48 protein-coding genes, 1 tRNA gene, 1 pseudogene and 1 riboswitch (1 of these 51 cut by a window edge) are annotated in these 56632 nt (G+C 66.6%); of the genes and pseudogenes, 31 read left to right on the top strand and 19 right to left on the bottom strand.

The features are described 5' to 3' along the window. Window positions 1-289 precede the first annotated feature (289 nt). A complete protein-coding gene (gene leuB / locus ACQR1L_RS10080) occupies window positions 290-1402 on the bottom strand; it encodes a 3-isopropylmalate dehydrogenase (RefSeq protein WP_434857816.1) in 1113 nt (370 codons plus the stop codon). Between the two features lie 277 nt (window positions 1403-1679). Between leuB and ACQR1L_RS10085 the strand changes: the two genes are divergently transcribed. After that, window positions 1680-2900 carry a YbfB/YjiJ family MFS transporter gene (locus ACQR1L_RS10085; protein WP_434857817.1) on the top strand — a complete coding sequence of 407 codons (1221 nt, stop codon included), beginning with the start codon at window positions 1680-1682 and terminating at the stop codon, window positions 2898-2900. A 151-nt stretch (window positions 2901-3051) separates the two neighbouring features. On the opposite strand, the gene ACQR1L_RS10090 is transcribed toward ACQR1L_RS10085, so the two are convergent. From ACQR1L_RS10090 to ACQR1L_RS10100, 3 genes are all read right to left on the bottom strand, one after another. Further along, window positions 3052-3834 carry a molybdopterin-dependent oxidoreductase gene (locus ACQR1L_RS10090; RefSeq protein WP_434857818.1) on the bottom strand — a complete coding sequence of 261 codons (783 nt, stop codon included), beginning with the start codon at window positions 3832-3834 and terminating at the stop codon, window positions 3052-3054. A gap of 14 nt (window positions 3835-3848) precedes the next feature. Beyond that, entirely contained in the window at window positions 3849-4478 is a 630-nt protein-coding gene (locus tag ACQR1L_RS10095; RefSeq protein WP_434857819.1) for a cytochrome b/b6 domain-containing protein, read from the bottom strand. A gap of 199 nt (window positions 4479-4677) precedes the next feature. Continuing rightward, on the bottom strand, window positions 4678-5232 hold the full coding sequence (locus tag ACQR1L_RS10100; RefSeq protein ID WP_434857820.1) for a fasciclin domain-containing protein: 555 nt from the start codon (window positions 5230-5232) through the stop codon (window positions 4678-4680). 494 nt (window positions 5233-5726) lie between these two features. On the opposite strand from ACQR1L_RS10100, the gene ACQR1L_RS10105 reads away from it, so the two are divergent. Next, window positions 5727-6092 carry a hypothetical protein gene (locus tag ACQR1L_RS10105; protein WP_434857821.1) on the top strand — a complete coding sequence of 122 codons (366 nt, stop codon included), beginning with the start codon at window positions 5727-5729 and terminating at the stop codon, window positions 6090-6092. Window positions 6093-6105: 13 nt separating this feature from the next. Here the strand turns inward: ACQR1L_RS10105 and ACQR1L_RS10110 are convergent, their stop codons facing one another. Then, window positions 6106-7293, bottom strand: a complete 1188-nt coding sequence (locus ACQR1L_RS10110) for a DNA topoisomerase IB (RefSeq protein ID WP_434857822.1) — start codon at window positions 7291-7293, stop codon at window positions 6106-6108. Window positions 7294-7671: 378 nt separating this feature from the next. On the opposite strand from ACQR1L_RS10110, the gene acs reads away from it, so the two are divergent. The 6 genes from acs to cysC all read left to right on the top strand — a co-directional run bounded on the left by acs (window position 7672) and on the right by cysC (window position 16482). Then, window positions 7672-9618 carry an acetate--CoA ligase gene (gene acs, locus ACQR1L_RS10115; protein ID WP_434857823.1) on the top strand — a complete coding sequence of 649 codons (1947 nt, stop codon included), beginning with the start codon at window positions 7672-7674 and terminating at the stop codon, window positions 9616-9618. Window positions 9619-9782: 164 nt separating this feature from the next. Then, window positions 9783-10307 (top strand): L,D-transpeptidase, encoded by a 525-nt coding sequence (locus ACQR1L_RS10120; RefSeq protein WP_434857824.1) that lies wholly within the window; start codon window positions 9783-9785, stop codon window positions 10305-10307. A 162-nt stretch (window positions 10308-10469) separates the two neighbouring features. Next, entirely contained in the window at window positions 10470-12500 is a 2031-nt protein-coding gene (locus ACQR1L_RS10125; protein ID WP_434857825.1) for a methyl-accepting chemotaxis protein, read from the top strand. A 96-nt stretch (window positions 12501-12596) separates the two neighbouring features. After that, complete coding sequence (locus ACQR1L_RS10130; RefSeq protein ID WP_434857826.1) at window positions 12597-13616, top strand: sulfotransferase family protein; 1020 nt, start codon at window positions 12597-12599, stop codon at window positions 13614-13616. Beyond that, window positions 13613-14587, top strand: coding sequence for a sulfate adenylyltransferase subunit CysD (gene cysD, locus ACQR1L_RS10135; protein ID WP_434857827.1), 975 nt, complete (start codon window positions 13613-13615; stop codon window positions 14585-14587). The genes ACQR1L_RS10130 and cysD overlap by 4 nt, the downstream gene beginning before the upstream one ends. Further along, window positions 14587-16482, top strand: a complete 1896-nt coding sequence (gene cysC / locus ACQR1L_RS10140; protein WP_434857828.1) for an adenylyl-sulfate kinase — start codon at window positions 14587-14589, stop codon at window positions 16480-16482. Before cysD ends, cysC begins: the two co-directional genes overlap by 1 nt. Window positions 16483-16509: 27 nt before the next feature. Here the strand turns inward: cysC and ACQR1L_RS10145 are convergent, their stop codons facing one another. Continuing rightward, complete coding sequence (locus ACQR1L_RS10145) at window positions 16510-16743, bottom strand: DUF1674 domain-containing protein (RefSeq protein WP_434857829.1); 234 nt, start codon at window positions 16741-16743, stop codon at window positions 16510-16512. A 196-nt stretch (window positions 16744-16939) separates the two neighbouring features. Between ACQR1L_RS10145 and ACQR1L_RS10150 the strand changes: the two genes are divergently transcribed. The 3 genes from ACQR1L_RS10150 to purH all read left to right on the top strand — a co-directional run bounded on the left by ACQR1L_RS10150 (window position 16940) and on the right by purH (window position 22253). Beyond that, window positions 16940-18292, top strand: a complete 1353-nt coding sequence (locus tag ACQR1L_RS10150; RefSeq protein WP_434857830.1) for an RsmB/NOP family class I SAM-dependent RNA methyltransferase — start codon at window positions 16940-16942, stop codon at window positions 18290-18292. Between the two features lie 241 nt (window positions 18293-18533). Continuing rightward, window positions 18534-20249 carry a heparinase II/III family protein gene (locus ACQR1L_RS10155; RefSeq protein WP_434857831.1) on the top strand — a complete coding sequence of 572 codons (1716 nt, stop codon included), beginning with the start codon at window positions 18534-18536 and terminating at the stop codon, window positions 20247-20249. A 304-nt stretch (window positions 20250-20553) separates the two neighbouring features. Then, window positions 20554-20634, top strand: a riboswitch (ZMP/ZTP riboswitch). 26 nt (window positions 20635-20660) lie between these two features. Beyond that, the gene (gene purH, locus ACQR1L_RS10160; RefSeq protein WP_434857832.1) at window positions 20661-22253 is read left to right on the top strand and encodes a bifunctional phosphoribosylaminoimidazolecarboxamide formyltransferase/IMP cyclohydrolase; all 1593 of its coding nucleotides are present in this window, start codon (window positions 20661-20663) and stop codon (window positions 22251-22253) included. A gap of 130 nt (window positions 22254-22383) precedes the next feature. Here the strand turns inward: purH and ACQR1L_RS10165 are convergent, their stop codons facing one another. Continuing rightward, window positions 22384-23793 (bottom strand): MFS transporter, encoded by a 1410-nt coding sequence (locus ACQR1L_RS10165; RefSeq protein WP_434857833.1) that lies wholly within the window; start codon window positions 23791-23793, stop codon window positions 22384-22386. Window positions 23794-23914: 121 nt separating this feature from the next. On the opposite strand from ACQR1L_RS10165, the gene ggt reads away from it, so the two are divergent. Together ggt and ACQR1L_RS10175 are read left to right on the top strand one after the other, a co-directional pair. Next, window positions 23915-25666: a gamma-glutamyltransferase gene (gene ggt, locus ACQR1L_RS10170; protein ID WP_434858286.1), complete on the top strand. Its 1752-nt coding sequence runs from the start codon at window positions 23915-23917 to the stop codon at window positions 25664-25666. Between the two features lie 180 nt (window positions 25667-25846). Beyond that, a complete protein-coding gene (locus ACQR1L_RS10175) occupies window positions 25847-27259 on the top strand; it encodes a serine hydrolase domain-containing protein (RefSeq protein ID WP_434857834.1) in 1413 nt (470 codons plus the stop codon). Window positions 27260-27265: 6 nt separating this feature from the next. Here the strand turns inward: ACQR1L_RS10175 and ACQR1L_RS10180 are convergent, their stop codons facing one another. Then, window positions 27266-27931 carry a glutathione S-transferase family protein gene (locus ACQR1L_RS10180; RefSeq protein ID WP_434857835.1) on the bottom strand — a complete coding sequence of 222 codons (666 nt, stop codon included), beginning with the start codon at window positions 27929-27931 and terminating at the stop codon, window positions 27266-27268. Between the two features lie 166 nt (window positions 27932-28097). On the opposite strand from ACQR1L_RS10180, the gene ACQR1L_RS10185 reads away from it, so the two are divergent. The 5 genes from ACQR1L_RS10185 (at window position 28098) to panE (ending at window position 32715) form a co-directional block, all read left to right on the top strand. Further along, window positions 28098-28682, top strand: a complete 585-nt coding sequence (locus tag ACQR1L_RS10185; RefSeq protein WP_434857836.1) for a DUF2239 family protein — start codon at window positions 28098-28100, stop codon at window positions 28680-28682. A 97-nt stretch (window positions 28683-28779) separates the two neighbouring features. After that, entirely contained in the window at window positions 28780-30126 is a 1347-nt protein-coding gene (locus ACQR1L_RS10190; protein WP_434857837.1) for an MATE family efflux transporter, read from the top strand. Between the two features lie 93 nt (window positions 30127-30219). Next, complete coding sequence (locus ACQR1L_RS10195) at window positions 30220-30828, top strand: 2-hydroxychromene-2-carboxylate isomerase (RefSeq protein WP_434857838.1); 609 nt, start codon at window positions 30220-30222, stop codon at window positions 30826-30828. A gap of 112 nt (window positions 30829-30940) precedes the next feature. Beyond that, the gene (locus tag ACQR1L_RS10200) at window positions 30941-31678 is read left to right on the top strand and encodes an SDR family oxidoreductase (protein WP_434857839.1); all 738 of its coding nucleotides are present in this window, start codon (window positions 30941-30943) and stop codon (window positions 31676-31678) included. A gap of 113 nt (window positions 31679-31791) precedes the next feature. Then, window positions 31792-32715 (top strand): 2-dehydropantoate 2-reductase, encoded by a 924-nt coding sequence (panE, locus tag ACQR1L_RS10205; RefSeq protein WP_434857840.1) that lies wholly within the window; start codon window positions 31792-31794, stop codon window positions 32713-32715. 232 nt (window positions 32716-32947) lie between these two features. On the opposite strand, the gene ACQR1L_RS10210 is transcribed toward panE, so the two are convergent. Next, window positions 32948-33523 carry a c-type cytochrome gene (locus ACQR1L_RS10210; RefSeq protein ID WP_434857841.1) on the bottom strand — a complete coding sequence of 192 codons (576 nt, stop codon included), beginning with the start codon at window positions 33521-33523 and terminating at the stop codon, window positions 32948-32950. A gap of 147 nt (window positions 33524-33670) precedes the next feature. Further along, the gene (locus tag ACQR1L_RS10215) at window positions 33671-34948 is read right to left on the bottom strand and encodes a PQQ-dependent sugar dehydrogenase (protein ID WP_434857842.1); all 1278 of its coding nucleotides are present in this window, start codon (window positions 34946-34948) and stop codon (window positions 33671-33673) included. 332 nt (window positions 34949-35280) lie between these two features. Between ACQR1L_RS10215 and ACQR1L_RS10220 the strand changes: the two genes are divergently transcribed. The 3 genes from ACQR1L_RS10220 to ACQR1L_RS10230 all read left to right on the top strand — a co-directional run bounded on the left by ACQR1L_RS10220 (window position 35281) and on the right by ACQR1L_RS10230 (window position 39562). After that, the gene (locus ACQR1L_RS10220; protein ID WP_434857843.1) at window positions 35281-36627 is read left to right on the top strand and encodes an amidase; all 1347 of its coding nucleotides are present in this window, start codon (window positions 35281-35283) and stop codon (window positions 36625-36627) included. A gap of 95 nt (window positions 36628-36722) precedes the next feature. Further along, window positions 36723-38027, top strand: coding sequence for a nicotinate phosphoribosyltransferase (gene pncB / locus ACQR1L_RS10225; protein WP_434857844.1), 1305 nt, complete (start codon window positions 36723-36725; stop codon window positions 38025-38027). 101 nt (window positions 38028-38128) lie between these two features. Further along, window positions 38129-39562 carry a caspase family protein gene (locus tag ACQR1L_RS10230; RefSeq protein WP_434857845.1) on the top strand — a complete coding sequence of 478 codons (1434 nt, stop codon included), beginning with the start codon at window positions 38129-38131 and terminating at the stop codon, window positions 39560-39562. Window positions 39563-39599: 37 nt separating this feature from the next. Here ACQR1L_RS10230 and ACQR1L_RS10235 read toward each other — a convergent pair. After that, window positions 39600-39674 (bottom strand) — tRNA-Gly (locus ACQR1L_RS10235). Window positions 39675-39962: 288 nt separating this feature from the next. Here ACQR1L_RS10235 and trxA point away from each other — a divergent pair. After that, a complete protein-coding gene (trxA, locus tag ACQR1L_RS10240) occupies window positions 39963-40883 on the top strand; it encodes a thioredoxin (protein ID WP_434857846.1) in 921 nt (306 codons plus the stop codon). A 45-nt stretch (window positions 40884-40928) separates the two neighbouring features. Next, a complete protein-coding gene (locus ACQR1L_RS10245; RefSeq protein ID WP_434857847.1) occupies window positions 40929-41603 on the top strand; it encodes an LON peptidase substrate-binding domain-containing protein in 675 nt (224 codons plus the stop codon). Here ACQR1L_RS10245 and ACQR1L_RS10250 read toward each other — a convergent pair whose 3' ends face one another. The 3 genes from ACQR1L_RS10250 to ACQR1L_RS10260 form a co-directional block, all read right to left on the bottom strand. Beyond that, window positions 41604-42434 (bottom strand): FTR1 family iron permease, encoded by an 831-nt coding sequence (locus ACQR1L_RS10250; RefSeq protein ID WP_434857848.1) that lies wholly within the window; start codon window positions 42432-42434, stop codon window positions 41604-41606. It lies immediately after the preceding gene. An 18-nt stretch (window positions 42435-42452) separates the two neighbouring features. Next, complete coding sequence (locus ACQR1L_RS10255) at window positions 42453-42800, bottom strand: cupredoxin domain-containing protein (protein ID WP_434857849.1); 348 nt, start codon at window positions 42798-42800, stop codon at window positions 42453-42455. A 286-nt stretch (window positions 42801-43086) separates the two neighbouring features. Further along, window positions 43087-43437 (bottom strand): hypothetical protein, encoded by a 351-nt coding sequence (locus ACQR1L_RS10260; protein ID WP_434857850.1) that lies wholly within the window; start codon window positions 43435-43437, stop codon window positions 43087-43089. Window positions 43438-43525: 88 nt separating this feature from the next. Here ACQR1L_RS10260 and ACQR1L_RS10265 point away from each other — a divergent pair, with 88 nt between their 5' ends. The 3 genes from ACQR1L_RS10265 to ACQR1L_RS10275 are packed head-to-tail and all read left to right on the top strand — an operon-like array spanning window position 43526 to window position 45247. Then, the gene (locus tag ACQR1L_RS10265) at window positions 43526-44068 is read left to right on the top strand and encodes a TetR/AcrR family transcriptional regulator (RefSeq protein WP_434857851.1); all 543 of its coding nucleotides are present in this window, start codon (window positions 43526-43528) and stop codon (window positions 44066-44068) included. A gap of 54 nt (window positions 44069-44122) precedes the next feature. Beyond that, entirely contained in the window at window positions 44123-44320 is a 198-nt protein-coding gene (locus ACQR1L_RS10270; protein ID WP_434857852.1) for a Trm112 family protein, read from the top strand. Between the two features lie 3 nt (window positions 44321-44323). Further along, window positions 44324-45247, top strand: a complete 924-nt coding sequence (locus tag ACQR1L_RS10275; RefSeq protein WP_434857853.1) for an alpha/beta hydrolase — start codon at window positions 44324-44326, stop codon at window positions 45245-45247. Here ACQR1L_RS10275 and ACQR1L_RS10280 read toward each other — a convergent pair. Beyond that, window positions 45244-46518: pseudogene (locus ACQR1L_RS10280) on the bottom strand (ubiquinone biosynthesis hydroxylase); the annotation flags it as partial. The gene ACQR1L_RS10275 and the pseudogene ACQR1L_RS10280 overlap by 4 nt on opposite strands. A 107-nt stretch (window positions 46519-46625) precedes the next feature. On the opposite strand from ACQR1L_RS10280, the gene tesB reads away from it, so the two are divergent. Further along, window positions 46626-47501 (top strand): acyl-CoA thioesterase II, encoded by an 876-nt coding sequence (gene tesB, locus ACQR1L_RS10285; protein ID WP_434857854.1) that lies wholly within the window; start codon window positions 46626-46628, stop codon window positions 47499-47501. Between the two features lie 5 nt (window positions 47502-47506). Here the strand turns inward: tesB and ACQR1L_RS10290 are convergent, their stop codons facing one another. Continuing rightward, complete coding sequence (locus ACQR1L_RS10290) at window positions 47507-48382, bottom strand: DUF4339 domain-containing protein (protein WP_434857855.1); 876 nt, start codon at window positions 48380-48382, stop codon at window positions 47507-47509. A 216-nt stretch (window positions 48383-48598) separates the two neighbouring features. Between ACQR1L_RS10290 and ACQR1L_RS10295 the strand changes: the two genes are divergently transcribed. The 4 genes from ACQR1L_RS10295 (at window position 48599) to ACQR1L_RS10310 (ending at window position 52535) form a co-directional block, all read left to right on the top strand. Continuing rightward, window positions 48599-48937, top strand: coding sequence for a P-II family nitrogen regulator (locus ACQR1L_RS10295; protein WP_257167498.1), 339 nt, complete (start codon window positions 48599-48601; stop codon window positions 48935-48937). Window positions 48938-49021: 84 nt separating this feature from the next. Beyond that, window positions 49022-50332, top strand: coding sequence for an ammonium transporter (locus ACQR1L_RS10300; RefSeq protein ID WP_434857856.1), 1311 nt, complete (start codon window positions 49022-49024; stop codon window positions 50330-50332). Between the two features lie 322 nt (window positions 50333-50654). Then, the gene (locus tag ACQR1L_RS10305) at window positions 50655-50993 is read left to right on the top strand and encodes a P-II family nitrogen regulator (RefSeq protein WP_006611147.1); all 339 of its coding nucleotides are present in this window, start codon (window positions 50655-50657) and stop codon (window positions 50991-50993) included. Between the two features lie 39 nt (window positions 50994-51032). Continuing rightward, window positions 51033-52535, top strand: a complete 1503-nt coding sequence (locus ACQR1L_RS10310) for an ammonium transporter (protein WP_434857857.1) — start codon at window positions 51033-51035, stop codon at window positions 52533-52535. A 1299-nt stretch (window positions 52536-53834) separates the two neighbouring features. Here the strand turns inward: ACQR1L_RS10310 and ACQR1L_RS10315 are convergent. The 3 genes from ACQR1L_RS10315 to tsaD all read right to left on the bottom strand — a co-directional run. After that, window positions 53835-54254, bottom strand: a complete 420-nt coding sequence (locus tag ACQR1L_RS10315) for an EVE domain-containing protein (protein ID WP_434857858.1) — start codon at window positions 54252-54254, stop codon at window positions 53835-53837. Between the two features lie 175 nt (window positions 54255-54429). Continuing rightward, complete coding sequence (locus ACQR1L_RS10320; protein ID WP_434857859.1) at window positions 54430-55410, bottom strand: NAD(P)H-dependent glycerol-3-phosphate dehydrogenase; 981 nt, start codon at window positions 55408-55410, stop codon at window positions 54430-54432. A 365-nt stretch (window positions 55411-55775) separates the two neighbouring features. Beyond that, window positions 55776-56632: the 3' portion of a tRNA (adenosine(37)-N6)-threonylcarbamoyltransferase complex transferase subunit TsaD gene (tsaD, locus tag ACQR1L_RS10325; RefSeq protein ID WP_434857860.1), read on the bottom strand. The gene runs 211 nt beyond the window's last position; only the last 857 of its 1068 coding nucleotides appear in the window; the start codon falls outside the window, past its right edge; its stop codon occupies window positions 55776-55778.

Genomic DNA, 56632 nt, shown 5'->3' on the forward strand with positions numbered 1-56632 from the left:
GTCGAGCTGCATTCCCAGCGACGGTGCGCTCCCCTCCCCCTTGCGGGGAGGGGTCGGGGGTGGGGGTCTCCGGGCGATGCTGTCTGAAGAGTTTGCGTAAAGGCGAGCGGCGGATGCGCTTCGAGTGAAGCGCGTCGTTGTCGCGATAAATAGTTACTGGCTTTGAAGATGAGGTGCCCCAAGCGGAGCTCACTGGGTGGGGACCCCCACCCCCGACCCCTCCCCGCAAGGGGGAGGGGAGCAGAGCGTCCGCGCGGAAGTAGCTCGACTCAAATGAGCATCCGGCCGATTACGCCGTGAGCTTCTCCAGCTCCTTGATGATCGCCTCGCCCATCTGCGTGGTCGAAGCCGGGGTCGAGCCCTCGGCCTTGATGTCCGCCGTGCGCAGGCCGCTCGCCAGCACGGCGGCAATCGCGGCGTCGAGCTTGTCGGCGAGCGCGCCCATGTCGAAGGAGTAGCGCAGCGCCATGCCGAAGGAGGTCAGCATCGCGATCGGGTTGGCGAGGCCTCGGCCTGCAATGTCCGGGGCCGAGCCGTGCACGGGCTCGTACAGCGCGCGGCGCTTGTGGGTCTTGGCGTCGACCTCGCCGAGCGAGGCCGACGGCAGCATGCCGAGCGAGCCGGTCAGCATCGCCGCGATGTCCGAGAGCATGTCGCCGAACAGGTTGTCGGTGACGATGACGTCGAACATCTTCGGATACTTCACCAGGTTCATGCCGCCGGAATCGGCGAGCTGGTGCTCGAGCGTGACGTCCTTGTACTCGCGCGCGTGGACGGCGGTGACGACCTCGTTCCAGAGCACGCCCGACTTCATGACGTTGCGCTTCTCCATCGACGTCACCTTGTTCTTGCGCTTGCGCGCGAGGTCGAAGGCGACGCGGGCGATGCGCTCGATCTCATAGGTGTCGTAGACCTGGGTATCGACGGCGCGCTTCTGGCCGTTGCCGAGATCGGTGATGGTCTTCGGCTCGCCGAAATAGACGCCGCCGGTGAGCTCGCGCACGATCATGATGTCGAGACCCTCGACGATCTCGCGCTTCAGGCTGGAGGCGTCGGCGAGCGCCGGGTAGCACACGGCCGGACGCAGGTTGGCGAACAGGCCGAGATCCTTGCGCAGGCGCAGCAGGCCCGCCTCGGGGCGCACCTCGTAGGGAACGCCGTCCCACTTCGGACCGCCGACGGCGCCGAAGATGATGGCGTCGGCTGCCTTGGCCTTGTCCATGTCGGCTTCCGAGATCGAGGCGCCGTGCGCGTCATAGGCGGAGCCACCGACCAGGCCCTCTTCGGTCTCGAACGAGGCGAGCCCCTTGCCGTTCAGCCAGCCGATCAGCCGCTTCACCTCGGCCATCACTTCGGGGCCGATGCCGTCGCCGGGCAGCAGCAGGAGCTTCTGGGTCGCCATGGTCGTTGTCCTCGTAGGGCTTTTGTCATGCCCGGGCCTGAACCCGGGCCTCCATCATCTCTGGGCTGGATTGCCGGCTCGCCCCGATGGATCGGGGACGGCAGCCCGGCAACGACGAGAGTTGCAAAATCGGCGGAGTGCTAAAGCCCTCCTGCGTGGTTGGCAAGCCACCATTGCCGCTGCCCGTCTTCTGTCGCGCGGCGCCAGGCTATACGGTGCTCTGAAATGGCAGCCGGACAGCATGAATTGCCGGACATTCGCCGCGCCGGAGCATTTCTTGCCAAACTCACCCTCCGCCTCGACTCCGGGCCACCCGGCGTTGACCAATTTGACGCTGTCGCTCGGCCCCATCATCGGTCTCGGCATCGGCCGCTTCGCCTATGCACTGGTGCTGCCGGACATGCGCGACACGCTGCACTGGTCGTATTCGGCGGCCGGCTTCATGAACACGGTCAATGCCGCCGGCTACCTGATCGGCGCGCTGATCGCCTCGCAGGCGGCGCGGCGGTTCGGCGGGCTGGCCGCCGTGCGCGGCGGCACGGTGGCGGCTCTGGCGTCGCTCATGGTCTGCGCCATGACGGGCGACTTCGTCGCGTTGAGCGTGGCACGCCTGGTGACGGGGATCGGCGCCGGCGTGGCGCTCGTCGTCGGCGGTGCGCTGGCGGCGCGGGTCGCCCTGGCACGGCCGGCGCAGGCGAGCTTCGTGCTCAGCCTGTTCTATGCCGGGCCTCCGCTCGGCATCGTCGTCTCCGGCCTGATCGCGCCGTTCGTGCTGCAGGCCTTCGGGCCGGGCTCATGGTGGATCGTGTGGGCGGTGCTCGCCGGCGTCAGCGTGGTGCTGATCGTGCCGCTGCTGCTGATGCGGCTGCCATCGAACGCCGCCATGCCGGAGACGCGCGCCGACCGTGTGTCACTGCGGCCGATGGCGATCTACCTGTTCGGCTACTTCCTCTATGGCGCGGGCTACATCGCCTATCTCACCTTCATGATCGCCTATGTGCGCGATCTCGGCGGCGGCGCCGCGGCGCAATCCGGCTTCTGGTGCCTGATTGGGTTGGCCGGCTTCACCACCCCCTGGGTGTGGCGCCGCGTGCTGGCGCTGGATCGCGGCGGCTGGCCGACCGCGCTCATCCTCACCGTGAATGCGATCGGCGCCGCGCTGCCTTCGCTCAGCCATTCACCGGCCATGCTGACCTTGTCGGCCGCGGTATTCGGCATCGCGTTCTCGACGGTGACCACCGCGACGACGGCGTTCGTGCGCTTCAACCTGCCGCAGGCAGTGTGGCCGCGCGCGATCGCGGCGCTGACCATCTCGTTCGGCGTGGGCCAGACCCTGGGCCCGTTCGCCGTCGGCGCGATCACCGATGCGATGGGCAGTCTGACCTATGCGCTGAACGTCTCGGCGGCGCTGCTGCTGCTGGGGGCGGTGATGGCGGCGATGCAGGGCAAGCTGAAGGCCACAGGCCGCGCCTCACCAACGGTGTCGTCCCGGCCTTGAGCCGGGACCCATACGCCGCGGCGGATGTCATGGGCAAAATGCCAATGACCAGCCGGCCTCAAACCACTCCCTGTGGGTCTGGGTCCCGGCTCAAGGCCGGGACGACGGCGGAGGGCGTGGCGGCGCTCGCGACTCTATTCGGGAAAAGGGCTCAGCTCCCGCTGAACGAATTGTAGCCCTGGTCCTCCCAATAGCCGCCCTTGTAGTCGTTGGTGACTTCCATCGCGACGACGTATTTCGGGTTCTTGAAGCCGAGCTTGGTGGGGACGCGGATCTTCATCGGGTAGCCATAGGCGCGCGGCAGGATCTGGTCGGCGAATTTGAACGTCATCTGGGTCTGCGGATGCAGCGCGGTGCGCATGTCCAGCGGCGAATTGTAGCCTTGGGAATCCGCGCAATTGAACCAGACATATTTGGCGCGGGTGTCGGCGCCGACCAGCTTGAGGAAGTCGCGCAGCGGCGTGCCGGTCCAGGAGCCGATCGCGCTCCAGCCTTCGACGCAGATGTGGCGGGTCACCTGCTTGACCTGCGGCAGCGCGTGCAGCTCATCGAGCGTCCACGACTTCTTGTTGTCGACGAGGCCGCGCACCTCCAGCTTCCAGTCGGCGGCATCGATCTCCGGCGCCTCGTCGAGCGTGTAGTAGGCGTTGAACGGGAACGGCTTTGTGATTGCGCTCTCCGGGAAGGTCGGCGCCAGCGCGTCCGGGTTGAAGATCCAGGACTGCACGGCGTCGTTGAACTTGGAGACCTTCTTGAGCAGCTCCTCGGCGCTGTCGCTGTCGACGACATCGCAGCCGGTGAGCAAGGTCAGCGCGCCCAGGCTGGCGCCGCCGGTGATGAAGCGGCGCCGCGAGAGGTCGGGCATCGCCTTGATCGAATCCTTGATCAGCAGCCGCTTGTCGACGCCGGGAATGAGGAACGGACGCTTGGCCATGATGCAGTCTCCCCTTAGCGGCCGATGATCATCGCGCGCAGGCTTTTCGGCACCAGCAGCGCGAGCAGGATGTGGATGACCAGGAAGGCGCAGATCAGCGCCATGCAGACGAAATGAACGTAGCGCGCCGCCGGATAGTCGCCGAACAGCATGACCAGCCAGTGCAGCTGCACCGGCTTCCAGATCGACAGGCCCGAGAGCACCACGACAATGCCGACCAGGATGATGCCGAGGTAGAGCAGCTTCTGCACCGCGTTGTAGACGGTGAGATCGGCATGCGACAGCTTGAAGGTCAGCGCGGCCTTGATGTCGGCGATGACGGCGGAGGGTGAGACCGGCAGCAGCTTGCGGCGGAACCGGCCGGTGGCAAGACCGGTGACGAGATAAGCGAGGCCGTTGAGCATCAACAGCCACATCGCGGCGAAGTGCCACAGCAGCGCGCCGCCGAGCCAGCCGCCGAGCGTGATGCTGCGGTCGAAGCGGAAGTCGAACAGCGGCGAGGCGTTGTAGATCTGCCAGCCTGACATGATCATCAGGATCATCGCGACGGCGTTGATCCAGTGCATGACGCGGACCCAGGCCGGCTGGATCACCTTGGCTTTCTCGGTGCTGATCGTCTGATCGGTGGCGGCGATGCTGGACATGGCGGGCTCGGTGGTTCGGGGTGGTTCCAGGCAGATATACGCCAAACGAAGGCCGGCCGTTACGCGCTCAAACCGGCAAATCGATGCTTTCGGAGCGATGGCGCTCACAAAAAAGCGAGCCGGGGTGGGCCCGGCTCGCTCGTGGTCACATCCGCGAGGAGGAGGAAGAAACGGATGCGACCGGTGTTTCCTCGCGCGATCAGGACGCGGGCAGCAGCACGGTGTCGATCACGTGGATCACGCCGTTCGACTGGTTGACGTTCGAGATCGTGACCGTCGAGGAGCCGCCCTTCGCATCCATGATCATCACGGTCTTGCCGTCACGCTTCACGGTGAGCTGCTCGCCCTCGACCGTCTTCAGCACCTGTCCGTCCTTCAGGTCGGCGGCTTCGAGCTTGCCGGGCACGACATGATAGGTGAGGATCTTGGTCAGGGTCGCCTTGTTCTCGGGCTTGACCAGGTTGTCGACGGTGCCGGCCGGCAGCTTGCCGAAGGCGGCATTGGTCGGCGCGAACACCGTGAACGGGCCCTTGCCCTCCAGCGTCTGCACGAGGCCGGCGGCCTTCACCGCGGCGACCAGCGTGGTGTGATCCTTCGAGTTCACCGCGTTCTGGATGATGTTCTTCGACGGATACATCGCCGCGCCCCCGACCATCACGGTCTTCTCCTCGGCGCTCGCGGGCGCGATGGCGATCGAGGTCAGCGACAGCGCGCTGAAGGCGGCGGCAGCGAGGAAGGCAATGCGCTTGGACATGGGTAGCTCCCTAAGGATGGCGCGGCAGGGCCGCGTGATGAGTTCGACGGCGACACCGATGCGGTTCAGAGCTTCGTGCTCTTGCGTCGTGTCGGGCCGAGCTACGCGTGCTTCGGGATGCGAGTTTCGCGGCAAAATTTAACGTGATCCGTGAAACCTCGGGGCATCGAGATCGTCTCGCCGACTCATTGACCGAGATGTCGCGCGCCGGAATGTCGCAGACTGCTGAACTCATCAGCACGGTGTCGGTCATTGGCCGATGATGACAGCGAGGACTCGGCCATTAACTACGATGCCAGCCGAGCCTGGCCGAAGCTGCCGAAGACATTGCGAGTAAGACTTTCTTAAGGTTGATTGGTCGTCACGGCGCCGGCTGCGGGAAGGGGATGTCCTGCACTGTCCGGCGCGATCGGCGGGGGTTTCCAACAGTGAACAGAACGATCTGGATTGCGGGGTTCTGCCTCGTGATAATCTGCTGCTTGCTTGCAACGAAGATGGTGCTGGCGGCGGTCACGCCCGGTGACATCGATCGCGACCTGGCCGGCGAGACGACGTCGGCGCTGATCCGCGAACCCGTTCCCGGCGTCGATACGCTGAGCGAAAGCGATCGGAGTTTTGAAACCCAGCCGCTCGAACTGAACGACGCCGCGCGTCTGCCGCTGGTGTCGAAGTCCGTGCGTGTCGACGGGCGCGGCGCAACTGTGGCGCGCCGAACCAAGGTGCCGGCCAAGGCGGCCGTGCTGCGGCCCGCCAAGCGCAATCCGCAAGTTGCCAGGAGCGCGGCCGTGCCGTGCAAGCAGCTCGATCCGATCGCGCGCTTCCTTGCGTCGGCGAAAATCGGCCCGCGCTGCCAGGCCTAGTTGCTGCGCGAGATCAGGCCGAGACGGCCGTCACCACCTGCGCCAGCAATTGCTCGCGCTTCGTCTGCGAGCGCTGGCCCTTCATGGTCGCGGCGAAGCGTTCGAGAATGCCGTCCTCGAACGCGGTCACGATGGTATCGTGCACATAGCTCTTGCGGCAGATCGCCGGCGTGTTGGTGAGCTCGTCGGCGGCGGCGCGGATCGCTTCCAAAATCTGCTTCTTGCGGCCGCGCGCGCTGGCCGCCGGCGTGATCCGCGACAGCGTCTCCAGCGCGACGGCTGACGCCATCAGCGTGCGGAAATCCTTGGCCGAGATCTTGATGCCGGCGATCTCGCGCAGGAACGCGTTCACCTGCGTGGTCGAGACGGCACGCACCACGCCCTGCGCGTCGCGATACTGGAACATACGACGGCCGGGCAGGCCGCGCAGGATGCCGACGGCGCGGACCAGCTTGGCGGCATCGCATTCCTTGCGCACCGCCTTGCCGCCCTTGGCCTTGAAGGTCAGCACCAGGCAATCGTCTTCCAGAAGAACGTTCGACTTCAACAGCGTCGCGGCACCGCGGGTGCCGTTGAGCCGCGCATAGGACTCGCTGCCGGGGCGGATCGCGGTGCGCGCGATCAGCTCGATCACGGCAGCCAGCGCGAACTCGCGCGTCGGCTGCTCGCTGCCGAGATGCTTGGACACGGCGCGGCGGATGCGTGGCAGCGCGCCGACCAGCTTGGCCAGCCGATGCGCCTTGCGATGCTCGCGCACCTTCTCCCAATCGGTGTGATAGCGGTATTGCAGCCGCCCGGCGGCATCGATGCCGACCGCCTGCAGATGCGAGCTCGGATCGGCGGCGTAGCGGACCTCGCGATAGGCCGGTGGAACCGCCATCGCGTGCAGCCGGCGGATCGTGCCGGCGTGGCGGATCTGCGTGCCGTTGGCGCGGATGAAGGTGTAGCTCTTGCCGCGCTTGATGCGGCGGATCGTCAGCTCCGACTGGTCGCCGAGCTTCAGCCCGATACGTTTCGCCAGTTCCTCGACCGTCGTCTTGGCGGAGCCTTGCGCATTGGCGGTCTTGGCGTGGGCCAGATCCTTGAGCGTGAGCTTGCGGCGCCCCGGCTTGGCCGGCCACTGGCCCAGCGCCTTTGCGAGCGCGACCTCGGCATCGGCCGGGCCGACCCGTGAGCTCTCGAAATTCTGCTGGTCCATCATTGCTTTAGACGCCCTGCCGCCGGTCTTATCCGCTCAATGCCCCGGCTGTCGTTTTGGTTCCGACCGGGTTATCCACAGCTTCCAGGCGATTTAGGGCGTCAGGACGCGGATGGCGAGTCCCTAAATTCAGGCAAATCGGTTACCCGATACCGCAACCGTGACCGATTCGGGGTAACCTTGACGATCGGCTGGCACGATCACCAACAGTGCGGCCGACGCTGTCGCAACCTCCGCGCACAAATCTTTGATCCTGCGCAGACCGCTTCCCCGCCGAAGGTTCTACTTGTCCTGCCTTGTCGCCGCCGGTTACGGGGACGCATAGTGGGAACAACGACGGCCTGCGCTGGACCACGGCAGGCCGCATGCGGAGGGTGTGAAATGTCCGAGAAGATCTACGACGTTCCGGCCGAGTGGACGAAACGCGCCTTTGTCGACGACGCCAAGTACCAGGAGATGTACGCGCGCTCGATCAAGGACCCGAACGGCTTCTGGGCCGAGCAGGCCAAGCGCGTCGACTGGATTCATGCGCCGACCAAGATCGAGAACGTCTCCTACGCCCCCGGCAACATCTCGATCAAATGGTTCGAGGACGGCGTCCTCAACGCCGCCTACAACTGCATCGACCGCCACCTCGCCACCCGTGGCGACCAGACCGCGATCATCTGGGAAGGCGACGATCCCTCGCAGTCCAAGCACATCACCTATCGCGAGCTGCATGACGAAGTGTGCAAGATGGCCAACATCCTGCGCAACCGCAACGTCAAGAAGGGCGACCGCGTCACGATCTACCTGCCGATGATTCCGGAGGCGGCCTTTGCGATGCTGGCCTGCGCCCGCATCGGCGCCATCCACTCCGTGGTGTTCGCCGGCTTCTCGCCGGACTCGCTGGCCCAGCGCATCAAGGATTGCGACTCCAAGGTCGTGATCACCGCCGACGAGGGCCTGCGCGGCGGCCGCAAGGTGCCGCTGAAGGCCAATGTCGATGCGGCGCTGAACAAGGTCGACAATGTCGACTGGGTCGTCGTGGTCAAGCGCACCGGCGGCAAGGTCGAGATGAACCCGACGCGCGACCTCTGGTACCACGAGGCCGCGGAGATGGTGACGACCGACTGCCCGGTCGAGCACATGAACGCGGAGGATCCGCTGTTCATCCTCTACACCTCGGGCTCGACCGGCCAGCCCAAGGGCGTGCTGCACACCACCGGCGGCTATCTCGTCTACGCCGCGATGACGCATCAATACGTGTTCGACTATCACGAGGGCGACGTCTACTGGTGCACCGCCGATGTCGGCTGGGTCACCGGCCACAGCTACATTCTCTATGGGCCGCTCGCCAACGGCGCTGTCACGCTGATGTTCGAAGGCGTGCCGAACTATCCGGACAATTCGCGGTTCTGGAACGTCATCGACAAGCACAAGGTCAACATCTTCTACACCGCGCCGACCGCGATCCGCGCGTTGATGCAGGGCGGCGATGGCCCGGTGACCAAGACTTCGCGCGCGTCGCTGCGCCTGCTCGGCTCGGTCGGCGAGCCGATCAATCCGGAAGCGTGGGAGTGGTATCACCGCGTCGTCGGCGAGGGCCGCTGCCCGATCGTCGACACCTGGTGGCAGACCGAGACCGGCGGCATCCTGATCACGCCGCTGCCGGGCGCGACCAAGCTCAAGCCAGGCTCGGCGACGCGGCCGTTCTTCGGCGTCGTGCCGGAGATCGTCGACGCCGATGGCCACCCGCTCGAGGGCGCGACCGAAGGCAATCTCTGCCTCACGCGGTCATGGCCCGGCCAGATGCGCACCGTCTATGGTGATCACGCCCGCTTCGAGATGACCTACTTCTCGACCTACAAGGGCAAGTACTTCACCGGCGACGGCTGCCGCCGCGATGCCGACGGCTATTACTGGATCACCGGCCGCGTCGACGACGTCATCAACGTCTCCGGCCACCGCATGGGCACCGCCGAGGTCGAGAGCGCGCTGGTCGCGCATGCCAAGGTCTCGGAAGCCGCCGTCGTCGGCTATCCCCACGACATCAAGGGCCAGGGCATCTACGCCTATGTCACCCTGATGGCCGGCGAGACGCCGAGCGAGGAGCTGCGCAAGGAGCTCGTCGCCTGGGTGCGCAAGGAGATCGGCCCGATCGCCTCGCCCGACCAGATCCAGTTCGCGCCGGGCCTGCCCAAGACCCGCTCCGGCAAGATCATGCGCCGCATCCTGCGCAAGATCGCCGAGGACGAGCCGGGCAGCCTCGGTGACACCTCGACCTTGGCCGATCCCGGCGTGGTCGACGACCTCGTCCAGCACCGGCAGAACCGCAAGCAGGCGTAGGCGCGCTCCACCCCAATTACCGACATTGTGGCGCTCCCGCGGCGAAATTCCGCGGGAGTGTTGTTTTCAGGTCATTTACTCGCAGGCGAAGTTTTCCTTTCCTCAAGCCATCCGAGCGCTCGGGCTGGAGCGCGCACCGAACGCGATCAGGTGAGGGGATGGCAATGCGGACTGGAATGATCAGGCAGGCGGCCGCGATGGCCGCCGCGGCAATCGCAATCACGATGGCGGGCATCGGGACAGCGTCGGCCCGGCCCGAACTGGTCCCCATCGCCGGCGACTATTCGCCCGGCACGATCGTCGTGAAGACCGGAGAGCGGAAGCTCTATCTGGTGCTCGATGGCACCCACGCCATGCGCTACACGGTCGGCGTCGGCAAGGCCGGCCGGCAATGGGCCGGCACCACCAAGATCGACGGCAAATACAAATATCCGGCCTGGGCGCCGCCGGCCGACGTCAAGCGCGACAAGCCGAACATTCCCGACGTCATTGCCGGCGGCTCGCCGCAGAATCCGATGGGCGTCGCGGCGATGACGCTGGCCGGCGGCGAATACGCGATCCACGGCACCAACGTGCCGGGCTCGGTCGGCGGCTTTGTCTCCTATGGGTGCATCCGCATGCTCAATACGGATATCACCGACCTCTACGAGCGGGTGTCGATCGGCACCAAGGTGGTGGTGACGCGCTGAAGAATGCCCGGCCGATGCAGGGAATATGCAGCCGTAGAATAGAGTTCCCTCTCTGCGGTTCCCGACGGGAACTTTTTACCTGTAGTTGTACGGCCTGAGGTATTTATATCTTCTTTAATCTTGGTTGAGCCTACTACCCAGATACAACTCTGGGGAGTGGGAATGTTCGGCTTACATTTCAAGATCGGGACAAAGCTCGGGATTACGGCCGGGATCGGTGTGATCCTGGTCGCGGGCATGCTGGCCAACCAGATCGTCGGCAATCAATCGATCGCCGAGCTGACTCGCCTGGCCGTGATCAACATGGCCAACAAGTCCAACGCGCAAGGGGCCGATGCGGCGCTGCTGCGCGCGCAGCTCAACCAGCAGGAGATCGCCCGCGCCGCAACGCCTGATCGGCTGCAGGCCAGCCTGCAGGCGCTGCAGACCAACCTCGCGGCGGCCGGCAGTGAGGTGGAAGCCGCCCGCCAGCGCGCGACCCGCGCCGTGGCGCAGCAGCTGTACGCGGAGATTCGCCAAGCCATCGACAAATCCGCCGCAGCCGGCGCCGATTTCGCCAAGGCGCGCGGCGAGGTGCTTGCCAAGACCGCAGCCCGCAGCCAGGCCTTCGATGCCTGGAAGCGCAGCTTTCCCAAGCTGACGAGCCTGCCCAGCCTGCTCGCCTCCCCCGTGCATTTCAGCATCGAGTCCGAGCTGCGCACGGCGGATGCCGCCATGGCGTCGATCAACGCGGCGAGCTGGCGTTACGGGACCAACGCGGATCCGGCGCAGCGCGACGTCGTGACCGCGGGGCTCGAGACGCTGCTCGCCGATCTCGGGAAGTCCCGCGAGCTCACCAACAACAAGGACATCCAGGCTGGCATCGACGAGCTCATCAGCATCGCGACCGCGTTCAAGGCGGCGGCGCTGGACTACTTCAAGGCCGACGAAGCCAGCCGGCGCATCTTCGACGAGACAGTGGTCACGACAGACCAGGAGATCAGGAAGCGTCTCGGCGAAGGCGTCAAGATCGCGACCGACATGCTGTCGCTGCGACAGAGCCAGCTGTCGGCCGAGATGGAGCGCGTCGGCAACGTCGCGATCCTGGTCGGCGCGCTGGTGGTGCTGATCCTGATCGGCTCGGCGGTGTTCTCGTCGCTGACCATCGCCCGTCCGATCCGGCGCGTCGGCGACGTCCTGCTCGAGCTGGCCGGCGGCAACAAGTCGGTGGAAATCCCCTACACGCAGCGGGGTGACGAGGTCGGCGACAATGCGCGCGCGGCCCGCACCTTCAAGGACAATCTGATCCGCATCGAGCAGATGGAGCAGGACCAGAAGAACCAGGAAAAGATCGCGGCCCAGCAGCGCAAAGCGGAGATGATGAAGCTCGCGGACGCCTTCCAGGCAGCCGTCGGCGGCATCGTCACCACCGTATCGTCGGCCGCGCATCAGCTCGAAGGCGCCGCGGGCACCCTCTCGGGCACCGCCAACCAGACCCAGTCGTTGTCCAGCATGGTCGCCGCAGCCTCGGAGGAAGCCTCGACGAATGTCGGCGCCGTGGCCTCGGCGACCGAGGAGATGAGCGCCTCGGTCACCGAGATCAGCCGCCAGGTCCACGATTCCAGCCGCATCGCCAATGAGGCGGTCAGGCAGGCCGAACGCACCGACGGCCGCATCAACGAGCTGCAATCGGCCGCGGGCCGGATCGGCGATGTGGTCAAGCTGATCACCGCGATCGCCGAGCAGACCAACCTGCTGGCGCTGAATGCGACCATCGAGGCCGCGCGCGCCGGCGAGTCCGGCCGCGGGTTCGCGGTCGTCGCGAGCGAGGTCAAGGCGCTCGCGGCGCAGACCGCCAAGGCCACCGAGGACATCGGCACGCAGATCGCCGGGATGCAGGCAGCGACACAGGAGTCGGTCGCCGCGATCAAAGAGATCGGCGCGACCATCACGCAGATCTCCGACATCGCTGCGACCATCGCCGCCACCGTCGAACAACAAGGCGCCGCGACGCGCGAGATCGCCCGCAATGTCGGCGAAGCCGCCAAGGGCACGGCGGAGGTCGCGCAGCGGATCACGGAGGTCAACCGGGGCGCCAGCGCCACCGGAACGGCCTCGGGCCAGGTGCTCGACTCCGCGCGCTCGCTGACGCTCCAGAGCAGCAATCTCAAGGTGGAGGTCGAGCGATTCCTCGACACCGTGCGCGCCGCCTGATCGACCGGCGCGGTCGCCCGCGATCGCGCCCCGCACTCATTGCATCCCGAAGCACATTCTCAAGCTTTTTTGAAACTCAGGGACAGGAGCAGACACATGCTTCTCGACACGAACTCGGCTGCGTCCATTGCAGAGATGGCCGCTCTGATCAGAACCGAAGACTCCTCGCTCAACACCATGCAGCTCACGCCGGTCGGCGCCTTCCAGAGCAGAACCGTGACGCTGCAGACGCTGATGCGCGAGGTCACGGAGTCTCTCGCCGAGGCGTTCCGGCGACGCCCGGCGCAGGACTTCCCGATGCTCTATTTCGCCTGCGGCAAGGCCAGGGTCGGATCGACCGCGCTGAGCAACCTGTTCGGCATGACCGGGATGCCGTCCTACTATCAACCGCTGAAAGCCATGCTGCGTGATGCGATGGTCGGCCAGCCGCTCACGCCCTGGATCATTCCATCGACCGCGGACCAGCCCAACCTGTTCAGCAAGGAGACGATCGGCCCCTATGTCATCGCGGAGAGCCTGTTCAACCCGCTCAAGCTGCTGATCGATGCGGGATATCCGCCGCACCGGCTCCACCTGATCGCGCTCGATCGCGAGCCAGCGAGCGCGCTCGCGTCCTGGCTGGACAAGCTGATCTCGCGAGCCTCAGAAAATACTTTGCTGGCGCACTACATCATCGCCGCCCTCAGCGCGGCAAGAGTGTCGAGCTACGCGAGACAGCAGGGAGTTCCCGTCACGCACTACGTCTACGAAGTCAGCAAGGAGCCGATCGCATCGGTTCGCGTGCTGTTCGATCGCCTCGGCCTGTCCGCAAGCTTCGCAGAAGACGCGGTGACGAGCTGGCAACAGCCGGGACAGGAGCATGGGAGCAATGCCCGGGTCATCTTCCCGAGCGAGGCCGCAATCTACAAGGTGCCCAATCTCCACACCTCCGACAGCGCCTATCGCTTCCAGCCGCGCGCGACAGGCGCGGTGACAAGTGCTCAGCTGGAGCTGCTGGAGCGCTGCGGCGTCAACGACGTCTATCGCGCCTCGGTGGCAGCCTGCATTGGCGATCTCGGCCTGAATGCCGCGGCATCGTCGCGCCTGTTCGGCGAGCGTGCGGGAGTGGCGGCATGAATGGGATCATTGATCGCGCACCCGCGACGACGACATCCAGATTCCGGCCGCCGGAGACCGAACCGCAGCCGCAAGCCCTCAGCCATCTGCGCCGGCTCGAAGCCGAGAGCATCGCCATCCTGCGCGAGGTCGCGGCCGAGTTTCGCAAGCCGGTGATGCTGTATTCGATCGGCAAGGACTCCTCGGTGCTGCTGCATCTGGCGATGAAGGCGTTCCATCCCGGCAAGCCGCCGTTTCCGCTGCTGCACATCGACACGACCTGGAAGTTTCGCGACATGATCGCGTTCCGGGACCAGCGCGTGCGAGAGCTCGGACTCGAGCTTCTGGTGCACGTCAACCCGGAAGGGCTCTCCCAGCGCATCGACCCGTTCGTCCACGGCTCTGCGCTCTACACCGACGTCATGAAGACCCAGGCGCTGCGCCAGGCTCTGGACATGCATGGCTTCGACGCCGCCATCGGCGGCGCGCGCCGCGACGAGGAAAAATCGCGCGCCAAGGAGCGCATCTTCTCCCATCGCAGCATCACGCATCGCTGGGATCCGAAGAACCAGCGGCCGGAACTTTGGAACCTGTACAATACCCTGCTTGCGCCCGGCGAGAGCATGCGCGTCTTCCCGCTCTCGAACTGGACGGAGCTCGACGTCTGGGACTACATCCACCTCGAGAACATCCCGATCGTGCCGCTGTATTTCGCAAGTCTGCGGCCGGTGGTCGAGCGCGACGGCGCACTGATCATGGTCGACGACGAACGCATGCCGCTGCGGCCGGGCGAGACGCCGGAATGGCGGTCGGTCCGCTTCCGCACGCTCGGCTGCTATCCGCTGACAGGCGCTGTGCCGTCGACGGCGTCCGACCTTGCCGCGATCGTGCGCGAGATGATGGCGTCCCGCACCTCGGAGCGGCAGGGCCGCGTGATCGATCGCGACAGCGCGGCCTCGATGGAGCGCAAGAAGGTGGAGGGCTATTTCTGATGGCCGGGCACCACGCGACAATCGGACGGACGCAGGCGTCCGCCAGCACACACGCGCAGGACAAGCCGACCCTGCGTCTCGTCACCTGCGGCAGCGTCGACGACGGCAAGAGCACGCTGGTCGGACGGCTGCTCTATGATTCGAAGATGCTGCTCGACGACCAGCTCGACGCGCTGACCTCGGACAGCAAGACGGCCGGCACCGCCGGACCGGCGCTGGACTTCGCGCTGCTGGTCGACGGGCTGCAGGCCGAGCGCGAGCAAGGCATCACGATCGACGTCGCCTACCGGTTCTTCGCCACGCCGCGCCGCCGCTTCGTCATCGCCGATACACCCGGCCATGTCCAATACACGCGCAACATGGCGACCGGCGCCTCGCAGGCCGACCTTGCGGTCGTCCTGGTCGACGCCCGCAAGGGTGTCGTCAGCCAGACCCGCCGCCACAGCCATATCCTCGCTTTGCTCGGCGTCCGTCACGTCCTGGTGGCCGTCAACAAGATGGACCTCGTCGGCTTCGACGCCGATCGCTTCGCCACCATCTCGGCCACCTGCCGCAGCCTGGCCGAGCAGCTTGGCATCAGCGATGTGCAATGCATCCCGGTGGTGGCCTGCGACGGCGACAACATCATCGGCGGCAGCGCGCGCATGCCCTGGTATGTCGGGCCGAGCGTGATGGAGCATCTCGAACAGGCCGACGTGTCCGACGGCATCGCAGACCGGCCGTTCCGCTTTCCGATACAATGGGTCAACCGCCCGCATGCGGAGTTTCGCGGCTTCAGCGGCCGTGTCGCCAGCGGCACGCTGCGCTGTGGAGATCCTATCGTCGTCCAGCCCTCGGGGCGGCGCAGCCGCGTCACCGGCATCGTCACGGCCGACGGCCGGCTGCAGCAGGCCGTGTCCGGGCAATCGGTGACGCTGCTGCTCGCCGACGAGATCGATGCGAGCCGCGGCGACGTACTGACCTCCGGTGCGTCACCCGTGGTGACGGATCACATCACCGCTCATCTGATCTGGTTCGATGACGAAGCCATGCGGCAGGGCCGCCGCTATTTGCTCAAATCGGGCACATCGTCGATCGGCGCCGTGGTCTCTGCCATGAAACATCGCGTCTGCATCGAGACGATGGCGCATGAGGCAGACGCGACGCTGGACGCCAACGAGATCGGCTGTGTCGATATCGCGCTCGACCGGCCGCTGGTCTGCGAGGCGTACCGCGACAGCCACGAACTGGGCAGCTTCATCCTGATCGATCCGTTCAGCCGGCGCACGGTTGCTGCGGGTCTGATCGATGCGCCGTTGCGACGGCCTGTCGAGATCAGCTGGCACCCGCTCGCGGTCGACAAATCGGTGCGCGCCCGCCTCAAGCAGCAGAAGCCCTGCGTGCTCTGGCTGACCGGCCTGAGCGGAGCCGGCAAGTCGACCATCGCCAACCTCGTCGACCGCCGGCTGTGCGAGCTCGGCCGGCACAGTGCGCTGCTCGATGGCGACAATCTCCGCCACAGCATCAACCGCGATCTCGGCTTCACGCCGGAGGCGCGGGTCGAGAACATCCGCCGTGTGGCCGAGATCGCCGCGCTGTTCGTCGACGCCGGCCTGATCACGCTGGTGTCGCTGATCTCGCCGTTCCGCGCCGACCGGGAGATGGCACGCCGTCGCTTCGATGCCGGCGAATTCGTCGAGATCCATGTCGCCACCTCACTGGCGAGGTGCGAGGCGCGGGACCCCAAAGGCCTCTACAGGAAAGCGCGCGCCGGAGAGCTTTCGAACTTCACCGGACTAGGCCAAGCCTATGAAGCACCCGAACGGCCGGAGATCACGATCGATGGCGACACTCTCTCGGCCGACGCTGCCGCCGATCAGATCGTGCGCTATCTGCGCAACCAGCACTATCTCTGACGATGGACCACGTTCCAAGCAATGGCCTCAGAAGTCCGAGATGATGCCCTTTCGTTCCCAGTCGCCGTAGCGGGTCGGCTCCGGCCCCTTCGGGCCCTGCAGCTCCTTCGGCATCGGTGTCTCAGCCTGCTCGGCAGCAAGGCGCCGGCGCTCCTCCGCTTCGGCGAGCGCGCGCTGCGCGGCCGGGCTCAGCGGCTTGCGCGGCGCGTCATTGCTGGCCACCAAGGTCAAAGCGGGCTTACCTGAGGACTCATCGCTCATCGTACCATTCCACCATTGAACCGGATCATTGCCGACATCATCAGATCGTGTGAGCACGCTCGATAAAACAGGTCTAAAAAAAGCAGAGCCGATTCTTACATTTGGCATATTCCCGTGGCAGAGGTCCCGCAAGCTGATGGCATGCACCCCGATCGTCGCGGAACTGCCTTTCTTCTTTCGCGAGTAGTCTCCAGGCATGCCTCCGCCGCGTTTTGCGACCCCTTCCGAAGTTCCGGGCCTTGCCGCCCGGCGCATCGCCGCCGATGTCATCGACGGGGTCCTGCACAAGCACCGTACCCTCGATGATCAGCTCGACGGCACCGGTGCGCATCCCGGGCTGAAGCATCTCGCCGATCGTGACCGTGCGCTGATGCGACGCCTTGTGGCGACCACACTGCGTCGGCTCGGCACGCTCGGAAACGTGCTGTCGCGGCTGTTGGATCGCGGCATTCCGACCGATGCACCGCGCGCCCAGAGCGCGCTGCTGATCGGTGCGGCGCAGATCCTGTGGATGGACGTGCCGGATCACGCCGCGGTCGACCTGTCGGTTCGACTGGTCCAGGCCGACCGCCGCGCCGCCAAATATGCCGGGCTGGTGAACGCCGTGCTGCGACGTTGCGCGCGCGAGGGCACCGCGCTGCTCGACGACACAATGGGCCAGCCGCTGGACATCGCGCCCTGGCTGCTCGCCCGCTGGATCGCGCATTATGGCGAGACGACCGCCAAGGACATCGCGGCCGCGCTCGGCCAGGAGCCGTCGCTCGATCTCACCGTCAAATCCGACCCGGCATCTTGGGCCTCGCGCCTGCATGGCGAGGTGCTGCCGACCGGCACCGTGCGCACCCTGCTGCATGGCTCGGTCACGGTGCTGCCCGGCTTCGCCGAAGGCCAATGGTGGGTGCAGGACGCCGCCGCGGCCCTGCCCGCCCGGCTACTCGGCGACGTCGCCGGCAAGAGCATCGCCGATCTCTGCGCCGCCCCGGGCGGCAAGACCGCCCAGCTCGCCCATGCCGGCGCCCGCGTCACCGCGGTGGACCGGTCGCCTGCCCGGATGAACCGGCTCAAGGAGAACATGACCCGGCTGCAGCTGACGACCGAGACGGTCGTGACTGATGCGGCCGAATGGCAGCCGGCCGACGGCGCCGGCTTCGACGGCCTGCTGCTCGATGCCCCCTGCAGCTCGACCGGCACCATCCGCCGGCATCCCGATGTCGGCTGGCTGCGCAGCGAGGCCGACATCACCGCGCTGTCCGGCCTGCAGGCCCGGCTCCTGACCCGGGCCGCCAGCCTGCTGAAGCCCGGCGGAATCCTGGTGTATTGCACCTGTTCGCTCGAGCCCGAGGAAGGCGAGCAGGTGGTCGAGAGCGCCCTCGCCGGCAGCGCCGAGTTGCGGCGGATCCCCATCACCCCCGCGGAGGTGGCCGGACTTGCCGAACTCGTGACGGCGGCGGGCGATCTGCGAACACTACCCTGCCATCTGCCGCATCAGGACCCGCGACTCGGCGGTCTCGACGGATTTTATGCCGCGAGGCTGGAGCGGCGCGCGTGAGCGTGTCATCGTGCATGACGTGCACCGGCGCAATGCCGGTACCGGATTGAGGGCGTGCGGGTTGTGTCTGTCCGTTAAATCCTGATTTTGCACCAGATTCTGGTCCTGCGTGGGTGCTGCACCGGGGCCAAAAATGGTGTATCGGCGGCAGTTGCGATCTATGAAGGATCCGCAACCGAATCCCCTCTGAACAAGGCTTGGCGTGTCCGCCGCTCAACGCAGACGCATATCGACGCTGGTCATGGGCCGCTTTGCGCGCAGCCTGATGTCCAATGTCAGCGGTGTATCGGTATCCGTGTCCGGCCTGTGGCCCGGACGCGCGGACCGGCTCATCATTGCGCCGCATGATCTGCGCACGTCGGACGCCACACGGGCGGCCGAGATCTATGCCGGGCGCTTCGTGTTCGCCGGCAAGATCGTCACCTGCCACGGCCGTTCGATCTTCGACCTGGAGCCTCCGTCGGAGGACTGGGAGGTGGCGCTGCTCGGCTTCGGCTGGCTGCGACATCTTCGCGCAGCCGACACCGCCCTGACCCGCGCCAACGCACGCGCCCTGGTCGACGACTGGATCACCAACCAGATCGGCCGCCACCCGCTCAGCCGCCGCGCCGACGTGCTGGCGCGCCGGGTGATCTCGCTGCTGTCGCAGGCGCCGCTGGTGCTGGCCGATTCCGACGGCAAGTTCTATCGCCGGTACTTGCGCGGCCTGACCCGCGAGATCCGCTATCTGCGCTATTCGACCATCGACATTCCCGACGGCGTGCCGCGGCTCCAGGTGCTGATCGCGCTGTGCTACGCGGCGCTGTGCCTCGCCAACCAGGCCAAGCACATCCGCAGCGCGACGCGGAAACTCTCCGACGAGCTGCAGCGGCAGATCCTCCCCGACGGTGGGCACGTGTCGCGCAACCCGGGCGCGCTGATCGAGCTGTTGATCGACCTGCTGCCGCTGCGCCAGACCTTCGCCGCGCGCAACATCGCGCCGCCGCCGGCGCTGCTCAACGCCATCGACCGGATGATGCCGATGCTGCGCTTTTTCCGGCACGGCGACGGCAACATGGCGCTGTTCAACGGCATGGGCGGCACCCCGTCCGACCTGCTGGCGACGCTGCTCGCCTATGACGACACCCATGGCACGCCGATGGCGAGCATGCCGCATTCCGGCTTCCAGCGGCTGGACGCCGGGCAGATGACGGTCATCGTCGACACCGGCGCGCCGCCACCGCCGCATCTGAGCCACGAGGCGCATGCCGGCTGCCTGGCGTTCGAGCTGTCGTCGGGCGCCAGCCGCATCGTCATCAATTGCGGCATGCCGTCGACCGGGCGCGACAACTGGCGCACCTTCGCGCGCTCGACGGTGGCGCATTCGACGCTGACCTATCACAACACCTCGTCCTGCAACTTCGTCGAGATGTCGGCCATGAAGCGGCTGCTGCACGGCGCGCCGATCGTGTCGGGGCCGACCCGGGTGGAGAATTTCCGCGAGGTCGTGCCCGACGGCACCGTGCTGTCGACCTCGCACAACGGCTATGCGTCGAAGTTCGGCTTGATCCACCGCCGCGTGCTGGTGGCCGCCGAGGATGGCGCGCGGCTGGACGGCGAGGACACCGTGACGCCCGCGCAAGGCGCGCGGCTGCGCGGCGGCGGCTCGGACTACACACTGCGCTTCCATCTGCATCCGGCGGTCAAGGCCAGCCGGCTCAGCGACGGCCGCGGCGCGATGCTGGTGCTGCCCAACCGTGAAGTCTGGACGTTCGAGACCTTCGAGGACCGCGTCGACCTCGAGGACAGCGTGTTCCTCGCCGGCAATGACGGCCCGCGGCGCACGACGCAGCTGGTGATCCGCCAGGACGCCCAGCAGGCCGCCTCGATCCGCTGGAGCTTTATCCGCTCCTCAACCTCGCCGAGCGACACCAACGCGCGGCGGAATGCCCGGCGCGAGCCGGAGCTGCCGCTCTGATGGATGCAGTGAGCGCACGTCGTCTCCACGACGGCAGTGCGCTCCCTCTCCCCGTCCTTCACGGGGCCGCGACGAGCTTCGCTCGCGCTGAGAGGGTTGGGGTGAGGGGCCGCCACACCCACCGACCGTGCGGATAGCCCCCTCACCCGGATTGCATCTTCGATGCAATCCGACCTCTCCCTGCACGCAGGGAGAGGTTAAGGGTACCGTCCCAACGCTCGAGTTGAGGGTAACCAATACGGTCAACCCGGCGCGAGCGCGTCTGCGTCCCCGTTGTCCGCCCGGCCGAAAGCTGCTATGAGCCCGGCTCTCGCGCGACTGGCGACTTTGGATGGAGCACCATCGGGGAGCGCGGGATCGACCGCCGTGCGCCTGGGCAACTGAACCTCCTGCAACAGGATTCTGCCCGCCATGACCAATCAGCTTCGTCCTATTCGCCGCGCCCTGCTTTCCGTGTCCGACAAGACCCGCCTGGTCGACTTCGCGCGCGCGCTCGCCGCACGCGGCGTCGAATTGATCTCCACCGGCGGCACCGCCAAGGCGATCACCGAGGCCGGCCTGAAGGTGCAGGACGTCTCCGACCTCACCGGCTTCCCCGAGATGATGGACGGCCGCGTCAAGACGCTGCATCCGAAGGTCCATGGCGGCCTGCTCGCGATCCGCGGCAATGACGAGCACGCCGAGGCGATGAAGACCCACGGCATCGCGCCGATCGACCTGCTCGTCGTCAATCTCTACCCGTTCGAATCCACGGTCGAGCGCGGCGCGCCGTTCAGCGACTGCATCGAGAACATCGACATCGGCGGCCCCGCGATGATCCGCGCGGCGTCGAAGAACCACGAGGATGTCGCCGTCGTCGTCGACGTCAACGACTACGAGGCCGTGCTCGAGGATCTCGCGCGTCACGAGGGCTCGACCACCTTGCTGCTGCGCCGGCGGCTCGCCGCGAAGGCCTATGCGCGCACCGCCGCCTATGACGCGGCCATCTCCAACTGGTTCGCCGCCACGATCCAGAACGACGCGCCGGATTATCGCGCCTTCGGCGGCAAGCTGATCCAGTCGCTGCGCTATGGCGAGAACCCGCACCAGCATGCCGCCTTCTACGCGCTGCCCGGCCGCCGGCCCGGCGTCGCCACCGCGCGGCAGGTGCAGGGCAAAGAGCTGTCCTACAACAACATCAACGACACCGATGCGGCCTATGAGTGCATCGCCGAGTTCGATCCGGCGCGCACCGCGGCCTGCGTCATCGTCAAGCACGCCAACCCTTGCGGCGTCGCCGAGGGCCCCGACCTGATCACCGCCTATCAGAAGGCGCTGGCCTGCGATTCGACCTCGGCGTTCGGCGGCATCATCGCGATGAACCGGAAGCTCGACGCCGCGACCGCGCGCGCGATCACCGGCATCTTCACCGAGGTGATCATCGCGCCTGATGCCACCGAGGAGGCGATCGCGGTGATCGCCGCGCGCAAGAACCTGCGGCTGCTGCTGGCCGGCGCCCTGCCCGATCCGCGCGAGGCCGGCCTCACGGCAAAAACTGTTGCCGGCGGCCTCCTGGTGCAGAGCCGTGATAACGCCGTGGTCGACGACATGACCTTGAAGGTCGTCACCAAGCGCGCACCGACCGATGCCGAGCTGCGCGACCTGCGCTTCGCGTTCCGCGTCGCCAAGCACGTGAAGTCGAACACCATCATCTACGCCAAGGATTCGGCGACCGTCGGAATCGGCGCCGGACAGATGAGTCGCGTCGATTCCGCACGCATTGCCGCGCGCAAGGCGCTCGATGCCGCTGCCGAATTGAAGCTCGCGGAGCCGCTGACCAAGGGCTCGGTGGTCGCATCCGACGCGTTCTTCCCGTTCGCCGACGGCATGCTGGCCTGCATCGAGGCCGGCGCCACCGCGGTGATCCAGCCGGGCGGCTCGGTCCGCGACGACGAGGTCATCAAGGCCGCCGACGAGCACGGCATCGCGATGGTGCTCACGGGTGTCCGGCATTTCCGGCACTGATTTTATCCAAGATCTCCGCCGTCATTCCGGGATGCGCCGCAAGGCGCAGGCCCGGAATCCATAACCACGATCGTGAGTATGGATTCCGGGCTCGCCCTCCGGGCGCCCCGGAATGACGGCGGAGCAAGTTTCAGGCGCCCTGCCCCGCACGACGACTTGAGTTCACCCGCGCCAGCAGCACCAGTCCCACCACGAAGAACAGCACCAGCACGGCCATGCCGGCCTTCTGGCTCGCGGTCGCCGCGGTGATGATGCCGATCAGCAGCGGGCCGATGAAGGACGTGACTTTTCCGGTCAGCGCGAACAGGCCGAAATATTGCGCGACGCGCTCCTTCGGCACCATGCGGATGAGAAGCGAGCGGGACGCGGCCTGCAGCGGCGCGCCGCAGGCACCCAGGACGCAGCCGAGCAGCAGATAGGCGCGCTCCGGCCACGACGCGAACAGCGGTCCTCCCGGCGCAGCCGGCGTGACCGAAATGAACAGGATCGAATCACGGCTCACGAGCAGGATCGCGATGATCGCGAGCAAGAGCAGGGTCATGCTGCCGGCGATGACCCGCTTCGGCCCGAGGCGATCATCGACCTTGCCGCCGAGCCAGCCGCCGAAGGTGCCGGCGGCGGCGAGGATGATGCCGAAAGTGCCGATCTGGATCGTGTTCCAGCCGAACGTGCCGGCCGCATAGATGCCGCCGAACGCGAACAGCGAGACGAGGCCATCGGTGTAGATCATGTTGGCGATGAGAAAGAGCGCGACGTCGCGCTGCTGCGGCAGGCTGCGCAGCGTCTCCTTCAATTGGCCGAGACCCTCGCGCACGGCGGCACCGAGCCGGTGCCGCGCCGGGAAATCCGGCGTGAACAGAAACATCGGCAGTACGAACACGATGAACCACAGACCGGTGAGCGGGCCAGAGATGCGGTCGCCTTCATGCGTTACCGGATCGAGGCCGAACAGCGGCGTCAGCCCGAACAGCGTGCGGCCGCTCTCGGGATTGGCGGCGAGAAAGCCGAGCACGAGAACGAGCGAGAGAATGCCGCCGACATAGCCGGTCGCCCATCCCGTGCCGGACAGGCGGCCGATGCGCTCGGGCGGCACAAGCGTGGGCATCATTGCATTGTTAAACACGGTGGCGAACTCGACCCCAATGGTGGCGAGCACATAGGCCGCGAGCAGTGGCACAATCAGTTCGGGCGCGCCGGGCCGGCCGATCCACATCAGCGAGGAGCCGATCACCAGCAATGCGCCGAATGCGGCGATCCACGGCTTGCGCCGACCGGTCGCATCGGCGATCGCGCCGAACACCGGCGACAACAGCGCGATGGCGATGCCCGCGGCGGCGGTCGCAAAGCCCCACAGCGCCTGTCCGCTGGCAGGATCGGGCGCGACATGGGCGGCAAAATACGGCGCGAAGACGAAGGTCGTGATCAGCGTGAAATAGGGCTGCGCCGCCCAGTCGAAGAAGATCCAGCTGACGACGGCGGCACGGCCGGGATACGTCCGGCTGTCGGCTTCGCTGGCGGTCTCGATCGCGGTCACGGCCATTGCAGTTCCCTTGGCAGCATCGCCGCACAGGGCGACGATCACGGTGTCGCGTTTTACGCCGGCGACGGCGCCCTATAACATCTGATGATCCCATGCGGATGTCAGCAGCGGCAGAATGGCGATGACCATGTTCACGATTGATCGACGGCGGCTCCTCGCAGGTGCGCTGATTTTGCTGGCGGGCTGCCTGCCGGCGCGGGCGCTGGACAGCGGAGGACGCGAGATTCCGCTGCCGCCCGGCGTCGTCGCGCCCGCGCAACCGCCCGCGCATGGCATGGTGGTGGCGCAGGAGCGGATCGCCGCCGAGGTCGGCCAGCGCATCCTCGCGCTCGGCGGCAATGCCGTCGACGCCGCGGTCGCGACCGGCTTCGCCATGGCGGTGACCTATCCCGTCGCCGGCAATATCGGCGGCGGCGGCTTCATGGTCATCCATCTCGCCAAGAGCAACGAGGACATCGCGATCGACTATCGCGAGACCGGACCGGCCGCGATCACGCGCGACATCTTCCTCGGCGCCGATGGCAAGCCCGACAATGCAAAGTCGCGCGATTCGGCATTGTCGATCGGCGTGCCCGGGACGGTGGCCGGCCTCGCCCTGGCGCTCGAGAAATACGGCTCGGGCAAGTTCACGCTGGCTCAGCTGCTGCACCCGGCGATCGTGCTGGCCCGTGACGGCATCCCCGTGGCCGACGACGTCGCCGTCACCCTGCCGATGATGGCGCCGCGGCTGGCGAAGTGGCCGTCCTCCGCTGCCATCTTCATGCGCCCGGATGGAACCGTGCTCAAGGAAGGCGACCGGCTGGTGCAGCCCGACCTCGCCGCGACGCTCGCCGCGGTCTCCGAACAGGGGCCGCGCGGCTTCTACGAGGGACCGGTCGCGGACAAGCTCGCCAAGGCGATTCAGAAAGCCGGCGGCATCATGACCGCGGACGATCTCAAATCCTATCAGCCGGTGCTGCGCACGCCGGTGCGCGGCACCTATCGCGGCTACGACGTCGTCTCGATGCCGCTGCCCTCGTCCGGGGGCACCGTGCTGATCGAGATGCTGAACATCCTCGAAGGCTTCAAGCTCGCCGAGTTGAAACAGGGCTCGCCGGCCTCGCTGCACCTGCTGATCGAAGCAATGAAGCGCGCTTATGCCGATCGCGCTCGCTATCTCGGCGACCCCGCCTTCGTCGATGCGCCGGTGCGCGCGATGCTGTCGAAGGATTACGCCGAGCGCCAACGCGCCGGCATCGATCCGGCGCGCGCCACCAGCGCCGGCGACGTGCTCAACACCAAGCCGTTGCGCGAAGGCAGCAACACCACGCATTTCTCGGTGGTCGACAATGACGGCAATGCCGTCAGCAACACCTACACGCTGAACTTCCCCTACGGCGTCGGCCTGATCGCGGAGGGCACCGGCGTGCTGCTCAACAACGAGCTCGACGACTTCACCGCCGCCCCGGGCGCCTCCAACGCGTTCGGCCTGGTCGGCTTCGAGGCCAATCTGCCCGGTCCCGGCAAGCGCCCGCTGTCGTCGATGTCGCCGACCATTGTGCTGAAGGACGGCAAGCCTGTGCTGGTGACGGGCACGCCGGGCGGCAGCCGCATCATTTCCACGGTGCTGCAGGTGATCGTCAACGTGCTCGACTACAAGATGGACGTCCGCCAGGCCGTGACCGCGCCGCGCCTGCATCACCAATGGATGCCGGACGAGGTCAGAATCGAGAAGGGGTTCGCCGACGACGTGCTCGCCGACCTCCGCGCACGCGGCCACAAGATCGAGGAGCCGATGGGCCGCACCTCGGCCAACTCGATCCTGGTCACGGCGGAAGGACTGGTCGGCGCTCCCGACCCGCGCAGCAAGGGGGCCACTGCCGCCGGGCGCTGAAGCCGGTACAGGTATCCCGCTCGACCAGGCCGGCGGCGAGCATCGTTATCTTCCCGGATGACGATTTGCCGCCGCCCCGAGGCCTTGTTCCATCGCGTCGGTCCGTTGGCGAGCTGGCGAAGCCGGGATACAAGAACTGCGAGGGCGAAGCTTGCCCGCAAGACCATTTCAGGCGTTCTGGTGAACTTGCGAAGATTTTCGGTCGGTCTCCTGGTGTTCGCGGCCCTGCTGGTGGCGGGCTGGCTTACCTATCGGCCGGACCGGGCGCTGCGGTCCGCCACCACGGCGGTCGCGCAGATGATCTGCGCCAAGACTTTCGTCTCCGGCCTCGATCCCCAGACCACCTTCGCTGAAACCATGGAGCGTCCCGGCCTGCGCCGGCTGCGCGCCGTCATGCGCTACCGCGTCGAGCCTGACATGCGCTACGTCGACGCCTCGCTGCTCGGCCTGCATGTCAGCCGCGCCAGCTATCACGACGGCCTCGGCTGCGTGTCGATGCAGGGCCAGAAGCCGCCTTACGTGCCGCACAGCGACGTCCGCGCGCTGCGCGCTTCCGTTCCGCCGCCGGCGCTGCCGGAGGTTGCAGCGGCGGCCCCGGTGGAACCCGCCGATCCCGCGTTGAAGGCTGCGCTCGATCACGCCTTCGAGGAGCCGGCCAGCCCGCCGTTCCGACGCACCAAGGCGGTCGTGATCGTCAAGGACGGCCGGCTGATCGCTGAACGCTACGCGGCTGACATCGGTGTCGACACGCCATTGATCGGCTTTTCGATGACCAAGACGGTCACCAATGCGCTGCTCGGGATCATGACGCGGCAGGGCAAGCTCAGCCCTGGAATTCCGGCGCCTGTCGCGGAATGGCGCGACGCGCGCGACCCGCGCCACGACATCACCATCGAGCAGTTGATGCGCATGACGTCAGGCCTGGCGCTGGACGAGACCAATTCCGGCTTCGACCCGTCGAGCCAGATGGAGATTCATCGCGACATGGCGGCGTTCGCGGTGCATGCGCCGCTGATCGCCCCGCCGGGCCAGCGCTGGGCCTATTCGAGCGCATCGACGCAGATCCTGGCCCGTATCATCCGCGACGCCGCCGGCGGGCCGGAGCAGACCATCGCGCTCGCCTGGCGCGAGCTGTTCGGACCGCTCGGCATGCGCAGCGCGACGTTGCAGTTCGACGGCTCGGGCACCTATCAGGGTCACGCCAACATGCTGGCCAGCGCGCGCGACTGGGCGAAGCTCGGCCTGCTCTATCTCGCCGATGGCATGGCCGGCGACAGACGGATTCTGCCGGAGGGCTGGGTGGCGATGTCGGCGACCGCGACGCTGGACACGGACTACGGCGCGGGTCTCTGGACCAACCGCAGCCCGCATGTTCATGCCCAGGGGCGCGCGCGCGCCGGAATTCCGCCGGATGCGTTCTTCGCCTTCGGCCTGCTCGGCCAGCGGCTCGTGATCATGCCGACCCAGCGCATGGTGGTGGTGCGGCTCGGCGATGCCGTCGATCCCGATGGCGACATCCGGGGCGTGGCGCGCCTGGTGCGCGAGGTCATCGCGGCGACGGAGGCCTCGGCCACCGCCGCGCGATCGCCATAGCCCGCGTCAGCGGCCGAGCTCGTACGGGCCGCCCTTTTCCAGCGCGATCTTGTAGGCCGGGCGCGCCTCGATGCGCGCGAGGAAATCCATCGCGCGCGGATGGCCCTGCTCAAGCCCGCCGCGCGCGGCGGCGGCCTGCAGCGGGAAGCTCATCTGGATGTCGGCGGCGGTGAACTCATTGCCGGCGAACCACTCGCTCTTCTGCAGCTCGCTTTCCCAGAACGCCATGTGCTGCTTCAGTTGCGGATTGACCAGGGTGGTCAGCGCCTGGCTCGACACCTTGCGCACGAGGGGGCGCAGCAGCGCCGGCGCGCGCTTCGGCATGACGTTGAACAGCAGCTTCAGCAGCAACAGCGGCATCGCCGAGCCCTCGGCGTAGTGCAGCCAATAGGAATAGCGCAGCCGCTCGGGGGTCTTCGGCGGCGGGATCAGCCGGCCGTCGCCATAGGTCTCGACCAGATATTCGACAATGGCGCCGGACTCGGCGACCACGTTGCCATTGTCGGTGATGACGGGCGACTTGCCGAGCGGATGGATCGCGCGCAGCTCCTTCGGCGCGCGCATGTCCGGTTGACGCTGATAGCGGATGATCTCGTAGGGGACGCCGAGTTCCTCGAGCAGCCAGAGCACGCGTTGCGAGCGGGAGTTGTTGAGGTGGTGAACGGTCAGCATGAGGTCCCCGAAAGACGGATCGAGTGAGCAGGCGCTGTTCCGTAGCAAAGCCCGGTGCCTTCGGCGAGCGGCGGGACGGTCACAGCGACCAAATATTTATCCGGGTAATATTGACTTTTATTTCTACCCGGATTTTATTTGCCCCTGTCAACCGGGACGAACGGACATGGATACCTATACTGCTTTTGCCGGCCATACCCGCATCGCCACCGGGCCCTTGCCCAAGGTCGCGCTGGTCCTCAAGCATGCTGCGCCTGCAACCGAGCCGGTCATCATCTTCAGCGACCGCACCGGGCAGCCGATCGACCTGGACCTGCGCGGCAGCGACCGGGACATCTTGGCCCGGTTGCCGGCGGACGCCGGCGCCGCCGCCCAGCAATTGCCCAGCGAGCCGCGCGGCCGTGGCCGGCCGAAGCTCGGCGTCGTCGCGCGCGAGGTCACGCTGCTGCCGCAACATTGGGAATGGCTGAGCACCCAGCCCGGCGGGGCCTCGGTCGCGCTGCGCAAGCTGGTCCACGAGGCGCGTCGCGCCAGCGGTGACAGCGATCGCGCCCGCGAGGCGCGCGATGCGGCGTATCATTTCATGTCCGGGATCGGCAGCAACCTGCCGCAGTTCGAGGAGGCCTCGCGGGCGCTGTTCGCAGGTGATCTCGGCCGCTTCGCAAGGCTGCTCGCGGAGTGGCCGGCCGACATCCGCGATCACGCCATTGCGATGGCCCATCGTCACCGCGCCGACACCGAGATCGGCTGATCAACGACATCTGGAGAGCATCCGCCCGAGGCCGCTCTCCTTCCATTCCTCCTGACACGACCCGCCTGGCATCAAAGGGCGGTGGAAGGATCATGCCGTGACGCCCGCTCCCTCGCTGCGCAAGACGTTCCTGTTGTTCGTCATCCCGATGATGCTGAGCAACACGCTGCAATCGCTGTTCGGCACCATCAACAACGTCTATCTCGGCCAGATGATCGGCGTCGATGCGCTGGCGGCCGTCTCTGCGTTCTTCCCAGCGATGTTCTTCTTCGTGTCGTTCGTGATGGGGCTCGCCTCCGGCGCCGGCATCCTGATCGGCCAAGCCTGGGGCGCCAAGCAGCTGGCCACCGTGAAGACAGTCGCCGGCGCGGCCTTTGCCATTACCCTCGCGCTCGGCTTCGCGATCGCGCTGGGCGGCCTCTTCAGCCGCGAACTCCTGACGGCGCTGGCGACGCCGGCCAACATTCTCGATGCGGCGACGAACTATGCACGCGTCATGATGATCTCGATGCCTCTGACCTTCGTCTTCATCATGCTGACGGCGCTGATGCGCGGTGTCGGCGACACCGTGACGCCGTTGATCGCGCTCGCGGTGTCCACCGCGCTCGGTCTGGTGTTGACGCCCATCCTCATCCGCGGCTGGTTCGGCGCGCCGCAGCTGGGCGCGGCCAGCGCGGCGTGGGCATCGGCCGTCTCCACGCTCCTCACGCTGGGCTGGCTGCTGGCGCAGTTGCGCCGGCGCAAGCATCCGCTCGCGATCGACGTCGCGGTGCTGCGCGGAATGCGGCCGGCACCGAAGCTGCTGCGCACGGTGCTGCGGCTTGGCATTCCCGCGGCGCTGAGCATGATCGTGATGTCGCTGGCGGAGATGGTGCTGATCGGCCTGGTCAACGGCTTCGGCTCCGACGCGACCGCGGCCTATGGCGCGGTCAACCAGGTGCTTGGCTATGTGCAATTCCCCGCGCTCTCGATCGCGATCTCGGTGTCGATCTTCGGCGCCCAGGCGATCGGCCGCGGCGTGCCCGAGCAGATGGGCCGGATCGTTCGCACCGGAGTCGAAATGAACCTGGTGCTGACCGGCGGACTGGTCGCGATCGCCTATCTGTTCTCGCGGCCGCTGATGGGGCTGTTCATCACCGATCCCGCTGTGATCGAGGTGGCGCAGCATTCGTTGCACCTGGTGTTGTGGAGCTCGGTGCTGTTCGGCATCTCCATCACCTTCTCGGCGGCGATGCGCGCCTCCGGCACGGTGTGGATGCCGCTTGCGATCTCCGCCTTCGCGATCGCCGCGATCGAGGTCCCCGCGGGAGTCTGGCTCAGCCGCAGAATCGGCCTCGACGGCGTCTGGCTCGCCTACCCCATCGCCTTCACCGCAATGATGCTGCTGCAGATGAGCTATTTTCTCGTGGTCTGGCGCAAGCAGGCGGTGCGGCGCATGATCTGACCGGCGCCGGCTGCAATATGATGATCATCATAAAACCCTGGACGCGGCAGCCGCGCTGGACCACAATGCGAAAAACCTTCGAGGAGACCGCCCATGAGCCGACCCGCACCGGAGTTCATGTTCGATTTCGGCAGCCCCAACGCCTTCCTGAGCCATGAGGCGATCCCGGCGATCGAGAAGCGCATCGGCGTCCAGTTCTTCTACGTGCCGGTGCTGCTCGGCGGCATCTTCAAGGCGACCAACAACCGGTCTCCGGCCGAGGCCTATGCGGGCATCAAGAACAAGCGCGAGTTTCACGAGGTCGAGACGCAGCGCTTCCTCAAGCGCTTTCACGTCCAGCCCTGGGTGTGGAACCCGCACTTCCCGGTCAACACGCTCAACCTGATGCGCGCGGCGATCGCCGCCGAGCTTGAAGGCGTGTTCGAGAAATACGTCGACGCGGCGTTCCACCACATGTGGCGCGAGCCGAAGAAGATGGACGATCCGGAGATCGCGATCTCAGCGCTCAATTCGTCGGGACTCGACGGCGCGAAACTTTTCGCCCGCGCCCAGGAGCCGGAGGTGAAGGCCAAGCTGGTCGAGAACACCCAACGCGCCGTCGAACGCGGTGCGTTCGGCTCTCCGACCTTCTTCGTCGGCAACGAGATGTTCTTCGGCAAGGAGCAGTTGCGCGACGTCGAAGACTACATCCTCGGCAGGTAAATGCCCGTCATTGCGAGCGCAGCGAAGCAATCCAGAGTCACGCGCGCAGCCCTGGATTGCTTCGTCGCTTCGCTCCTCGCAATGACGCCGGACTTTGAACGGAGATCCCAGAATGCAACAGCGCAACGCCACGGTGGCCGTGATCGGCGCGGGCGACTACATCGGCGCCGAGATCGTCAAGAAATTCGCATCCGAAGGCTTCACGGTGTTCGCCGGCCGCCGCAACGGCGACAAGCTCGCGCCGCTGGTCGCCGAGGTCGAAGCCGCCGGCGGCCGGATCGTGGCGCGCTCGCTCGATGCGCGCAAGGAGGACGAAACGACCGCCTTCCTCAACGACGCCGACAAGCATGCGCCGCTCGAGGTCGTGATCTTCAACGTCGGCGCCAACGTCAACTTCCCGATTCTGGAGACCACCGACCGCGTGTTCCGCAAGGTCTGGGAGATGGCGTGCTGGGCCGGCTTCGTGACGGGCCGCGAGGCGGCGCGGCTGATGCTGCCGCGCGGCGGCGGCAAGATCTTCTTCACCGGCGCGACCGCCTCGCTGCGCGGCGGGTCCGGCTTCGCGGCGTTCGCTTCCGCCAAGTTCGGCCTGCGCGCGGTGGCGCAGTCGATGGCGCGCGAGCTGATGCCGCAGAACATCCATGTCGCCCATCTCATCATCGATTCCGGCGTCGACACCGCCTGGGTCCGCGAGCGCCGCGCCCAGCTCTGGGGCAAGGAGGCGCTTGATAATCCCGACCTGCTGATGCCGCCCGCGTCCGTCGCCGGCGCCTATTGGCAGCTGTACCAGCAGCCGAAGAGCGCCTGGACCTTCGAGATGGAGATCCGGCCGTTTGGGGAGAAATGGTAGGGGCGAATGGCGAATAGGGAGTCGCGGATAGGGAATGGAGCCCATCCCTATTCGCCGCTCGCCATTCCCTGTTCGCTTCGGCAAGATGCGGCCTGTTTCAAGGAGCCTCACCCATGCGAATTCTCGTCGTCGGCGCCGGCGCGATCGGCGGCTATTTCGGCGGCCGGCTGCTGCAGACCGGCGCTGATGTCACCTTCCTGGTCCGCCCGCGGCGCGCATCCGAGCTGGCCAGTGCCGGCCTCGTCATCCGCAGCCCGGCCGGCGACGTCACCCTGCCCAATCCACCGACCGTGCAGGCCGACAGTCTGAAACAGCATTTCGATGTCGTGCTGCTGAGCTGCAAGGCGTTCGACCTCGACGACGCGATCGCGTCGTTCGCACCGGCCGTCGGTCCGAACACCGCGATCATTCCGCTGCTCAACGGCATGAAGCATCTCGACGTCCTCGACGCCCGGTTCGGGCGCGAGCGGGTGCTCGGCGGACTCTGCGCGATCGCGGCGACGTTGAACGAAGGCCGTGAGGTCGTGCAGCTGCAGCCGATGCAGTCGCTGAATTTCGGCGAGCGCGACGGCGGCTCGTCCGATCGCGTCCGCGCGATCTTCGAGATCTTCCAGCGCGGCAATTTCAATGCCTCCGCCAGCGACCACATCATGCAGGACATGTGGGAGAAGTGGGTGTTCCTGTCGTCACTGGCGGCGTCCACGACCTTGATGCGCGCGCCGGTCGGCGTCATCCTGACCGCGCCCGGCGGCAAGGATTTCCTGCTCGGCATGCTCGATGAGTGCAGCGCCGTGGCGGCGGCCGCCGGCTACGCGCCGGCCGGTCCGTTCTTCCAGCGCGTCTCGGGCATGCTGACCACCGAGGGCTCGCCGATGACCGCCTCGATGTTCCGCGACCTCCGCGCCGGCCTGCCGGTCGAAGCCGATCACGTCATCGGCGATCTGGTGGCGCGTGCCGACGCCGCCAAGGTCCCGGTGCCGCGGCTGCGGATTTCGTATACGCAGCTGAAGGTCTACGAGGCGCAGCGAGGGAAGTAGACAAACACTCCGCTGTCGTCCCGGACAAGTCTGCCGACGCGCAGTGGCGGCGGACGCAGATCCGGGACCCATACCGCGGAATCTGTCGAGGGAAGTGACTGCGAGTTGCCTGCCTCACCACGGCCGGTGGTTATGGGTCCCGGATCGGCGCCTGCCAACGCTTCGCGTCGGCGGGCTTGTCCGGGACGACAGCGGTGGGTGTGGCACGACCGCAAGATCCCATCATCCGTCGCTACAAATGCGCGAGGTAATGCGCGAGCGCGGTGATCTCCTCCGCGGACAGCGGATACGCCACGTCCGTCATCGCCGCCTGGCTGCCGCCGACGCGCTGGCCGCTCTTGTAGTCGTGCAGCGCCTTGACGAGATATTCCTCGCGCTGGCCGGCGAGCCGCGCCACGCCCTTGGTGCCGGCGTAGCTGTCGAGATGGCATGACGCGCAGCGGCGGCCGGCGGCTGCCTCCGCCCCTTTCTTCGACAGATCCGGATCATCGTCCGGCGGCGACTTCGCCGGCTGCAGCGAGGCGAAATAGGCGCCGAGATTGCGGATGTCCTCGTTCGTGAGCTGATCGACGATCGGCTTCATCGCCTCGTTCTTGCGCGTGCCGGCGCGGAAGAACACCAGCTGCCACTGGATGAACTGATCAGGCTGGCCGGCGAGCGAGGGGATGTTCTGGGTTTGCGAGATGCCGTTCTCCCCGTGACAGCCGGTACACACCTCTGCCTTCGCCCTTCCCGCCTCGATATCCGCCGCCTCGGCCGGAACACTCAGCAGCGCGAGCGCGAGCAGACCGGCAACTCCATGACGCATGTCTCAATCCTCCCGTGTCGCCGCGTCTATGCACCGCAGCGTCGTCCCGCGCGCGCGGGCCGATAGCCGGACAACGCGCGGCTCACAAAATAGTTGGGGCTGCGGCCGCCATGATGGCGGCGCGCAGCCCCTGCTTTGGTCAGAGCCTCACTTCTTGTCGTAGCTGATGCGGTAGATCGCACCGGCCCAGTCGTCGGCCACCAGGATCGAGCCGTCCTTGGCGAGCACGATGTCGTTGGGACGGCCGAGATAGCCCTGGTCGCCCTCGAGGAAACCGGAGGCGAACACCTCCTGCTTGGCATCCTTGCCGTCGGGACCGACGATCACGCGCATGATCCGCGCGCCCTGGTACTTGTGGCGGTTCCAGGAGCCGTGCTCGGCGATCAGGATGTTGTTCTTGTACTCGGCGGGGAACTGGTCGCCGGTGTAGAACTTCATGCCGAGCGGCGCCACATGCGCCCCGAGGTTCAGCACCGGCGGCGTGAACTCCGAGCATTTGTGGCCCATCGCGAATTTCGGATCCGGCAGGTCACCCTGGTGACAATAGGGATAGCCGAAATGCTCGCCGATCCGCGAGATCATGTTGAGCTTGTCGCTCGGCAGATCGTCGCTGATCCAGTCGCGCGCGTTCTCGGTGAACCAATAGCGGCCCGTGCGCGGATCGACGTCGCCGCCGACGCTGTTGCGCACGCCGAGCGCCCAGATCTCGGCATTGCCGGTGCGCGGATCGACGCGGCGGATCTGCGACACCGAGGTCGGCGGGATGCCGATGTTGAAGGGCGGGCCGAACGGCAGATAGAACCAGCCCTCCTTGTCGACCGCGATGTATTTCCAGCCATGCGCGGCATAGGACGGCATGTCGTCATAGACGACCTTGCCCTGGCCGAGATTGTCGACATTGGCCTCTGCGTTCTCATATTTGATCAGCTTGTCGACCGCGATCACGTAGAGATTGCCGTCCTGGAAGGCCAAGCCGGTGGGCATGTTCAGGCCCTTGAGGACCGTCTTGACCTCGCGCTTGCCGCCCTTGTCGGTGATCGCATAGACGTTGCCCAACCCGAACGAGCCGACGAACAACGTGCCCTTATCGCCCCAGGCCATCTGCCGCGCGGCGAGCACGCCCGACGCCCACACCTCCATCTTGAAGCCCTGCGGCAGCTTCACCTTCTTGACGAGGTCGGCGAGCTCGGCGTCGGATGCGCCGGTCGGCGGTCCCGAGGGCGGCGCCAATCCCTTCTGATCCTCGGTCTCGTCGCCGAGGAACCAGTCGTCCGGCGGATGCGTCCAGAATTCCTTGGTGCCGGATTCGTATTTCTTGAGAGCCTTGCCCGCGTCGGGCTTCTGCTGCGCGCCGGCCATGCTGGTGCCGGCGAGAAGACTGATTGTTGCAAGCGCAAGAATGCTTCGGTGGAAAGCCGATGTCATCGCTTCACTCCCCTGCAGCTCGTTCGGCTGCGTCTATTTTTCGGACACTGTTTAAGACGTCCTTGGTCGACACGTCGGCGGTCGACTTGAAAATGGTAGCACATCCTGCGCGGGTGAGAAGCGGATTGCGGAGAGCGCGCGCGGCTCAGGATGCGCCACCCAACTCATCTCGCGCCATCGGCTCGCGCGGAGCGCGCTGTCATGCGCTGTATTCATACGCGCCGATCGGCCGGGCGGTTGGCGCGCGGAGGAACACCCGATAGGATCGAGGCAACCGCGCCGCGCCGTGACCTGACACCGCGCGACCATGCGTCCTACCGATGGGATCGTTGATGTCCGAGCGTCTCTCACTCTCCACGCCGAAAGCCGGTGCCGGCGTCGTCGACTTGCTGCGCCGGTTCAAGACGGACTCGTCTGCAGCCGCCGCTTATGGCGAAGAGTGTCTGAAAAAGACGCAAGCGATCGAGCCGCAGCTCAAGGCGTTCGAATATCTGCCACGCGATGTCGCGGCGAAGTCCGGGCCTCTGGGTGGAATTCCCGTCGCCATCAAGGACATCATCGCGACCTCGGACATGCCGACCACCAACGGCTCGGCGATCTATCGCGATCATGTGCCCGATGCCGACGCCTGGGTGGTCGCGCGGCTGCGCGATCTCGGCGCCACGATCTTCGGCAAGACGGTCTCGACCGAATTCGCCTGGCGGCATCCCGGCCCGACCGTCAATCCCTGGAACCCGGCGCACACGCCGGGGGGATCGTCATCGGGATCGGCGGCCGCGGTGGCGGCGGGGCTGGTGCCACTGGCGCTGGGGACGCAGACGCTCGGCTCGGTGATCCGGCCCGCGGCTTTCAACGGCGTGGTCGGCTTCAAGCCGAGCTTCGGCGCGATCCCGCGTACCGGCGTGCATCCACTCAGCCCCTCGCTCGACCATGTCGGCTTCTTCGCCCGCCGCGTCGACGACGTCGCGCTCGCTTTGTCTTTGCTGGCCGGCTCCAGCGCCGAGGACCTGCACGGCCGGCCGTTGCCGGGCTTTACCGTCGATATCGAGACCGGCCTCATGCCGCTGGCGAAGCCGCGGCTCGCGGTCGTTCGTTTCGCCAAATGGGAGCGCGCGGAAGCCGAGCAGCAGGCGGTGTTCGAGTCGGTCGTCGCCAGGCTGCGCAGCGCGGGCGCCGCGATCGAGGAGATCGAGCTTAAGGCGCTCGATGCGGTGAACTGGGATGCGATCACCACGATCATGCTGAGCGAAGCGACCACGATCTTCTCCGACCTCATCGCCCGCTTCCCGGACCGGGTCAGCGACGTGATGAAGGCGCATGTCGAGAGCGGGCGCAGCAAGACGGCGATGGAGTATCTCACCGCCAAGGCGGCGCAGGCCGCGCGGCAGACCGCGTTGGCCGGAGAACTCGCCGGCTTCGACGCCGTGCTCACCTTGCCGGCCTTCGGCGAGGCACCGCACGGCATCGACTGGACCGGCGATGCCGAATATTGCGCGCCGTGGACCTTCGTCGGGGCGCCGGCTGTGGCGCTGCCGGCCGGGTTCGGCAAGAACGGCCTGCCGCTCGGCGTCCAGATCGCCGGCACCTACCGCAATGACCTCCATGTCCTTCGCGTCGCGAAATGGGTCGAGACCGTCACGGCGTTCGATCCCGGCCTGCCGTTGCTGGCCCGCCGATAGGCCCTCCAAATCGGGCGGAATCCCCTTCACCAGCCGCAAGCGCCCCTGCGACAAGCCCAGTGGCGGCGTCGCGCACAGCACTGTAAAATCGTCGCATGACAGTCACCGATATCGCGAGCAGAACCTATAATCACGGCTGGCGCCTCGATCCGATCGTGCGCAGCCTGCTCGACACCGATTTCTACAAGCTGCTGATGCTGCAGATGATTCGGGAGTTCTACCCGGATCAGCAGGTCACATTCTCGGTGATCAACCGGACCAAGCGCGTGCGCCTGGCCGACGTCATCGACGAAGGCGAATTGCGCGCCCAGCTCGATCATGCCCGCACCATCCGCTTCACCAAGAAGGAGCTGATCTGGCTGGCCGGTAATACCTTCTACGGCAAGACCCACATGTTCTCGCCGGACTTCATGAACTGGCTCGCCAATTTCCGCCTGCCCGAATACGAGCTGCACAAGGCCGACGGCCAGTACGAGCTGCATTTCCACGGGCCGTGGACCCACACCACGATGTGGGAGATTCCGGCGCTCGCCATCGTCAACGAGCTGCGCTCGCGCCAGGCGATGAAGGGCCAGGGCCGGTTCGCGCTCGACGTGCTGTTCGCCCGCGCCAAGGCCAAGCTGTGGGCGAAGGTCGAGCGGCTGCGCAAGCTCGAGGGCCTGCGGCTGTCGGATTTCGGCACCCGCCGGCGCCACGGCTTCCTGTGGCAGCGCTGGTGCGTCGAGGCCGTGAAGGAAGGGCTGGGCTCGTCGTTCACCGGCACCTCGAACGTCCTGCTGGCGATGGACAACGACCTCGAAGCCATCGGCACCAATGCCCATGAGCTGCCGATGGTCGCCGCCGCTCTGGCCAAGAACGACGACGATCTGCGCTTCGCGCCCTACCGCATTCTCGACCAGTGGCGGCAGACCTATGCCGGCAATTTGCTGATCGCCCTGCCCGACGCCTTCGGCACCAAGGCCTTCCTGCGCGACGCGCCGGACTGGGTTGCGGACTGGACCGGCTTCCGTCCCGACAGCGCGCCGCCGATCCAGGCCGGCGAGGAGATCATCGCCTGGTGGAAATCCAAGGGGCGCGATCCCCGGCAGAAGCTGCTGGTGTTCTCCGACGCGATGGACGTCGAGTCGATCGAACAGATCCACCAGCGCTTCTCCGACCAGGTTCGGCTGTCGTTCGGCTGGGGCACCAATTTGACCAACGATTTCGTCGGCTGCTCGCCGGACGGCTCGGTGGACCTCGACCCGATCTCGCTGGTCTGCAAGGTGACCTCGGTGGACGGCCGCCCCGCGGTGAAGCTGTCCGACAACCCGGAGAAGGCGACCGGCGACCCCGCCGAGATCGCCCGTTACCTGCGCGTGTTCGGCGACGCCGGGCGGGTTCGCACGCCCGTGCTGGTCTGACCTGAGCGCGATTTCCGCCGCGGTCTCTACAATTCTTGTTCCGGTTTTGTTCGAGCTGCGGTAAAATCAGCGCGCGAACATCGGAGCAGGAGACCGTGGGCATGCGTGAGGCGAGGCGCCGAGGCGGACAGCTGCTTTTTGCGGCCGTGGCCGTGATCATCGCGGTCCTGGCGGGTGCCGGACCGGCCGAGGCCGATAAGCGCGTAGCGCTGGTGATCGGCAACTCCATCCATGAGCGCGCGCCGCTGCTCGACGAGCCGGCGGCGGACGCAAAGCTGTTGGCCGACAGGCTGGTGCAGCTCGGATTCACGTTGAGCGGCGGCGCCGCGTTGGTCGATCTCGACAAGAAGGGATTCGATCGCGCGCTGGCCGAGTTCAGGGGACGGATCGCAGATGCGGACGTCGCCCTGATCTACTACGCCGGCTATGGGCTGAACCTCGGCGGCGCCAATTATCTGGTCCCGGTGGACGCCGCGCCGGCAAAGGCCGCCGACGCCGAGACCGAGCTGCGCAGCCTGAACGGCATCATGCGCGATCTGGACGCGCCGGGTGCGCGCCAGAACGTCGTCATTCTGGACGCCTTCCGTGGAAATCCCTTCGAAGCGCGCGGCATCGCCGGGCTCACCGCCGGCCTGCTGCCGATGCGGGTGCCGCCCCGTACCGTGGTCTCCTTTGCCGCGCAGATTGGGACCGTCGGACAGCGCGGCCCCGGCGGCCATGGCGCATTCGCTGTCGCCTTCGCCGACGCGCTGCAGCAGCCGGGACTTCGCCTGATCGAGATCTTCAATCAGACCAATGCGGCGGTGGGGCGCGCCACCGGCGGCGCCCAGCAGCCCCTGGTCATGTATACGCTGGTGGACGGCGGCCCGCAGCTGAGCTCCGCAGGGCCGAGCTTCCCCCAGCCGGCCCGCCCGATGGCCAGCCAATCTGCCGCTCCTTCGCCGAAGCCCGCAGCTTCGTCGGTCCTGTCGGACGCACGGACCCCCGGCCTCGCCGTGCTGTATGACGAGGATCTCTCGGACCCCCAGGGCAGGCGCTATTCAGGCTCGGTGACGTGGCGGAGCGACACCATCAAGAGCGCTCAATCGGGGCAGCCCCTGCCGGTCATCCGCGGCGACATCGACATTCCCGATCGCAAGCTCAAGGTCAGCCTGGTCCTTCGTCGCAATGACGATCCCGCGCTGCCGGCCAGCCACGTGGCGGAGCTGATGTTCAAGCCGGCCCCTGATTTTGCCGGCGGCGGCATCAGCAACGTGCCGGGAATCCTGATGAAGACCAACGAGAATGCGCGCGGGACACCGCTGGCCGGACTCTCCGTCAAGGTGACGGAAGGATCCTTCCTGGTCGGCTTTTCGAACGTCAAAGAGGATCGTGCTCGCAACGAAGAGCTGCTCGCACAGCGTGAATGGTTCGACATTCCGCTCGTCTACGGCAATCAGCGACGAGGCATCCTGGCCATCGGCAAAGGTCCGAGCGGAGATCGCGTCTTTGCCGACGCGCTCGCGGCCTGGGAGAAGTCCCAGTCGTCTCGGTGATTGCTTGGCGGAGGTATCAGCTGCGGAGCGGAAAATTTGGAGCGGGCGAAGGGGTTCGAACCCTCGACCCCGACCTTGGCAAGGTCGTGCTCTACCACTGAGCTACACCCGCATCCGTGTCACCTGGGCGCTGTGGCCGGCGGCGACGGGCGAACCTATGCCAAATGCCGCGGACGAATGCAACAGGTCTGCGACAGGTTTCGTCACGAGATCATCCTCAATTTTGGGTGTCGAGGCCGCGAATCCCGGTCGAATCGGGCGGCCGGCGCCGTTCGCGATGAACCAATTGAAATTTACCCAGGCGACCGCCACTTAAGGTGACGGAAACCGTGTATTGAGGCGCGGCGGCGGCTGGTTCCCGGCACGCTGTCCATCCCAGTTTTTTTCGGACGAGGACCCCGTGACCATTGTTGAGCAGGGCAACGGAGCGGCGCCGCAGGTGCCGGATCTGATCAAGGACACCACGACCCAGAGCTTCGTGAAGGACGTGATCGAGGAATCGAAGCGTCAGCCGGTCCTCATCGACTTCTGGGCTCCGTGGTGCGGACCGTGCAAGCAGCTGACCCCGATCCTGGAAAAGGCCGTCAAGGCCGCCAAGGGCAAGGTCAAGCTGGTGAAGATGAACATCGACGAGCATCCGGCCATCCCGGGCCAGATGGGTATCCAGTCGATTCCCGCCGTGATCGCCTTCGTCGGCGGCCGGCCGGCCGACGGCTTCATGGGCGCCGTTCCCGAGAGCCAGGTCAGCGCCTTCATCGAGAAGATCACCAAGGGCGTTCCCGGCGCCGGAGAGCCCGATATCGCCGAGATCCTCAAGGAAGCCGAGGCCGTGCTGGCCGAGGGTGACGCCGCCGGCGCGGCCGAGATCTACGCCGAGGTGCTAGCGTTCGATGCCACGAATATTCCGGCGATCGCAGGGCTGGCAAAGTGCCAGGTCGAGCTCGGCGCGATCGAGCAGGCCAAGCAGACGCTCGCCATGGTGCCCGAAGCCAAGCGCAATGATCAGGCCGTGTCCGCAGTGCAGGCCGCGATTGATCTCGCCGAGCAGGCGCAGTCGCTCGGGCCTGTCGGCGAACTGGAACAGAAGGTCACCGCCAATCCGCTGGACCATCAGGCGCGTTTCGACCTCGCGATCGCGCTCAACGCCGCGGGCAAGCGGACGGAGGCCACCGACCATCTGCTCGAGATCGTCAGGCGCGACCGCAAATGGAACGAGGACGGCGCGCGCAAGCAGCTCGTGCAGTTCTTCGAAGCCTGGGGCGGCGCCGACGAGGCCACCGTCGAGGGCCGCAAGCGGCTGTCGACGATCCTGTTTTCGTGAGCTAGGCGGGCACCCGCGCGCTCTCTGGGGGATACGAGGTATCGCATGCCGATCAATGCCGAATATCGCGGTCCCGCCGAGCTGCCGGAGATCATTCCGGTGTTTCCCCTGGCGGGCGCGCTACTGCTGCCGCGCGGCCAGATGCCGCTCAACATCTTTGAGCCGCGCTACCTCGCGATGGTCGACGACGCCTTCCGCGACGGCCATCGGCTGATCGGCATGATCCAGCCGGACGTGACGCATTCCTCCAGCGAGGAACGCCCCGTCCTGTTCAAGGTCGGCTGCGTCGGCCGCATCACGCAGCTCGCAGAGTCCGGCGATGGCCGCTACATCCTCGAGCTCACCGGCGTCTCCCGCTTCAAGGTCGTCGAGGAGATGACCGTGCTGACGCCGTACCGCCAGTGCAAAGTCGATTATTTCCCGTTCCTCGACGACTTCACCGCGCGCAAGGGTGAGGATGCGGTCGACCGCGACGCGCTGCTCGCGGTGCTGACCGACTTCCTCAAGGCCAACAATCTTAAGGTCGATTGGGCCGGCATCGAAGCCGCCCCCAACGAGGCGCTCGTGAACGCGCTCGCGATGATGTCGCCTTATGGGCCGGCCGAAAAGCAGGCGATGCTCGAAGCGCCGGACCTGAAGACGCGCACCGAGATCCTCATCGCCGTCACCGAGATGGATCTCGCCAAGAAGCGGACCTCGGGAGATCCACCCCTGCAGTGATCACTCCGCGGCAACCGCGCGACGCGGCGCCGGCGCTGCCGTGAGGCGCATCAGCGCAATCGTCGCCAGGATGACCCCGACATAGACGGCGAGCTGCATCGCGGTCGGCTGATCCGTGTAGCCGATCAGCGCCTTGAGCGTCCGGCCGGCGAGGCCTTTCTCCGGCAGCACCGCGCTCGAATCCCACATCACCTGATCGAACGAGGTCAGCCAGTTGGCGCGGGCGAGGAAGAACACCGCCTGCGCCGCCATTCCCGCCGACAGCAGGGTGATCAGCACGGTCGTGGTCCGGAACAGCGCGCGCGGTGGAATGCGCATCAGGCCATAATAGGTCAAAAGACACACGGCGACGCCGAGCAGCAGCCCCAACACACCACCACCGAGCAGCGCCCGGCCGCCGCCCTCGTCGGACGCGGCGACGCCGTAGAGAAACAGCGCGACTTCACTGCCTTCGCGGAGCACCGCGATGGCGATCACCGTCGCCAAAGCCACCAGCGGCTTGGCGCCTTCGGCCACCGCCTGGCCCATCGTCCGCAACTCCTGCGCCATCTCGCGGCCGTGCCGCGCCATCCAGACATTGTGCCACGTCAGCATGATCACGGCGGTCGACAGGATCGCCGCGTTGAACAGCTCCTGCCCCATGCCTTCGAACAGCTGCGTCAGCGTGCCCGCGAACGCTGCGACCATGCAGGCGCCGACCAGGCCTGCGAACAATCCGGCGCCGATCCAGCGCAACCGGTGCGGCACGGCACTGGTGACGGCCAGCACGATACCGACGATCAGGCCGGCTTCGAAGACTTCGCGAAAGACGATGATCAGTGCGGCGAGCATGGCGTGACCTGCTGAGCGCTATTGGACGTTGACGAAGCCGCGGGCCTTTTCGTTGAAGTCGTTGTAGAACTCGTAGCGGCCCGACTTCATCGCCCGCACGTTCAGAACGGCCTCGCTGTTGGCGGCGATGACCTTCTCGATCTTCAAGGTCTCGCTCTCGAACTCGATGGCCTTGCCTTCCATGTTCTTCACACGGATCGTGAGCGGCGCGTCTGCGGGGACGGTGGGCTCCTTGGGCTCGAACTGACCGTTGGCATAGGTCAGGCAAATCTCGCTCGGCCCCCCGGCATAGGCCTGCGCTGCAACCAGCAGCATGCCGGCACTTCCACCCACCACGACCAACTTCCGCACCACGTCGACCAACATCGATCCGTCCTCTCTTATCCAGACAAGCAAATCGGAGAACGGTCCTGCTTCCGCACCCAAGACGATGCCGGGCATCCGTTCGCGACGACGAACAGCTAAGCGGCCCGCCGCCGTGTCTGCAAAGAGACTCCTTCTAAGTTGGAACCATTCTTTCCGAATATGTCGCGGCAGTGGCATCGCCGTGAGCGGAGTGCGGCCGAACGCGAGCGAGATGTCGCGACGCGTTGCCTGCCGTCGACGCGTCAAGGTGCTGGCGCTTTTGCGCCATGAGCTGCACGGTGGGGACTTAGTAGCCCGCCGCAGCCATCGCCACCACACCTGCGAGCATGATCCACCCGAAATGCCGCGCGCGTGTCGCCCACGCGTTGCCGAGGGCCGCCAAGCCGAACACCGCGATCGCGGTCATGACGGTCCAATGCCGCGCCGGCTCGGACTCCATCCACGGCACGGCGATCAGCAGGACTCCGCAACCGATCCAGGCCACCGTGCTGGCTTGCCAGACCACCCGAAGCAGAGTGCGCAGCCGCTCGGGCGTGATGCTGGCGTGCGCGAAGACGACGGTCTCGCCGAGCACTCCGTGGATCAGGGCCACGACGATCGCGGTCACACCCGCGCATTGCAACAGCAAGTCACGCATGATCCTCTCCATACAGTTGTGTATGGAGCATGCGCTCCGCGCTGGCGATCGTCAATACACTTGTGTATGGTTCGGCAGGTGGCACGACATGAATGAGCAACTCTCTGCGCAGGACTGGCTGGACCAGGGGCTCAAGCTCCTGGCGAGCAAGGGCTTCACCGCGCTCAAGGCCGAACCGATGGCCAAGGTCATGGGCGTCTCGCGCGGCAGTTTCTATTGGCATTTCGCCGACGTCGCCGCGTTCCATTCCGAACTCCTGAAGCATTGGCGCGACATCGCGGCCGAGCAGATCATCACCGGCGTGGAGGCGAGCGCGGGAGACGAGCCGGTCATCGCCGTGCTCCTGCGCCGCACGCTTGCGACCCGGCTGACATTGGAGCGCGCCGTTCGTAGCTGGGCGGCAACCAGCCCGGTGGCGCGCCAGGCCGTCCAGGCCATCGACAAGCGCCGGCTCGGCTATATCGAGGGCCTGCTCGCCGCCCAGGGCCTGCCGGCCGCGATCGTACAGGCGCGCGCCCAGGTGCTCTATTGGGCGTTCCTCGGCTACGCGCTGTCCGAGCGGCAACTGCCGCCCGAGCAGCAGCAGGCGGTGATCGAGGAGCTGATCAGGATCGCCCTGGACGAGCCTTGAGTGAGGACAGCGCCATCGCGAATATGCTACAGAGCGCCCGCCGGAGACCATGCCATGAACGCCCCGCTCGAACGCCCCGCCAATTCCGTCGATCCCAAGCTGCTCGAAATCCTGGTCTGCCCGATGACCAAGGGACCGCTGGAGTACGACGCCGCCAAGCAGGAGCTGATCTCGCGTTCGGCGAAGCTCGCTTATCCAATTCGCGACGGCATTCCAATCATGCTCCCTGAGGAAGCCCGGAAGATCGACTGACCGATGCGGTCCGCCGTCGTCCGCTGCGCGCTTGCGCTGCTCCTGCTCACCTCGGCCGCCTCGGCGGAGGAGAGCGCGATCCGTGTCGGTCCGCTCGACGCGGTGCTGACCACCCCCTCCGGCATCGAGCGGCCGCCAGTCGCCCTGCTCATCGCCGGGTCCGGGTCGACGGACCGGGACGGCAATGGGCCGCAGCTGAAGCCCGCGACCTTGAAGAAGCTCGCCGAGCAGTTTGCTGCCCGCGGCATCGCCAGCCTGCGCTACGACAAGCGCGGCGCGCGGGGCTGGAAGGCGGAATTCGGAAGGCCCGAGGACTTCCGCTTCAAGGACTATGTCGACGACAGCGCGTCGCTGGTCGACTATTTGCGCGGCAAGTTCGCCCGCATTGTCCTGGTCGGCCACAGCGAGGGCGGCCTCGTCGCCATCCTCACCGCCCGCCGCACGCCGGTCGATCGGCTGGTGCTGCTGACCACCTCGGCGCGACGGCAGGGTGACCTGCTCAAGGCGCAGCTCGAGAAGAAGCTGCCGGCGACGAAGATGGAGCCGGTCGCCAAGGCGATCGATGCCATCATGGCAGGCCAGATTGTGGACCCTCCCCCGCCGGAGCTTCCGATCGCACCGAGCATGCAGCCCGGCATCGGCTCCGCCTTCGCGGAGGATCCGATCGATCCGCTGAAGCAGATCGTGATCCCGATCCTGATCGTCGGCGGCGCCCGCGATTCGCAGATCCCGCGGCTCGACGCGGTTGCCCTCGCCACCGCCGCGCCGGCCGCCAAGACGCTGTGGCTGCCGGATATGAACCACGTGCTGGTCGACGTTGCCAACGAGGACGAGAATCTCTCGTCCTACAACGACCCCGACCGCCCGCTCGATCCCGACATGGTCGAGGCCGTCGCCGGCTTCATTACGGCCCCCGGCCCGCGCTAGAGCGCCTCGCCCTTCAGCAGCCGCGGCATCTGGCCGGTGAGCCCAGCGGCCTGCTTGATGAACAGCTCCTTCAAGGGCGGCGCGCGGTCGACGAGGCCGAGGCCGATGTCGCGCACGGTGCGCAGCAGGGTCGACTTGTTGGAGAACAGGAAGTTTAGCGAGTTGGTGGCGACGCCCATCGCCATGGTGTCGAACCGCCGCCAGCGCTGGTAGCTTTCGAGCACGTCGACCTGCCCGGGATCGATGCCCATCCGCGCCGCGTCGACCACGACCTCGGCCAGCGCCGCAACATCCTTCAGGCCCATGTTGAGCCCCTGCCCCGCGATCGGATGGATGACATGCGCGGCGTCGCCGACCAGCGCCAGCCGCGGCGCGATGAAGGAGCGAGCGACGAAATAGGACAGCGGAAACGCGCGCGGCTGGTCCAGCACCTTCAACTCGCCGAGATGCAGCCCGGCGCGCTTCTCCAGCTCGGCATGGAATTCATCGGCGCTGAGCGCGACCAGGCGCTGCGCCTCCCGGCGCCGCTCGGTCCACACCAGCGACGAGCGCTTGCCGGTCAGCGGCAGGATCGCGAACGGCCCCGGCGGCAGGAAATGCTCCTCGGCCCGGCCGTTGTGGTCGCGCTCGTGGCCGACGGTCACGACGATGCCGGACTGGTCGTAATCCCAGCCATGGGTCAAAATACCGGCGCGCTCGCGCAGCTTCGAGCGCGCGCCATCGGCCGCCACCAGCAGGCTGGCTTCCATCTCGCTACCATCGCCCAGCGTCACCGTGACGGCGTCCGTCCGCGTCTTGAAGCCGGTCACCGGCGCGGCCTTCAGCTCGACGCCGGCCGCCTCGGCATGCTTGACGAGCGCATCGATCAGCAGCCGGTTCTCGACCATATGCGCGAACGGCTCGCCGGCCTCGACCTGGCCTGCGAAGGTCAGGAAGGCAGGGCGCGTGGCGTCCTCGAGCTTGGAATCGGTGATGACCATGTCGAGGATCGGCTGCGCTTCCGGCGCGACATCGGCCCAGACGCCGATCGCGTCGAACAGCTTGCGGCAGGCCGCGACGATGGCAGAGGCGCGGGGGTCCCGGCTCGGCCGGTTGGCCAGCGCCGGATCGGCGACGATCACCGGCACCTCGGCACCGAGGCCCTGCCGCAGCGCCAGCGCCAGCGCCAGGCCGGCAAAGGCCCCGCCACAAATGACAATGCTTCGCTGTGTCGTCATGCCACTCTGCTCACGGTTACTCTTGCGGGTGGAGTATAGCTGGGCGAAACAGGACCGTGAACCAACGGCTGCGACCCGAAGCCGTCAATTCCGGATGCCTGATCCTGCCATAACGGGGCCGGGACCGGATTGGACCGCAACGCCAGCGAAAGCACCACGCCATGTCCAAGGGACTGATCGATCTGATCGCGATCCTCGACCTCGAGCCGATCGAGGTGAACCTGTTCCGCGGCAACAGCCCGAAGACCAGCTGGCAGCGCGTGTTCGGCGGCCAGGTGATCGGCCAGGCGATGATGGCGGCATGCCGCACCGTCGAGGGCCGGCTGCCGCATTCGCTGCACTGCTATTTCATCCTGCCGGGCGATCCGCAGGTGCCGATCATCTACCAGGTCGAGCGCCTGCGCGACGGCAAGAGCTATGCGACACGGCGCGTCACCGCGATCCAGCATGGCAACGCGATTTTCTCGATCATGGTCTCGTTCCATGGCGACGAAGAGAGCGCCTTCAACCACCAGGACAAGATGCCGGACGTGCCGCCGCCGGAGAAGCTGACGGCGGAGGAGATCTCCAAGCAGCCGATGTTTACGGAGCTCTTCCAGCGGATGCCGGACTTCATCCGGCGCTATTACGAATCCGACCGGCCGATCGAGCTGCGGCCGGTCGAGCTCGATCGCTATTTCGGCAAGAAGATCGATGACGGCCGGATCCATGTCTGGATCAAGACGGCGGCGAAGCTGCCGGACGATCCGGCGCTGCACATGTGCGCGCTGGCCTATGCGTCGGACTTTTCGCTGCTCGACGCTGTCATGGCGCGCTACGGGCGCACCCTGTTCGACAAGCGCATGATGCCGGCCTCGCTGGATCACGCGATGTGGTTTCACCGGCCGTTCCGCGCCGACGAATGGCTGCTCTATGCGCAGGATTCGCCGAGCGCGCAGGGCGGCCGCGGGCTGACCCGCGGCTCGATCTTCAAGCCCGACGGCACGCTCGTCGCCTCCGTCGCGCAGGAGGGATCGATCCGCGAGCGCCGGGCGTAAGCCCATCAGGCCGGCTGCGAGCCGCGCGGCACAAGCGCGAATTGCGACACGTACCAGGCACTGTACCAGCGCAGCAGCCACGGGATCGGAATAATGAGGATCGAGCCGAAGGTGAAGGCCAGCGTCCGCCACAGCACCTCCAGTCCCGAACCGGTGAACACGATCTCGCGGCGCGAGCCCTGAACGTTGCGGCAGATCCAGCGCATCCAGGCCGCCAGCACCCAGGCCCAGCCGATGATGGTGATGCCGGACACGAGCAGCAGCAGGTACCAGCCGACATAGGCGAGCGGGCTGCCCTCGAAATGCAGCGGCAGCGGCTCGCCGTTGGAGGTCAGCTTGGTCGCGATCCAGCGCACCACCATCCAGCCCAGGAAAGCGGGGGCGATGGTCGAGATCAGGTTGAGGATCACGCTGTCGCTGAGGCCGACATAGGTCAGGACGCCCATCGCGATGAAGACGTACCAGATGTCCAGCGGCTGGCCGCTGAAGCCGAGATTGGGCCGTCCGGGCACGTTCATCCGCTCGATGACGTAGCGGTAGAGGTAGACGGCCGTCCACGGCGTGATGACAACCAGGAACTGGCCGAGCACATACAGCACGGTCCAGCCGAAATAGGGCCAGGTCTCCAGCTTGACCGACAGCGCGCCCGACGGCGCCGAGCCGCCGGCATCGAACGCGGGCGGGCCGCCCGGCGCAACGCTCGGCACACCCGACATCAGCCCGGGAATGCGTCCGGCCTTCTCCCAGCCGGCCATGCCGTCGCTCCAGAGCAGAGTTTCGGCGGTCACGACACCCCGGGCAATCAGGTCGCGCAACTCGTCTTCCGAGATGGGGCCCTGTTGCTGACCTTGAGCCGCGTAATACCAGGAACGATTCGACATAGGGTGTCCTTGGGGGTCCTTGAGTGGAGAGGCAGGAAAAGTTCTTCAGTCTGTCGGCCGAGGCGGTTTTGCGTTCAGTGATATCGGTCACTCCTTGACGTTTTCGCTTAACGCTGCGCTCATTTTGTGCCATTTGCCTATGAACAGGCCAAAACAGCCGACCCATTGCTGCCTGCGAAACAGGCTGTTCAGCTCCGAGGAACCCAAGGCCCGCCCATGAAGCTCGTCGTCGCGATCATCAAACCCTTCAAGCTCGACGAGGTGCGCCAGGCCCTCACCGCGATCGGCGTCCACGGCATGACCGTCACGGAGGTCAAGGGCTACGGCCGTCAGAAGGGCCACACCGAAATCTATCGGGGCGCCGAATATATCGTGAACTTCCTGCCCAAGCTGCGCATCGAGATCGCGGTGAACTCCGATATCGCCGAGAAGGCGGTCGAGGTGATCACCACGCACGCGCGCACCGGCCAGATCGGCGACGGCAAGATTTTCGTGACGCCGATCGATCACGCCCGCCGCATCCGCACCGGCGAGACCGACAGCGACGCACTCTAGGCAGCCGCAACGGCTGCACGCCCGCCGCAACGGCGCGGCGGAGCGACCAATCTCAATCTGATCTGACATGCCGGGGGGACTGTCATGGGGACCTACGCGTCTCGTTGCCTGCGCGCGTCTGCAGCTTTGGCTGCGGCGGGAAGCATCGCCTTGGTCACGCCGGCACGGGCGGCCGCGCCATCCACGATCGAAGCCGCCGACACCGCCTGGATGATCGTCGCCACCGCGCTGGTGCTGATGATGACCATTCCGGGACTGGCGCTGTTCTATTCGGGCATGGTGCGCAAGAAGAACGTGCTGGCGACGATGGCGCAGAGCCTCGCCGCAGTGATGCTGATCTCGATCCTGTGGGTCGCGTTCGGCTACTCGCTGGCCTTCGTCGGCGACGGCGCCTGGATCGGCACGCTCGATCGCGCCTTCCTCGCCGGCATGGGCATGGACAGCGTGCATCCCGGCGCCAAGACCATCCCGGAAGCGCTGTTCATGCTGTACCAGATGACGTTCGCGATCATCACGGTGGCGCTGGTGGCGGGCTCGGTCGCCGACCGCATGCGCTTCTCGGCCTATCTGGTGTTCGGCGTCGCGTGGTTCGTGTTCGTCTACGTGCCGCTGGCGCATTGGATCTGGGGCGGCGGCTTCCTCGCCCAGGCCGGCGTGGTCGATTTCGCCGGCGGCCTCGTCGTGCATCTCTCCGCCGGCACCGGCGGGCTGGTGGCGGCGCTGGTGATGGGACGTCGCCAGGGCTATGGCAGCGAGAACCTGTCGCCGTTCGACCTGTCGCTCGCGGTGGTCGGCACCGGCCTGCTCTGGGTCGGCTGGTTCGGCTTCAATGGCGGCTCGGCGCTCGGCGCCAACGCCCATGCCGTGATGGCGATCCTGACCACCCACCTCGCCGCCTGCGCCGGCGCGATCACCTGGGGCGCGCTGGAATGGTCGACCCGGCGCAAGCCGTCGGTGCTCGGCATGATCTCGGGCGCCGTCGCCGGCCTCGGCACCATCACCCCGGCGTCGGGTTACGTCGCGCCCTGGCACGGCCTCGTCATCGGCGCGCTCGCCGGTATCATCTGCTACTGGGCCTGCACCTCGCTGAAGCACCGTTTCAATTACGACGATTCGCTCGACGTGTTCGGCGTCCATGGCATCGGCGGCCTCACCGGCACGGTGCTGGCGGGCGTGTTCGCCACCGCCGCGATCGGCGGCACCGCCGGGCTGATCGAGGGCAATCCGAAGCAGCTGCTGTCGCAACTCTATGGCGTCGCCGTCACCCTGGTGTGGTCCGGCGGAGTGACCTGGGGCCTTCTCAAGCTGGTCAGCGCCTTCGTCCCGCTGCGGGTGTCCCGCGAGCAGGAACTCGAGGGGCTCGACATCTCCCAGCACGGCGAGGCGCTGCAGTAATTGACGGCATCTGATCCGTTCTGAGTCGCGGAAATCTGCCCGCGCCGTGGGCAGCATTGTGTCCCGAGCCTGTCTTGCGTAGTTCTTGCGCAGGACTGCCCATGAATTGGGCGCGACCGAATAGCGCAGCCCCGGACATCCCCCCTGAGGGCTGAAAAGGTCAGGATTCACGGCTCGTTAGCCCTGACCAGCCGTCTGGCACGGCATTTGATTCTAGGGCCCCGGCTGTGCCCGCGTCGTGAAGCTTTCTCCGCGTGGTGAACCTCAGTCGACAAGAAGCGCTCGGTAACGTCCGTGCCGGGCCCAAGCGGGGATAGGACCCATGAAAATTGTTATGGCGATCATTAAGCCATTCAAGCTCGAAGAAGTCCGGGACGCCCTGACCGCCATCGGCGTTCATGGTCTCACGGTGACCGAAGTGAAGGGCTACGGCCGGCAGAAAGGCCACACGGAAATCTACCGCGGCGCCGAATATGCGGTGAGCTTCCTGCCCAAGATCAAGATCGAGGTCGCGATCCCCTCGGACCAGGTCGACAAGACCATCGATGCGATCTCCTCGGCCGCCAAGACCGGCCAGATCGGCGACGGCAAGATTTTCGTCATCAGCCTCGACCACGCCGTGCGCATCCGCACCGGCGAAGCGGACGCTGCGGCTCTCTGATTTCGCGCTCAAACCAGAACACTTACGGAGTAGAAGAAAATGACGTTCAAGCGTCCAACCAGCGCGGGATGGGTTACGCTCGCAGTCGCAGGGCTCTGCGTCGCGGGCCTCGCCGATGTCGCCTTCGCTGAAGATGCGCCGGCCGCCGCTGCCGCAGCCGCCCCCGTTGCCAACAAGGGCGACGTCGCCTGGATGCTCGTGTCCAGCGCGCTCGTTCTGATGATGTCGGTCCCCGGCCTGGCGCTGTTCTATGGCGGCCTGGTCCGCACCAAGAACATGGCCTCGGTTCTCACCCAGGTGTTCGCGATCGTCGCCATGGTCGGCGTGGTCTGGACGCTCTACGGCTACTCGATGGCCTTCACCGACGGTGGCAGCATGACCTCCTGGGTCGGCGGCTTCTCCAAGGCCTTCCTGAAGGGTGTCGACGCCAACTCGGTGGTCCCGACCTTCTCCAACGGCGTCGTGATCCCGGAACTCGCTTACTTCGTATTCCAGATGACCTTCGCGATGATCACCCCGGCCCTGATCGTCGGCGCCTTCGCCGAGCGCATCAAGTTCTCTGCGGTGATGCTGTTCGTGCTGCTCTGGGTCACCTTCATCTACTTCCCGATCGCGCACTGGGTCTGGTTCATCGCCGCTCCGGATGACGTCGCCGCCGCCGCCAAGGCCGTCGCCGCCGCCACCGATGCCGCCGCCAAGACCGCGGCCCAGGCCAAGCTCGACGAAGTCACCGGCGCTGTCGGCTGGCTCGCCGGTGCCGGCGCCCTGGACTTCGCGGGCGGCACCGTCGTCCACATCAACGCCGGCATCGCTGGCCTCGTGGGTGCGGTTCTCGTCGGCAAGCGCACCGGCTACGGCAAGGAGCTGATGGCTCCGCACTCGCTGACCATGACCATGATCGGCGCTGCCCTGCTGTGGGTCGGCTGGTTCGGCTTCAACGCCGGTTCGAACCTGGAGTCGAACGGTGTCACCGCGCTGGCCTTCGTCAACACGATGGTCGCCACCGCCGGTGCGGCGCTGTCCTGGCTGATCTGCGAATGGGCGGTCAAGGGCAAGCCCTCGCTGCTCGGCATCTGCTCGGGCGCGGTCGCCGGTCTCGTCGCCGTCACCCCGGCCTCCGGTCTCGCCGGTCCGATCGGCGCGCTGGTCCTCGGCCTGATCGTCTCCCCGATCTGCCTGTTCTTCGTCTCCACCGTGAAGAACGCTCTCGGCTATGACGACGCGCTGGACGTGTTCGGCGTCCACTGCATCGGCGGCATCATCGGCGCCCTGGCCACCGGCATCCTGGTCAACCCGGCTCTCGGCGGTGTCGGCATCACCGACTACACCAACGTCACCGGCAACAACGCCGGCACCTACGACTTCGCCACGCAGATGCTGGCGCAGATCAAGGCTGTCGTCGCCACGCTGCTGTGGTCCGGTATCGGTTCGGCGATCCTCTACAAGGTCGTCGACGTGATCATCGGCCTGCGCCCGACCGTCGAGCAGGAGCGCGAGGGTCTGGACATCACCGACCACGGCGAGCGCGCCTACAACTACTGAGTTCTCCCGGGACTTGGTCGTAAGCGACCAGGTCCGCAACTTCGGTTCGGGCAAATACCCGGCAATGCCCTGACCGTTGAGGGGCTCCAGCGCAAGCTGGAGCCCCTTTCTTTTTTTGGTGCGCATCCCCGTCACGCGGGGCTCATGTCTGAAACCGGATGTAGGGGGGCTCCCACCGGAGGAGAGGGCTATCGCATGTGGAGACGGGCGCTGTTCCAGCCAACACTCCTGCCGATTAGTTGCTCCGTCATGCCCGGGCTTGTCCCGGGCATCCACGTCGTTCTCAGGATGCCGACCGACGTGGATGGCCGGGACAAGCCCGCCCATGACGACGTGGAGAGAGACGAGTGCAAAACTTCGACGGTTATTTGCAACAGTCATGCGGTCCAGGGGAGGGTGGGCGCCGTGCTCTTCTGTTCTCATCGCGATCACGACAATCTTTGGTCAGCTGAATTCTGGACGAGCACACAACGTCTCGCGGCGCATCGACGCCCGAGTTCTGCTCACCGTCACCGCCCTCCTCAAAACAGAGGGCGCGGGGAAGGCCGGGCGCTGGCCGCGCCCGTGGCCCGCCTGCTAGACAAGAAAGCAGGCGGCAGTCACCACAGGTCTGGCCGAGAACGCCCGGCCCTCCCCGCGCAACGGTTTTAACGGCTGCTTCGCGTTCTCCCTGGTGCGCCGGGCTTGTTGGCCACCATCCCCACGCGAAGCGAAGCCTCGCCATGAGTTGATATCAGCGTCGGGATATCAGGACCGCGCGACTTGACCGTGCGTGCATCCTTGTTCGTCCGCGCGATTGGCTCACGCTGCAACGACACACGCCCATCGCATCCCACTGCCAACGTCTCGTGACGGTCGCGACACGCCCCTCATGCGGCAGCAGGGACGTGCGGAAATGTGCCGGTGATTTGCCCGACGACACAAGCGTCGATGTTGCGACAAACTAACACGACGGGCAGTCTGTGCATGGAAGGGATGTCGGCGAGCAGCATGCGATGGATGTGATCTTGCCAAGAGATCATGTGAGCCGAGATGCCCGCCGCGTAGACGGTGCGCTCCCCTCCCCCTTGCGGGGAGGGGAGCTCAGCGTCGTCGTGATCGGTAGCGGGGCTTTTAGTCGCCTCAGGAATTTAGCCGCCTTAACAGATCGTCGTGATGACGCAAGAAGCTAGCCTTGCCGGTCAGATATTCGGCAGGCGGTCCGGCGGGAGATCAGAGCACAGATGATCGAAGAGCGGTGCAAGAAGGGGCTGGATCTCTGATCGACATGACGGCCAGACTTGTTCGATCGCACGCTCGTCAGCCCGACACGCCGCCGAGCTTGCAGACGTGCTTCCACTCCTCCGGCGTCACCGGCTGCACCGACAGGCGCGATTGCTTGACCAGCGCCATCTCCGACAGCTTCGGGTCGGCCTTGATCGCGGCGAGCGTGACCGGGGTCTTGAACGGCTTGTGCGCCTTGATGTCGACGCAGACGAACTTGCCGGTCTTGTCGGTCGGATCGGGATAGGCCTCCTTGATGATCTCGGCGATGCCGACGATCTCCTTGCCCTCGTTGGAATGGTAGTAGAAGGCGAGCTCGCCCTTCTTCATCGCCACCAGATTCTGCCGCGCCGTGTAGTTGCGCACGCCGGTCCAGGCCTCGCCCTTGGCGCCCTTCTCGACCTGCTGGTCCCAGGACCACACCGAGGGTTCGGATTTCACCAGCCAGTAGCTCATCGCCGCTCTCTTTCAAATCGTCATCGCCGGGCATAGACGCGACGCGCGTATTTCGGAAGTGCGGGCCGCCTCGTCTAACAGCTTTGTTCATTATCCAAGACGGGAATGCCTACGACAAGCGCGGGCATGACGGCAGCAGCCCGATGTGCGTGTCGGCGTGGCAGCGCCTGCGCGCTCACTCCTCCGCCTTGAACGGGCGCAGCATCAGCGCCTCGATCGCGGCATCGATGGTGACGGCGCCGGCGAGGATCGCGGCCACCGCCTGCGCCACCGGCATCTCGACGCGGCGCGATGTCGCGAGCTCGACCAGGACAGGGGCGGTGTATTGCCCCTCGGCGAGCTTGCCAGCCGGCGGCGTCTCGCCGCGGCCGAGCGCCAGACCGGCGGCGAAGTTGCGCGACTGTGGGCCGGCGCAGGTGAGGATGAGGTCGCCGAGGCCGGACAGGCCGGTCAGCGTCTCGCTGCGCGCGCCATAGGCGCGGCCGAGCCGCACCAGCTCGGCGAAGCCGCGCGTGGTCAGCGCCGCCAGCGCGGAGGCGCCGAGCTGGCGCCCGGCGACGATGCCGGCCGCGATCGCCAACACGTTCTTGGCGGCGCCGCCGATCTCGACGCCGCGCACGTCGGTCGAGTGATAGGGCCGGAAGGTCGGCGAGCCCAGTGCCCGGACGAGATCGGCTGCCAACGTCTCGTCGGGCGCGGCGAGCGTCACGGCCGTCGGCAGGCCGCGTGCGACATCGTCGGCGAAGCTCGGGCCGGAGAGGATGGCGGGCGTCGCGTTCGGCGCCGCCTCGGCGATGACCTCGGTCATGAATTTGTGGGTGCCGTGCTCGATGCCCTTGGCGCAGGCGATGACCGGCGTGGCGGGCGTAAGCAGCGGCGCGATGTGCATGACGGCGCCGCGCAGATGCTGCGCGGGGACGACGATGAGGATGGCAGAGGCGCGGGCGGCGGCGGCGAGGTCGGCGGTGACGGCGATGCTGTCGGCGAGCGGGATGCCGGGCAGCCGCGGGTTTTCCCGCGCGGCTGCGATGCGCGCAGCGTGACCCGCGTCGCGGGCGAAGAGGGTGACGTCACGGCCGGCCCGCGCGGCGACGGCGGCGAGCGCCGTGCCCCACGCCCCGGCGCCGATGATGGAGATGGTTTGGAAGCGGGTCATGCGCAACACGCGCCGCTGCGCTCCCTCTCCCCGTCCTTACGGGGGCGCGACGAGCTTCGCTCGCGCTGAGAGGGTTGGGGTGAGGGGCAGCCACACCCACCGACCTTGCTGGGAGCGCACACCCGGATTGCATCGGGCGATGCGATCGGACCTCTCAGCGCGAGCGAAGCTCGTCGCGCCCCCGCAAGTGAGGAGAGGTTAGATGGAGTGCCACGAATATGCGTCTTTGTGGGGCTACCCCCACCCCCGACCCCTCCCCGCAAGGGGGAGGGGAGCGCACGGAGCGCGCCGCACGGGCTTGCGTCGTCATGCGCAGGAGCGCGGGCCAACCGATGGCTCAGGACATCTGGCAACAACGCCACGTCTCAAAACCCCGCGCGCGTTTTCGCGAACTTGCCGGGGACCTGCGCATTCGCATCGAGCAGCCAGCGCGCACGCGGGGCGGCATCCATGCCGTCGACGAGGCCGAGGGCGAGGCGCTCGGCGCCGGCCCAGGCGATCATGGCGCCGTTGTCGGTGCACAGCGCAGGCGGCGGCATGATCAGGCGGGTGCCGGCAGCTTGCGCGACGTCGTCCAGCGCGGCGCGAATGGCCTGGTTGGCGGCGACGCCGCCGGCGGCGACCAGCGCGGTCGGGGCGCCGAAGCGCTGCTTGAACAGATCGAGGCCGACGCGCAAGCGGTCGGCGGTCGACTCCAGCACCGCGGCCTGGAAGCTGGCGCAGAGGTCGGCCACATCCTGCTCGCTTACGCTGTCCAATCGTCCGATCTCGGTGCGCACGGCCGTCTTCAGGCCAGACAGCGAGAAATTGGCGTCGCTGCGGCCCTGCATCGGACGCGGCAAAGCGAAACGCGTCGCGTCGCCCTTGCGCGCGGCCTGCTCGACCTGCGGTCCGCCGGGATAGGGCAGGCCGAGCATCTTGGCGACCTTGTCGAACGCCTCGCCCATCGCGTCGTCGACGGTGGTGCCGAGCCGGACATAGTCGCCGACGCCAGCGACGGCGACGATCTGGGTGTGGCCGCCCGACGCAAGGAACAGGCAATAGGGGAAGTCGATTGCATCGGTGAGACGCGGCGTCAGCGCATGCGCCTCGAGATGATTGACCGCGATCAGCGGCGTGTCGTGCACCAGCGCGATCGCCTTTGCCGTGGTGAGGCCGACGATGACGCCGCCGATCAGGCCCGGCCCCGCAGCGGCGGCCACGCCGGCGAGCGCGGCGTAGT

It is taken from the genome of Bradyrhizobium sp. HKCCYLR20261, assembly GCF_051168435.1.
Classification (GTDB): domain Bacteria; phylum Pseudomonadota; class Alphaproteobacteria; order Rhizobiales; family Xanthobacteraceae; genus Bradyrhizobium.

Coding starts and splice junctions, on each gene's coding strand:
- ACQR1L_RS10255 (WP_434857849.1), bottom strand. CDS start 42,800: ATGTTGGTCGACGTGGTGCGGAAGTTGGTCGTGGTGGGTGGAAGTGCC.
- ACQR1L_RS10245 (WP_434857847.1), top strand. CDS start 40,929: ATGCCGATCAATGCCGAATATCGCGGTCCCGCCGAGCTGCCGGAGATC.
- ACQR1L_RS10220 (WP_434857843.1), top strand. CDS start 35,281: ATGTCCGAGCGTCTCTCACTCTCCACGCCGAAAGCCGGTGCCGGCGTC.
- ACQR1L_RS10180 (WP_434857835.1), bottom strand. CDS start 27,931: ATGCTGACCGTTCACCACCTCAACAACTCCCGCTCGCAACGCGTGCTC.
- ACQR1L_RS10165 (WP_434857833.1), bottom strand. CDS start 23,793: ATGGCCGTGACCGCGATCGAGACCGCCAGCGAAGCCGACAGCCGGACG.
- ACQR1L_RS10200 (WP_434857839.1), top strand. CDS start 30,941: ATGCAACAGCGCAACGCCACGGTGGCCGTGATCGGCGCGGGCGACTAC.
- ACQR1L_RS10315 (WP_434857858.1), bottom strand. CDS start 54,254: ATGAGCTACTGGCTGGTGAAATCCGAACCCTCGGTGTGGTCCTGGGAC.
- ACQR1L_RS10185 (WP_434857836.1), top strand. CDS start 28,098: ATGGATACCTATACTGCTTTTGCCGGCCATACCCGCATCGCCACCGGG.
- ACQR1L_RS10195 (WP_434857838.1), top strand. CDS start 30,220: ATGAGCCGACCCGCACCGGAGTTCATGTTCGATTTCGGCAGCCCCAAC.
- acs (WP_434857823.1), top strand. CDS start 7,672: ATGTCCGAGAAGATCTACGACGTTCCGGCCGAGTGGACGAAACGCGCC.
- panE (WP_434857840.1), top strand. CDS start 31,792: ATGCGAATTCTCGTCGTCGGCGCCGGCGCGATCGGCGGCTATTTCGGC.
- ACQR1L_RS10215 (WP_434857842.1), bottom strand. CDS start 34,948: ATGACATCGGCTTTCCACCGAAGCATTCTTGCGCTTGCAACAATCAGT.
- purH (WP_434857832.1), top strand. CDS start 20,661: ATGACCAATCAGCTTCGTCCTATTCGCCGCGCCCTGCTTTCCGTGTCC.
- ACQR1L_RS10120 (WP_434857824.1), top strand. CDS start 9,783: ATGCGGACTGGAATGATCAGGCAGGCGGCCGCGATGGCCGCCGCGGCA.
- pncB (WP_434857844.1), top strand. CDS start 36,723: ATGACAGTCACCGATATCGCGAGCAGAACCTATAATCACGGCTGGCGC.
- ACQR1L_RS10125 (WP_434857825.1), top strand. CDS start 10,470: ATGTTCGGCTTACATTTCAAGATCGGGACAAAGCTCGGGATTACGGCC.
- ACQR1L_RS10275 (WP_434857853.1), top strand. CDS start 44,324: ATGCGGTCCGCCGTCGTCCGCTGCGCGCTTGCGCTGCTCCTGCTCACC.
- ACQR1L_RS10130 (WP_434857826.1), top strand. CDS start 12,597: ATGCTTCTCGACACGAACTCGGCTGCGTCCATTGCAGAGATGGCCGCT.
- ACQR1L_RS10295 (WP_257167498.1), top strand. CDS start 48,599: ATGAAGCTCGTCGTCGCGATCATCAAACCCTTCAAGCTCGACGAGGTG.
- ACQR1L_RS10230 (WP_434857845.1), top strand. CDS start 38,129: ATGCGTGAGGCGAGGCGCCGAGGCGGACAGCTGCTTTTTGCGGCCGTG.
- ACQR1L_RS10310 (WP_434857857.1), top strand. CDS start 51,033: ATGACGTTCAAGCGTCCAACCAGCGCGGGATGGGTTACGCTCGCAGTC.
- leuB (WP_434857816.1), bottom strand. CDS start 1,402: ATGGCGACCCAGAAGCTCCTGCTGCTGCCCGGCGACGGCATCGGCCCC.
- ACQR1L_RS10305 (WP_006611147.1), top strand. CDS start 50,655: ATGAAAATTGTTATGGCGATCATTAAGCCATTCAAGCTCGAAGAAGTC.
- ACQR1L_RS10210 (WP_434857841.1), bottom strand. CDS start 33,523: ATGCGTCATGGAGTTGCCGGTCTGCTCGCGCTCGCGCTGCTGAGTGTT.
- ACQR1L_RS10155 (WP_434857831.1), top strand. CDS start 18,534: ATGGGCCGCTTTGCGCGCAGCCTGATGTCCAATGTCAGCGGTGTATCG.
- ACQR1L_RS10105 (WP_434857821.1), top strand. CDS start 5,727: ATGGTGCTGGCGGCGGTCACGCCCGGTGACATCGATCGCGACCTGGCC.
- ACQR1L_RS10145 (WP_434857829.1), bottom strand. CDS start 16,743: ATGAGCGATGAGTCCTCAGGTAAGCCCGCTTTGACCTTGGTGGCCAGC.
- ACQR1L_RS10250 (WP_434857848.1), bottom strand. CDS start 42,434: ATGCTCGCCGCACTGATCATCGTCTTTCGCGAAGTCTTCGAAGCCGGC.
- ggt (WP_434858286.1), top strand. CDS start 23,915: ATGACCATGTTCACGATTGATCGACGGCGGCTCCTCGCAGGTGCGCTG.
- ACQR1L_RS10150 (WP_434857830.1), top strand. CDS start 16,940: ATGCCTCCGCCGCGTTTTGCGACCCCTTCCGAAGTTCCGGGCCTTGCC.
- ACQR1L_RS10100 (WP_434857820.1), bottom strand. CDS start 5,232: ATGTCCAAGCGCATTGCCTTCCTCGCTGCCGCCGCCTTCAGCGCGCTG.
- ACQR1L_RS10090 (WP_434857818.1), bottom strand. CDS start 3,834: ATGGCCAAGCGTCCGTTCCTCATTCCCGGCGTCGACAAGCGGCTGCTG.
- ACQR1L_RS10290 (WP_434857855.1), bottom strand. CDS start 48,382: ATGTCGAATCGTTCCTGGTATTACGCGGCTCAAGGTCAGCAACAGGGC.
- ACQR1L_RS10095 (WP_434857819.1), bottom strand. CDS start 4,478: ATGTCCAGCATCGCCGCCACCGATCAGACGATCAGCACCGAGAAAGCC.
- ACQR1L_RS10110 (WP_434857822.1), bottom strand. CDS start 7,293: ATGATGGACCAGCAGAATTTCGAGAGCTCACGGGTCGGCCCGGCCGAT.
- ACQR1L_RS10300 (WP_434857856.1), top strand. CDS start 49,022: ATGGGGACCTACGCGTCTCGTTGCCTGCGCGCGTCTGCAGCTTTGGCT.
- tesB (WP_434857854.1), top strand. CDS start 46,626: ATGTCCAAGGGACTGATCGATCTGATCGCGATCCTCGACCTCGAGCCG.
- ACQR1L_RS10265 (WP_434857851.1), top strand. CDS start 43,526: ATGAATGAGCAACTCTCTGCGCAGGACTGGCTGGACCAGGGGCTCAAG.
- ACQR1L_RS10320 (WP_434857859.1), bottom strand. CDS start 55,410: ATGACCCGCTTCCAAACCATCTCCATCATCGGCGCCGGGGCGTGGGGC.
- ACQR1L_RS10260 (WP_434857850.1), bottom strand. CDS start 43,437: ATGCGTGACTTGCTGTTGCAATGCGCGGGTGTGACCGCGATCGTCGTG.
- cysC (WP_434857828.1), top strand. CDS start 14,587: ATGGCCGGGCACCACGCGACAATCGGACGGACGCAGGCGTCCGCCAGC.
- ACQR1L_RS10270 (WP_434857852.1), top strand. CDS start 44,123: ATGAACGCCCCGCTCGAACGCCCCGCCAATTCCGTCGATCCCAAGCTG.
- cysD (WP_434857827.1), top strand. CDS start 13,613: ATGAATGGGATCATTGATCGCGCACCCGCGACGACGACATCCAGATTC.